The organism is Rhodopirellula sp. MGV (assembly GCF_002251265.1).
Classification (GTDB): Bacteria; Planctomycetota; Planctomycetia; order Pirellulales; family Pirellulaceae; genus Stieleria; species Stieleria baltica_A.
The window spans coordinates 57,672-115,342 of record NZ_NPDI01000072.1 but is presented as its reverse complement, the minus strand read 5'-3'; the positions used below and the strand labels follow the sequence as shown (position 1 = coordinate 115,342).

General features: G+C 55.6%; 42 protein-coding genes (1 of these 42 only partly in view). 19 read left to right on the top strand and 23 right to left on the bottom strand.

Features of this window, described 5'->3' with window-relative positions:
• A protein-coding gene (locus CGZ80_RS24970) for a glutamate-5-semialdehyde dehydrogenase (RefSeq protein WP_409994567.1) crosses the window boundary here: on the bottom strand, positions 1–1,003 show its 5' portion. The gene continues 296 nt to the left of window position 1, outside the view; 1,003 of the gene's 1,299 nt are visible here — the first part of the coding sequence; its start codon is at positions 1,001–1,003; its stop codon lies off the left edge, out of view.
• Between the two features lie 391 nt (positions 1,004–1,394).
• On the opposite strand from CGZ80_RS24970, the gene CGZ80_RS24965 reads away from it, so the two are divergent.
• Positions 1,395–2,180 (top strand): YmdB family metallophosphoesterase, encoded by a 786-nt coding sequence (locus tag CGZ80_RS24965; RefSeq protein ID WP_094418399.1) that lies wholly within the window; start codon positions 1,395–1,397, stop codon positions 2,178–2,180.
• Between the two features lie 317 nt (positions 2,181–2,497).
• On the opposite strand, the gene CGZ80_RS24960 is transcribed toward CGZ80_RS24965, so the two are convergent.
• On the bottom strand, positions 2,498–2,719 hold the full coding sequence (locus CGZ80_RS24960; RefSeq protein WP_094418398.1) for a BON domain-containing protein: 222 nt from the start codon (positions 2,717–2,719) through the stop codon (positions 2,498–2,500).
• Positions 2,720–3,440: 721 nt separating this feature from the next.
• Here CGZ80_RS24960 and CGZ80_RS24950 point away from each other — a divergent pair.
• From CGZ80_RS24950 to CGZ80_RS24920, 6 genes are all read left to right on the top strand, one after another.
• Positions 3,441–4,361 carry a polyketide synthase dehydratase domain-containing protein gene (locus CGZ80_RS24950; RefSeq protein ID WP_094418396.1) on the top strand — a complete coding sequence of 307 codons (921 nt, stop codon included), beginning with the start codon at positions 3,441–3,443 and terminating at the stop codon, positions 4,359–4,361.
• A gap of 193 nt (positions 4,362–4,554) precedes the next feature.
• Positions 4,555–5,025, top strand: coding sequence for a hypothetical protein (locus tag CGZ80_RS24945; RefSeq protein ID WP_198953787.1), 471 nt, complete (start codon positions 4,555–4,557; stop codon positions 5,023–5,025).
• A gap of 43 nt (positions 5,026–5,068) precedes the next feature.
• On the top strand, positions 5,069–5,494 hold the full coding sequence (locus CGZ80_RS24940; protein WP_233148653.1) for a TadE/TadG family type IV pilus assembly protein: 426 nt from the start codon (positions 5,069–5,071) through the stop codon (positions 5,492–5,494).
• 16 nt (positions 5,495–5,510) lie between these two features.
• Positions 5,511–6,593: a vWA domain-containing protein gene (locus CGZ80_RS24935; RefSeq protein ID WP_233148652.1), complete on the top strand. Its 1,083-nt coding sequence runs from the start codon at positions 5,511–5,513 to the stop codon at positions 6,591–6,593.
• Positions 6,594–6,693: 100 nt separating this feature from the next.
• A complete protein-coding gene (locus CGZ80_RS24930; RefSeq protein WP_233148651.1) occupies positions 6,694–7,056 on the top strand; it encodes a TadE family protein in 363 nt (120 codons plus the stop codon).
• A gap of 620 nt (positions 7,057–7,676) precedes the next feature.
• On the top strand, positions 7,677–13,532 hold the full coding sequence (locus CGZ80_RS24920) for a tetratricopeptide repeat protein (RefSeq protein ID WP_143544140.1): 5,856 nt from the start codon (positions 7,677–7,679) through the stop codon (positions 13,530–13,532).
• Between the two features lie 24 nt (positions 13,533–13,556).
• On the opposite strand, the gene CGZ80_RS24915 is transcribed toward CGZ80_RS24920, so the two are convergent.
• From CGZ80_RS24915 to msrA, 7 genes are all read right to left on the bottom strand, one after another.
• Complete coding sequence (locus CGZ80_RS24915; RefSeq protein ID WP_094418392.1) at positions 13,557–14,477, bottom strand: PfkB family carbohydrate kinase; 921 nt, start codon at positions 14,475–14,477, stop codon at positions 13,557–13,559.
• Positions 14,478–14,616: 139 nt separating this feature from the next.
• On the bottom strand, positions 14,617–16,608 hold the full coding sequence (locus CGZ80_RS24910) for an alpha-amylase family glycosyl hydrolase (protein ID WP_094418391.1): 1,992 nt from the start codon (positions 16,606–16,608) through the stop codon (positions 14,617–14,619).
• The gene (locus tag CGZ80_RS24905) at positions 16,592–18,820 is read right to left on the bottom strand and encodes an HAD-IIB family hydrolase (RefSeq protein WP_094418390.1); all 2,229 of its coding nucleotides are present in this window, start codon (positions 18,818–18,820) and stop codon (positions 16,592–16,594) included. The genes CGZ80_RS24910 and CGZ80_RS24905 overlap by 17 nt, the downstream gene beginning before the upstream one ends.
• 379 nt (positions 18,821–19,199) lie before the next feature.
• A complete protein-coding gene (locus CGZ80_RS24900; protein ID WP_094418389.1) occupies positions 19,200–21,047 on the bottom strand; it encodes a cation:proton antiporter in 1,848 nt (615 codons plus the stop codon).
• Positions 21,048–21,261: 214 nt separating this feature from the next.
• Positions 21,262–22,695, bottom strand: coding sequence for a phytoene desaturase family protein (locus CGZ80_RS24895; protein ID WP_094418388.1), 1,434 nt, complete (start codon positions 22,693–22,695; stop codon positions 21,262–21,264).
• A 341-nt stretch (positions 22,696–23,036) separates the two neighbouring features.
• Positions 23,037–23,981, bottom strand: coding sequence for a sugar phosphate isomerase/epimerase family protein (locus tag CGZ80_RS24890; protein WP_198953786.1), 945 nt, complete (start codon positions 23,979–23,981; stop codon positions 23,037–23,039).
• A gap of 199 nt (positions 23,982–24,180) precedes the next feature.
• Positions 24,181–24,807 (bottom strand): peptide-methionine (S)-S-oxide reductase MsrA, encoded by a 627-nt coding sequence (gene msrA / locus CGZ80_RS24885; protein WP_409994566.1) that lies wholly within the window; start codon positions 24,805–24,807, stop codon positions 24,181–24,183.
• Positions 24,808–25,104: 297 nt separating this feature from the next.
• On the opposite strand from msrA, the gene CGZ80_RS24880 reads away from it, so the two are divergent.
• Positions 25,105–25,560, top strand: a complete 456-nt coding sequence (locus CGZ80_RS24880; protein ID WP_233148650.1) for an acyl-CoA thioesterase — start codon at positions 25,105–25,107, stop codon at positions 25,558–25,560.
• 16 nt (positions 25,561–25,576) lie between these two features.
• On the opposite strand, the gene CGZ80_RS24875 is transcribed toward CGZ80_RS24880, so the two are convergent.
• The 4 genes from CGZ80_RS24875 to CGZ80_RS24860 form a co-directional block, all read right to left on the bottom strand.
• Entirely contained in the window at positions 25,577–26,818 is a 1,242-nt protein-coding gene (locus tag CGZ80_RS24875) for a DUF1559 domain-containing protein (RefSeq protein ID WP_094418386.1), read from the bottom strand.
• A gap of 325 nt (positions 26,819–27,143) precedes the next feature.
• The gene (gene uvrA / locus CGZ80_RS24870) at positions 27,144–29,681 is read right to left on the bottom strand and encodes an excinuclease ABC subunit UvrA (RefSeq protein WP_233148649.1); all 2,538 of its coding nucleotides are present in this window, start codon (positions 29,679–29,681) and stop codon (positions 27,144–27,146) included.
• A 53-nt stretch (positions 29,682–29,734) separates the two neighbouring features.
• A complete protein-coding gene (locus tag CGZ80_RS24865; protein WP_094418385.1) occupies positions 29,735–30,688 on the bottom strand; it encodes a lysophospholipid acyltransferase family protein in 954 nt (317 codons plus the stop codon).
• A 30-nt stretch (positions 30,689–30,718) separates the two neighbouring features.
• On the bottom strand, positions 30,719–31,153 hold the full coding sequence (locus CGZ80_RS24860) for a hypothetical protein (protein ID WP_094418384.1): 435 nt from the start codon (positions 31,151–31,153) through the stop codon (positions 30,719–30,721).
• A 241-nt stretch (positions 31,154–31,394) separates the two neighbouring features.
• Here CGZ80_RS24860 and CGZ80_RS24855 point away from each other — a divergent pair, with 241 nt between their 5' ends.
• Complete coding sequence (locus tag CGZ80_RS24855) at positions 31,395–32,225, top strand: sensor histidine kinase (RefSeq protein ID WP_094418431.1); 831 nt, start codon at positions 31,395–31,397, stop codon at positions 32,223–32,225.
• 21 nt (positions 32,226–32,246) lie between these two features.
• Here CGZ80_RS24855 and rnpA read toward each other — a convergent pair whose 3' ends face one another.
• Together rnpA and CGZ80_RS29065 are read right to left on the bottom strand one after the other, a co-directional pair.
• The gene (gene rnpA, locus CGZ80_RS24850; RefSeq protein WP_094418383.1) at positions 32,247–32,642 is read right to left on the bottom strand and encodes a ribonuclease P protein component; all 396 of its coding nucleotides are present in this window, start codon (positions 32,640–32,642) and stop codon (positions 32,247–32,249) included.
• Positions 32,643–32,644: 2 nt separating this feature from the next.
• A complete protein-coding gene (locus CGZ80_RS29065; RefSeq protein ID WP_094418382.1) occupies positions 32,645–33,628 on the bottom strand; it encodes a DnaJ C-terminal domain-containing protein in 984 nt (327 codons plus the stop codon).
• A gap of 105 nt (positions 33,629–33,733) precedes the next feature.
• On the opposite strand from CGZ80_RS29065, the gene CGZ80_RS24840 reads away from it, so the two are divergent.
• Positions 33,734–35,332 (top strand): hypothetical protein, encoded by a 1,599-nt coding sequence (locus CGZ80_RS24840; protein ID WP_143544139.1) that lies wholly within the window; start codon positions 33,734–33,736, stop codon positions 35,330–35,332.
• Between the two features lie 9 nt (positions 35,333–35,341).
• Here the strand turns inward: CGZ80_RS24840 and CGZ80_RS24835 are convergent, their stop codons facing one another.
• Positions 35,342–36,385, bottom strand: a complete 1,044-nt coding sequence (locus CGZ80_RS24835; RefSeq protein ID WP_094418380.1) for a Gfo/Idh/MocA family protein — start codon at positions 36,383–36,385, stop codon at positions 35,342–35,344.
• Positions 36,386–36,596: 211 nt separating this feature from the next.
• On the opposite strand from CGZ80_RS24835, the gene mfd reads away from it, so the two are divergent.
• Positions 36,597–39,938 (top strand): transcription-repair coupling factor, encoded by a 3,342-nt coding sequence (mfd, locus tag CGZ80_RS24830; RefSeq protein WP_094418430.1) that lies wholly within the window; start codon positions 36,597–36,599, stop codon positions 39,936–39,938.
• 11 nt (positions 39,939–39,949) lie between these two features.
• On the opposite strand, the gene CGZ80_RS24825 is transcribed toward mfd, so the two are convergent.
• Positions 39,950–40,429, bottom strand: coding sequence for a hypothetical protein (locus tag CGZ80_RS24825; protein WP_094418379.1), 480 nt, complete (start codon positions 40,427–40,429; stop codon positions 39,950–39,952).
• Between the two features lie 304 nt (positions 40,430–40,733).
• On the opposite strand from CGZ80_RS24825, the gene CGZ80_RS24815 reads away from it, so the two are divergent.
• A complete protein-coding gene (locus tag CGZ80_RS24815) occupies positions 40,734–41,225 on the top strand; it encodes a CBS domain-containing protein (RefSeq protein ID WP_233148646.1) in 492 nt (163 codons plus the stop codon).
• A 9-nt stretch (positions 41,226–41,234) separates the two neighbouring features.
• On the opposite strand, the gene CGZ80_RS24810 is transcribed toward CGZ80_RS24815, so the two are convergent.
• On the bottom strand, positions 41,235–42,677 hold the full coding sequence (locus tag CGZ80_RS24810; protein ID WP_094418377.1) for a hypothetical protein: 1,443 nt from the start codon (positions 42,675–42,677) through the stop codon (positions 41,235–41,237).
• 696 nt (positions 42,678–43,373) lie between these two features.
• Here CGZ80_RS24810 and CGZ80_RS24800 point away from each other — a divergent pair.
• Complete coding sequence (locus CGZ80_RS24800) at positions 43,374–46,217, top strand: hypothetical protein (RefSeq protein ID WP_233148645.1); 2,844 nt, start codon at positions 43,374–43,376, stop codon at positions 46,215–46,217.
• A 24-nt stretch (positions 46,218–46,241) separates the two neighbouring features.
• On the opposite strand, the gene CGZ80_RS24795 is transcribed toward CGZ80_RS24800, so the two are convergent.
• Positions 46,242–47,363: a cysteine desulfurase family protein gene (locus tag CGZ80_RS24795; RefSeq protein ID WP_094418375.1), complete on the bottom strand. Its 1,122-nt coding sequence runs from the start codon at positions 47,361–47,363 to the stop codon at positions 46,242–46,244.
• A gap of 339 nt (positions 47,364–47,702) precedes the next feature.
• Between CGZ80_RS24795 and CGZ80_RS24790 the strand changes: the two genes are divergently transcribed.
• Positions 47,703–48,929 (top strand): DUF1559 domain-containing protein, encoded by a 1,227-nt coding sequence (locus CGZ80_RS24790; protein ID WP_094418374.1) that lies wholly within the window; start codon positions 47,703–47,705, stop codon positions 48,927–48,929.
• Between the two features lie 91 nt (positions 48,930–49,020).
• Here CGZ80_RS24790 and CGZ80_RS24785 read toward each other — a convergent pair whose 3' ends face one another.
• Entirely contained in the window at positions 49,021–50,013 is a 993-nt protein-coding gene (locus CGZ80_RS24785; RefSeq protein ID WP_094418373.1) for a type I phosphomannose isomerase catalytic subunit, read from the bottom strand.
• Positions 50,014–50,377: 364 nt separating this feature from the next.
• On the opposite strand from CGZ80_RS24785, the gene tatC reads away from it, so the two are divergent.
• Entirely contained in the window at positions 50,378–51,538 is a 1,161-nt protein-coding gene (gene tatC / locus CGZ80_RS24780) for a twin-arginine translocase subunit TatC (RefSeq protein WP_094418372.1), read from the top strand.
• Positions 51,539–51,592: 54 nt separating this feature from the next.
• On the opposite strand, the gene CGZ80_RS24775 is transcribed toward tatC, so the two are convergent.
• Complete coding sequence (locus CGZ80_RS24775; protein WP_094418371.1) at positions 51,593–53,152, bottom strand: hypothetical protein; 1,560 nt, start codon at positions 53,150–53,152, stop codon at positions 51,593–51,595.
• Between the two features lie 334 nt (positions 53,153–53,486).
• Between CGZ80_RS24775 and CGZ80_RS24765 the strand changes: the two genes are divergently transcribed.
• Positions 53,487–54,188, top strand: a complete 702-nt coding sequence (locus CGZ80_RS24765) for a DNA alkylation repair protein (RefSeq protein ID WP_094418369.1) — start codon at positions 53,487–53,489, stop codon at positions 54,186–54,188.
• Here CGZ80_RS24765 and CGZ80_RS24760 read toward each other — a convergent pair.
• Complete coding sequence (locus tag CGZ80_RS24760) at positions 54,185–54,976, bottom strand: SDR family NAD(P)-dependent oxidoreductase (protein ID WP_094418428.1); 792 nt, start codon at positions 54,974–54,976, stop codon at positions 54,185–54,187. The genes CGZ80_RS24765 and CGZ80_RS24760 overlap by 4 nt on opposite strands.
• Positions 54,977–55,235: 259 nt before the next feature.
• Here CGZ80_RS24760 and CGZ80_RS24755 point away from each other — a divergent pair, with 259 nt between their 5' ends.
• The 3 genes from CGZ80_RS24755 to CGZ80_RS24745 all read left to right on the top strand — a co-directional run bounded on the left by CGZ80_RS24755 (position 55,236) and on the right by CGZ80_RS24745 (position 57,009).
• Positions 55,236–55,700 (top strand): RidA family protein, encoded by a 465-nt coding sequence (locus tag CGZ80_RS24755; protein WP_094418368.1) that lies wholly within the window; start codon positions 55,236–55,238, stop codon positions 55,698–55,700.
• A 355-nt stretch (positions 55,701–56,055) separates the two neighbouring features.
• Complete coding sequence (locus CGZ80_RS24750) at positions 56,056–56,526, top strand: CBS domain-containing protein (RefSeq protein WP_158222842.1); 471 nt, start codon at positions 56,056–56,058, stop codon at positions 56,524–56,526.
• A gap of 3 nt (positions 56,527–56,529) precedes the next feature.
• Positions 56,530–57,009 (top strand): cyclic nucleotide-binding/CBS domain-containing protein, encoded by a 480-nt coding sequence (locus tag CGZ80_RS24745; RefSeq protein WP_094418366.1) that lies wholly within the window; start codon positions 56,530–56,532, stop codon positions 57,007–57,009.
• On the opposite strand, the gene mntR is transcribed toward CGZ80_RS24745, so the two are convergent.
• A complete protein-coding gene (gene mntR, locus CGZ80_RS24740; protein ID WP_094418365.1) occupies positions 56,987–57,409 on the bottom strand; it encodes a manganese-binding transcriptional regulator MntR in 423 nt (140 codons plus the stop codon). The two genes, CGZ80_RS24745 and mntR, sit on opposite strands and share 23 nt — an antisense overlap.
• Positions 57,410–57,671 lie beyond the last annotated feature (262 nt).

The following is a 57,671-nucleotide window of genomic DNA, read 5'->3' as shown; positions in this document are numbered from 1 at the left end:
CGCTGATGGTGGGGCCGAGGTATTCGGTCCCCCAGTCTTCCTCGGTTGCCGGTTTGCAGTCGGTGAGGTGCTTCTGTGCTCGCTCGTCCGCGCGGATCTCGACGGAATGCTGGGCGAGTTTTTCGGCGATCAGCGGCAGTGATTTAGCGGCGACGGCCTGATGGATGACCAGCGATTCGCAGGCATTGCAAACGCCCATGCGCTGGCACTTCGCGTTTTCGATGATCTTCGCGGCCATTTCGAGGTCTGCGGTTTCGTCGACATAGACGTGGCAGTTCCCGTCGTAGTGCTTGATCACCGGCATGGTGGCTTCGGCGGCCACGCGGCGAATCAGCCCTTCACCGCCGCGTGGGATCGCGACGTCAATCAGTTCCCCGAGTGAAAGGAATTCGCCGACAGCGGCTCGGTCGGTGGTGTTGACCAGTTGGACGGCGTGTTGTGGTAAGCCGCATTGTTCGGCGGTTTCGCACATCAGTTCGACAATCGCTTGGCTGCTGTGGATGGCTTCCTTTCCGCCACGCAGGATCACGGCATTTCCGCTTTTCACGCAAATCGCCGCGGCGTCGGCAGTCACATTTGGGCGGCTTTCATAGATAAAGAAGACGACGCCGAGCGGGACCCGTTTTTTGATGATCTGTAGGCCACCGGGTCGGGTGAACCCGTCGAGGACCTCACCAACGGGGTCTGGCAGCATCGCGATTTCGCGGAGCGCCGAAGCGATTGCTTCGATACGCGTCTGGTCCAGACGCAGGCGGTCGATCGCGGCATCGCTCAGCCCATATCCGGGGGCTGCTTCAAGGTCCTTTGCGTTGGCGGCGACGATGCGGTCGACGGCGCCAACGAGTGCGTCGGCGGATTCATTGAGCCAGCGGTTTTTGATCGCGGTGTCGAGCGTTGCCAGCTGAGCCGATGCCTTTTTGGCATTCTTCGCGGTTTGGGTGCAATACGTAGGAAGGTCGGTGGCCGTAGCGGCGGTGTTCATGTCGGTCTTCGTGGTGGGCAGCGTGCGGTTGAGACGAGTGGTTGGTGTCGTGATCGGCTGAAAAGTTTGGAGTCGTGCCGTTTTCGGAGTGACCATTTTCGCCGTGAAGTGGTTCGTGGCAACACCAACGAAGGAAACTCTTGCGTGGTTCACCGAATCGGTGTGGTGGCGGTCGCTGAAGTCGTGCAACGCTTGGGCCTTGGTTGCGATGGCTGGGCGTTGGTATTGGACGTCCGGTTGAGTTCGCTCCAGCAGAGATGTTACGATCCACGCTCCTTCGCCGGTCGCGATCACGTCGGTCCACCGAATTCTATTGGCGTGTGAACCGTTGGCGGCATGTGAAGGTGATTTCGCAGATCGATGTCGCGATGCGATCATTCTTCCTTATCCTCGGGCGTGACCACCGGTTGTTATGAAGTTCTTATTCCTCGGGGATATCGTCGGCAAGCCGGGAATGAACGCGGTCTTGCAAAACGTCCAGCGGATCCGCGAGGAACTGAGCTTAGATTACGTCGTTGCCAACGCGGAGAACGCGTCCGACGGATCAGGTTTGATGCCTAAGCAATTTGATCTGTTGATCGACAACGGGATCGATGGCGTAACGCTTGGCGATCATATCTACCGCCGCAAAGAGATCATTTCGACGCTGCAGAAAAGTGACCGGATCGTCAGACCGGCGAACTATCCCAAGACAGCCGCGGGGCGACGATGGGCGTTGATTAAGCGATCCGGTCGTTCGCCACTGGGGATTGTCTCGCTGATGGGGCGAGTGTTTATGAAGCCGGTGGATTGTCCGTTTGAAGCCGTCGACGAAGTCCTGGACGAGGTCGGTGAGCACACCGATCACATTTTGGTGGACGTTCACGCCGAAGCGACCAGTGACAAGCAGTGTCTTGCAAGGTATCTCGATGGACGCGTCACGGCTGTGCTTGGAACGCACACTCACGTGCCAACGGCCGACAGTTGTATCTTGCCTGGCGAAACCGCGTTTCAATGTGACGTCGGAATGTGTGGGCCGTACGAAAGTATCATCGGTCGTGATATCGAGCGAGTGATTCACACGACAAGAACTGCAGAGCCCTGTCACTTTCATGTCGCGACCGGCGACGTAAGGCTTTGCGGTGCCATCGTGGAAGCAGGTGACGATGGCCGTGCGTTGTCGATTGAACGATTTCAGCAACGCGTCGTTGTGCACTGATCACGCCGTGCACTGATCACGCCGTGCACTGATCACGCCGTGCACTGATCACGCCGTGCACTGATCACGCCGTGCACTGATCACGCCGTGCACTGATCACGTGATTCGCCACGAGAGCAGAGTTGCTGTGAGAAGGGCGATGCATACGTCTTTATCGTATGCAGGGCTCGTGTGTGCTGGCTTGAGCGTTTAAGTAGCGGTGCTCGTCTTGCGTCACGAGGTGAGGCGGTTTTGTTGAGCCCGCGGTCGGCGAAGACCTTGATATCGTTTCCCGTGTCAGCCGGTACGTACGTTGTCCCGGCACTCTCGTCGTGTCTTCAGTTTTGCACGTCGACGTAGTTGACTACTTGTTTGCCACAGGCAAGCGGAAAGATCGCTTCCTGAGCAAGTTGCTTGTGGTAAAAGCTGCGTACGCTGCCATGAAGCTGAAGTTCATCACATTGTTCGTCGACGCGCAACGTCCGAAGTTCTGGCACTGAGCTCGTTGCAAGTGCATGCGATGCCGCAGTGGCGATGTCTTTTGTGTCCGTAGTTTCCATCTTTTGTCCGAAGGAGATTCGTTAAGAAAAAGAGGCTGCCCCAATAACTATTCACACTTCAACTATTTCACACGTCAGCACACCGGACCAATTGATTTCCGTATTTTCTGAGCGTTGCGAATTCGTTGAATGACAATCGTTACATGCGACTGAAACAAAGCGTGTGATTGATCCAAACCAACCGCATTGAGTTGGCGGCGCAAACGATACCACACCACCGAAATCTGTGCAGGATCAGTTGTTGATAGCAAATAGATTCAAGAAACAATTTTTGGACTTCGAATCGATTTGCCTTGACCCCTGCCGTTGGGCTCACGTATTCTCCGGCCATCGCAGCGAGGGCAAGCGAACGACCTTCGGGAAGGACGCAAACCACGTTGTTGATAAAGCCAAACGACTGGCGAGATCCTGCATTGGCGCCTTCCCACTTGATGGTGAACGGTCGCTGCGGACGCAACGCGAATGACCACGAGACGGATATCGATTGGGCATCGCGGGAGCTCATTCATCTTGGCTTTATTTCAGTGTTCGACCGGCGACCGCAAGGATGCAGGTTGTCCAGTCGAACCAACCATCCACCGGCTCCCGGTCCGATAGCACGTTATCCTCCGCCCCCCTTGGATCTCGTACTGGACCGGGGGCTTTTTTTATGCGCGCGGGAGGTTTTCCATCAGTTGATGGAGGTCTAGCGACAAGTTGTTGATGCCCTGATTTGTGTCTTATGAAATCGTTTGTTGAAGAAAACACGTGGTCGTTTACCGTGGATCCATTAAACGACCCATTTTGTGCAGACTATCGCATTCACGGTTTTCCCGCCGTACCGTTGGCGATGTCGATTGAGTTGATGGCACAAGCGGCTTGTCGTGGGTTTCAAGCGGACAATCAAGGCGAAGCTTGCATGCCGGCGATCGCTGGTGTCCGTGTGCATTCACACTTAGTTAGCCAAAGCGAAGATGCATTCGCGATTGAGCTATCGCCATCTCGGCAGCTTGATGGGATGTGGACGGTGCGACGAGATCACCGCGATAGTGAAGGCGTCGTGATGGAACGCAATGTCTGTCATGTGTCCTGTGTGATCGATCGGCATCCGGTTTATGAATTGGAATGTCCGGCTTGTTCGATCGAAGAGTTGAAGGTGATCGACTCTGTGGGAAGAAACAGGCAGGGCCGAGCCGAATCGAGCGAAAGCAATCGATGTCGCTCAGCGTCGGATGCGCCCGTATACCGGGGACCCGCATTGCCTCGCTTTGAGCAGATCAAGTTCGGCGACTATCTGGGGCTGGATCAAGTGCCGGTTGCGGTCGCAGACTACCGTGCTTGTAAGTCGGATCCACTATGGGGCAAACGCAAGTTAATCGGCATGCCAGTAACGTCGCCAGCGGTCGTTGACTTAATGTTGGATTTGGCATCCAGTTTGGCGAAGCATGTCTCCGGACAGGAGGCCCTGCCAGTCGCGATCGATCAGCTAGTTTTAGGTCGAAGGCCAAACGTTGACGAGCAGGTCAGCTTTTTGGCGAAGTGGTGGGTGTCGCTTCACGAAGGCGACGGCGCGGTCTTGTCTGTCGTCGCGATGGGCCAGGACGGTGCGATGATTGCAAGGTTAATTGGTGTGCGGGCGGTTGCTTTGGTGGCTGGTCTTTAGCAAAAGCTACTTGGTGCCTTAGCGTGATGCCGGTCAAGTTGATTCTGGTTGTGTGGTTTGGAACGATCGTTCGCCACCATTTTGCGTCACGTTTGACGGGCAGCTTCTAATTCGTGTCCTAGGGTTTTCTAGGCAAATGGCGCCACGTGAGATTGCGCCCAGAGCCAGAGTCCCACGAACTGAAGCTGATGAAATGGCCACAGTCCACGCCAAACGCACCCGTACGCTTGTTGATTCTGAGGTTCAAGGCAGCCTGATTCGACGCGTCGCGCTGCACTGGATTCTCTTTTTTGTTTGCAACACGATCGCGCTGACGTGTTGGATTCGATTGTTTGAACAGCCCGATGCCGATTGGGGCCAAACCTTTGGCGACACGGTACGACGGTTTCTGCCGTTCTTTATTATCACCGCAGCGCTTATCCCGGCATTTGTCTGGGACACGTTAAAGCTTAGCCATCGCTTCGCTGGTCCGATCACGCGTCTTCGCAATACGCTCAAGGACATCAAGGCCGGCCGCTCGGTTCCGCCATTGAAGTTTCGCGAAAACGATTTCTGGCAAGAGATCGCTGTGAACTTCAATGATGTGATGCAGCTCCGCCGCGGTGACGCGGTTCAATCTGGCGATGTCGAGCCCACTCGTGGAGGCGAACAACAAGATGCCTAGGCCGACAGGTTCTCTGACTTCCGGTTCATTGTCCTCCAATTCATTGACCTCGAGCTCCTCGCCTTCCGGAACACGATTGCGTGATCGCAAAGACGCACGAAGTGGCGTGGCGGCGGTTGAGTTCGCCGTCTGTCTTCCGATTTTGGTGCTGTTGGTCTTTGGTGCCATCGAGGCATCGAGTTTTATCTTCTTGAAGCAATCGATCAGTGTTGCTTGTTATGAAGGGATTCGTGAAGCGGCAAAAGACGACGGAACGGCGGCGATCGCGACCGCGCGAGCGCAAGCGATTTTGGATTCTCGTGGTGTGAATAACTACACCATCGAATTTCCAACTGGTGTCGAAGGCCTCGATCGCGGTGATCAGGTCGTCTGTGAAGTCTCCGCGCCGACCAATGTGAACAGCCCGTTGGCTGGTGACTGGATCACCAATCGCAACTTGACCGCTCGTGTCGTGATGCTTCGGGAATAGATCGATGATCGAGACTATGAATCAAACTTTATGCAGCCAGAGAGACGCGAGCACGAATCGCCAATCGGCGATTTCGAAGACACGCCGGCGACGAGCGACGCGACGTCGCGGTGCGATGTTGGTGCTGATCCTTGTCATGCTGGTCGGCTTCATTGCGGCGGTTGCTTTCTCGGTTGATATCGCACACATGCATTTGTCTCGAACCGAGCTGCGTTCGGCAACCGATGCCGCTGCACAGGCGGCTTCGCAGGAGTTGTCGGATACGTTTGATCGTGACAGGGCGATTGCCAAAGGGCAAGAGATCGCCGCATTGAATATGGTCAACGGGCAACCCTTGCTGCTGGAAGCTGGCGATTTTCAATTCGGTCGTAGTGAAGAAAACAACGACGGGCGGTTTCAGTTTCGTGAAGGTGTCACGCCATTGAATACCGTGCGTGTGACAGGACGTCGTACGGCGGATTCGCCATCGGGTGCAATTCCACTCTTCTTTGGGAACGTACTTGGGTTCAATACCTTCGAACCACGAATTTCGGCTGCGGCGACCTACATCGAACGTGACGTGGTGCTTGTCGTTGACCGCAGCGGTTCGATGGCTGGCAGCAAATTCTCTGAGTTGCAAGCCGCCATCGGAGTGTTCGTGTCCACCTTGAATACGACTCCTGTGGAAGAGGAAGTCGGGCTGGCATCGTACAGTGACACCGCCAGTGAAGACGTTCAGCTCACTCGAAATTTGAGCAGCATCGAAGCAACGCTCTCACAACTGCGGCCCAACGGGTTCACCAGTATCAGTCGTGGGATGGAAGCGGGGGCTTCGATCATGAGTCGAAGTCGTTCGACGGAATTCGTCGAACGCACGATGATTGTGATGACAGACGGTTTGCATAACCGGGGGCCTGAGCCTCGCGCGATCGCACGGCGTTTGGCGTCGGAAAGTGTCCGGATTCATACGATCACATTCGGATCCGGTGCGGATCAAGCCCGGATGCGAGAAATCGCAACGATTGGTGGCGGCAAACACTTCCATGCGTTGAGTGCAGCCGAGTTAACCGCGGCTTATCGCGAAATCGCATTGACACTTGGCACCGTGGTTACCGAATAAGCAGCGTCTTTTAATGGTCGGAATTGGAACGACTGGGCACACCTTCATGAAACCATCTAGACAAACCAAATCGAAGAGGCGACGACGGCGAGGAACCGCGATGGTCGAATTTGCGATCGTTGCACCGGTGCTGTTTTTCTTTTTCTTCGTCGCGTTCGAATTTTGTCGGGTGGCTATGATTCGGCATACCGTCGACAACGCCGTCTATGAAGGATGTCGCGACGCAATCATCCCCGGGGCAACCGCAAACGGTGCCCGTCAGAAAGCGGAAACCATTTTAGGGACGCTCGGATTGACCGCATACGACGTCACGGTCACTCCTGCTGTTATTGACAATCGCACGCCAGAGGTCACCGTCGAGGTCGACGTGCGTTTGGACGCAAATACCTTCGTGCCACCGCAATTTACGGGCGGCAAACACATCATTCGGACGCTGACATTGCAGCGTGAAATCGTGAACTAAGAATTCACAAAAACCACGTCCCCACTACAGGGGCGATTGAGTTTGTCGGCGATAGTCAAAATCGCCATACTGACCGTTTCGAGAACTGAACGGTCGCATCGAGTGTGCCGCCGTTTGATCGCACACTCAATCGGACTTCGAATGACGATGTGTTTCTGGGCACGGACCATCTCCGCCACAACGCTTCTTGCGTTGGTCGCGACGGGGTTGCTTGTCATCGCATTCTCGACGTCCACGTTCGCCCAATCTTCGCCGATCGATGAAGTCGCCGCGCAGCGCTATCAGATGATGCTGCTTCAGCGTCCACGCAAAGGCATCGCTTTTGATCGATTGTACGCGTTTCATCTCAATCGACAGTCCATTGACGAATGGGTGAAATCGCTGCAAACCGAAGCCGCCACAGACGCGGATAGCGGAACCCTGGCACTGCTCGGTTTGATTTTTGAACAGCGCGGTGAGTACTCACGTGCCGCAGAAGCCTTGAAAACGGCAAGTCAGCTCGAGAGCGACGATGCATCTTATTTCGATACCACGCGACCACACTCGCGAAACTCGAACGCTTTGACGAGGCAATCGAGTCATTGCGAATTGCGACCGAGCGAACTGCGACTTCACCAGAGATGGTCGAAATCTATTTGGAACTCGCGGCGATGCAATTCACGCAACTGCAGGACGTCGCCGCGCGGGCAACCCTTGCGAAGCTGCAAGAACGTGTCGGACAGAGGCAAACGGTTGCGGGCCGATCCGCACGTTTGCTCGCCCAGTTCGAACAGTTTGATGCTGCACTTGAACTCTGGAAAAAGATCGCAGAAGCATCGCCCCGCGGGGAACAGCAAATCGAGGCGCTGCTTCAGGTCGCCAATCTCTATGAAGTCACCGGCGACAATGCACTCGCGAAGCAGACCTATGAAGATGTCCTGACAAAAGTTCGTCCCGGAAGTTGGCTGTATCGCAATGCATCAGAACGGTTTGAATCACTGTTCTTTGCGGCGAACGAAGTCGACCAATTGATCGAGTCTTATACGAACCATGTCATGCGGGATACCTCCAACTTTGCCGTTGCTCTTCGCCTTGGACAGCTTCTGGCTGGCACAGACCAATTGCAAGAAGCCGAAGATGTGTTTCGAAGTCTGATTGCCCGGTCACCGAGTTCGATGGAAGCACGTGATGAATTGGTCGGCGTGTTGCTTCGGCGGCAAGACTCGCGGGGTGCAATTAGCGAGCTGCAGAACGCCTTGGAACTTGAGCCTGGCAACATCGATCGACTGTTTCGACTTGGGAATTTGTATTCACACCAGGGGACTGACGACGCGATTCAAGAGGCGATCAAGGTTTGGGAGAAAATCGCTGAACGTTACAAGGACAGCTCTGTCCAATTGGTCGACGTCGCTCGGAAAATGCAGTCCGTCAGTCATCGAAAACGTGCAATCGAACTTTACGAGCGTGCGATCGAGTTAGAACCGGACGCGGCGCAGTACCGGGAGTACTTAGGGCAGTTCTATCATGGGCTAGGTCAACGTGACGAAGCCGTTCGTGTCTGGCAGACGATTGCCGAAGCACCACGGCATCAAACGACCAACTTGATCCGTTTGGCGGAGGTCTTTCGAACATTTCAGTACAACGAGGAGTGTCTTCGTACTTGGCGTGAGGTTGTTGGGTTGGATCCGACCAACGATCAGCGAATGCAGTTCAGCAGTTTATTAGTCGAATTGAATTTGTTTGACGAAGCATTCGAACAGCTTCGCCTTGTCCGTGAATTGGCGGATGACGCAAAAACTCTGAACCGTTGTTTGCACCAAGAAATCGATGCTTACGTCAAGTCGAATCGACTTGACCAAGCGATCGAAGAAGTTTCAACCGAGGCAGCAACAGCTGATCATTGGCGTCGTTTTGCACTGATGTCTCGTGCAAATGGTGACCTCGAGCAATCGGCCGTAGCAATCCGTAGAGCCGTTGAGCTTGATCCCGAGGACCGATTCATTTGGGAAGATGCGGCGAACATCTATTCCGCGGTTGACGATCTCGAACATGCAATCACGGCCTACCAAAAGCTTGTGGAATTGAGTCCTTCGCAAGCTCCCGTCTATTTGCGACATCTCGTTGCGTTGCATCGTACACACGGGCAAGACGAGGATGCGGAGCGGGTCGCTACGGAGTTGGTTCGGCGACTTCCGACATCTTTGGAAAGTTATTGGCTGCTTGCTGCGATTCAGAACGATGCGGGGCGAGCCCCCGAAAGTGAAGAAACACTGCGTAGCGCGTTGGTGATCGATGCGAGTTCCACACAAACGCTGAAACTACTCGCCGACGGTTTGGCCGATCAGTACCAAACCGCAGAAGCAATCGAACTGCTTTGGCAAGCGATCGATCATTCATCTACCCTTTCGAGTCGGATAGCGATCGTTGAGCAACTTGTGCCGCTTTATCAACGGCGTGACGAATTGCAGCGATTGGTCGATCGTTTGACGCAGCATCAGCAACTAGGACTTAAAAATCGTGCTTTGCTCGTTGCGACTGTTTGGCAATCCGTTGGCGACTTGGATGCCGCGATCAAAGCACTTCGCCTTCCGCTTTGGCAAGATCCTGGCGATCAAGACGCACTGCGGATGCTGGCCGGGCTTTCGCGAGCAATCGCAGACTTTGAAACGGCGGCGAAAGCGACTGAAACGCTGAATCGCATCAACCCAACTCCGGAAGCCGCAACGGAGCTTCTGGACTTGCGGGTGCGAACAGGGGAACTTTCATCGACCGATGCGGCAATTGCCCAGCTCGCTTTCGCGACGACACCCGAGCAATCAGGCAAGCTGATTGCCAACGAACTGAAATCGAATCCGCTTGGTGCGATTGCTGTCTGCGAGGCAGTGCTCAAAAACGATCCCGAATGTTGGGATGTAAAAGTCTGTCTTGCGCAGTTGTACTTGCGAGTCGAGTTGGCGAAAGGCACTCCTGATTTTATTGCGGTGCAGCAGTTGATCGACGAAATCGAATCGGTCGACCATGAGCCACAGCATCCGTCACCGCGATTCGCCACGCGTCGTTTGCGGCCAGTGAGTTGGGATCCTGGTACGGAGGAAGGCTGGATCACACCACTTTTCAAAGCGGAGGCTCAAACGCACTCACTGCGTTCGAACGATGGTGTCGTTCTTCCGGAGAACTATTTCCAAGCAGTGTGGATCGGGAGGCGTTTGCGTTTGTCGATCGCATTTCACGATCTCCCCGAGCGGACAGAACGTTCGGTGAACCAAGTCATTCGGCGGTTGTTTGTGAATCCTGTTGCGAAACTCGATCGGCGACAACTGCGTGATTACGTTTACTACTGCAAACTCGCCGAATACATGACGTCCGTCAAAACCGGTGTGCCGGATGACGTCATGTTGCGAATCGCGGAACTGGACTTGCAATCCGGAACATTGGAGAGAGTTCCCCAAGAAGTTCTTCAGTGGTTGGTCGATCGGGCAGACCGGCGAACATCGCAAAACCCACCGCCGCCATTGAATGCGAATCACTTGGACACGATGGTTCAGCTTAGTTTGCAACGATCTGGTGAGAGGCCAGCCCCAAGCACCGAGATTGAATTCGTCCGGGACTCGTTGCAGTTCCGTCAGCTATTGATCGCGGAAGCTCGTCTTGCCGGGCAAATGAGCCCCTTCGGGGAGGGGCGGACTGGCCAATCAATAAGTAGCGTATTGATTGATCCGGCCAATGCTGAGTTGGCGTTCAATGCATTGGTGCACGAACTGAAATTGGCGCTGAAATTTAGGAATTACAGCGAAGCCAATCGCTTGGTCGCAGAAGTACGGCAGTGGTTGCGAACTCGTTCGTCCGACAAAAGCATTTCATTTACACCCAGTTGGCAAACGTTCCACCAAGCAATCTTTAGCACGCCTTCTGAGTTTTTTACTGAACCCGAGCTGATCCTTGACACCACGATCTTGTTCGCGAGTCGGTCTATCGAACAATCAAAGGAGACGATGCCTGTCACGTTGCGTTTGGGGGAAGAACGTTCGCAGGTCATTGCGTTGGATCGTCGGCGCGATGAGAAAGGCTTAGCGGATTACCTCTTTATGCAAGTCGAAACGCCGTTCGCAGGACGTTTGTTGTCGATCGAGACAATCCGATCATTGGTTATCATTTTTGACCGTTCGGAAGGTACCCAATTAGGGAAACAGTCAGAGGCAGCAGGTGCATTGATTCGGCAGTTGGACATCGATCAACAGGACATGAATCCGGACGAGCAGCGTCTTCGCATCGTTGCCGCTGCATTTTTGTTTTGGTGGAACGACCAACGCGAAGAAGCGTTGGCGATGATGGTGAGAGGGACGGAGCGATTTCCTGCGGATCTTGAGTTGCAAATCGAACACGCGCGATTCGAAGTAATGTCTGGATTGGCTCAAGAGGGGATGGCTCGATTGAATTCCTTGGTCGCGAGTACCGATACGGAGCAGGTCTTGCTTGCGTATGCCCGATTGGTCATTGCGATCCTTGCGAACGATCGCGAGGCGATTGATGCTTTTGCAAACGAATTGGTGGGACTGCCAATGGACGAAGCGACGATGCGTTTGCTTGGCGAACGATTAAAAGCTTATGACAGCAGGCACCCGCGAATCGTGCAGATTCGATCCGGTTTAGCGGCTCGACTGGAACGCGGACAATCGATTGCGGACACGCCGGATTCGCCGTCTGCAGCAGAAGAACGGTTCCTGCATGCCGAAGAAGTGTTGCGGTCTGGTCGACCAGTAGCCGCCGCGGAAATGGCATTCGACATCGTCAATTCGATTCCCAGCGGCAACCCTTACAGTGAGCATTCCATCGAATCGAAAGCAATCGGGTTACTGATTCAATCCGGCAAAACACTTGCCTTGTCGCAGCGATTGTCCGATCAGTTTGATGCAGCCCCATCGCTTGAATCCCTTCATCGTCTGGTCGATTTGATGTTGCGTACGGGGGCGGATGCAAATGCGGAACAACAGATCACAAGCTTTTTGGACAGCAATCATTGGGGCCTGGATCGGCACCAAAACTACGCAAAACGAATGTCTCAGCTTGGAGAGAATCGCTTTGCCGCGATGTTAATGAAGGTGCTATTCGACCGAGACCCAGACCGCTGGAATACGAACGGCAACTTGATCGTCGTAACAACGTTGCGATGCGGGATCCCTCGATATCAAGAGCGAATCTTGCAAGCAGCGAAGTTCGAACAACTCGAAACAGGGGTTTTGCTTAGCCTGTTGAATTTAAATGGCGCGTTGACCTATGACGATTGGTATCGCGAGATCGCAAATGAAGTGGTGATTCAACTCAATCGTGATGACGTCCCGCCGTTTGCGATCATCGATTCGATTCCGATTGCCGAACGGCAAAACCTGCCGGCTGTTGAGCAGTTGCTCGATGGGATTCTCTTGAATCCGACCTTCATTGATCCGAAGTCGCCGTTGTGGCTGTCTGCCGGTTTTGATGACGATGGTAAAATGAAAGGTTTGCTGGAGCATGTCCTTTGGCGATTGAAGGCAGTACCCGATGCGTCAGACCAATCCGGCGTCGCGATTCATGCGATTGTTGATGGAGGCGATGCTTCCAACAATCAGATCGCTCAGCTGATTCGGCTGTTGTGGCGTCTTGAGAAATCGGCCGACCGTGACCACGTATTGAATCGCTTGAAGGAGATGTTTCCGGTCACTTGGGGGCAGGTCGATGCGGAATCGGCATCAGGGTTTCCACACGCGTTACTATGGCAGGCTGGCCAAGTGATCGAAACGTTTGTCGATGGCGACGATGGGATTGATCAGAAAGCCAATGAAGTCTTGATTGGGGTCTATCAAGCAGCCGTACGGCACAGTCCACCTTTTTGGCGTCATTCGCATCGGGTCAAGGTTCCGACGGATCGATTGTGGAAGGCGTACGAACGCGCCGAACGAGTTGATCTGGCCGCTGCGGCCTGGATTGAACGGCTCGACGAATCCGTCGTGTCAACCGTCACTGGCGCGGCAGAGCATCGGCGTGTTGAACTCGCCCTGCACGTCGCCGGAAATCTTCAACGGCTCGGCTATCCCGCAGAAGCGGTTGCGGCTTGTGCTGAAATGCTGGGCCAACCAGTGGCGGTTCATGTGGCGAGTCTATTTGACCGCCAGTTTGATCACCGTGGGGAGCTAGAAAAGCGTCAGCAACTTGCCCTGGAAAGTATCGACTCCGATGAAGCGACAGCGTTTCTACGTCGGCTATGCGATTCGCCCAATGCGAAAGAGGACGCTGACTTTCGATTGGGGACGGTGAGCCTTGAGATTCCCCACGACGGAGCGATGCGCAATCTGTTTGGAACAATCTGTAGCTTGGCTATCGAAAGTGATACGGGGCGTGATACGGCCGATCGACTACTCGACTTATTGCAGATGCCTTCACCGTCAAGCAATGCGAAGTATCAATCGGTTGCGATTGATCAACTCCGCAAGGCCATCGAAACGCACCAAGCGGCACCGTGACGGATACCAAGCCAAGTGCTTTCGCTAAGCGACATAAAATCGATCGTCTGCTGTCGTTGCACCGGCGATTTGGCAAACCCTTGCCGAAAACCGAACTGCCTTGGCCAAGGTTTCGGGCCGAAATTCGTTGGTCGCAATCCCGGCCAGGACGACAGCCATGAAGGCGTCACCTGCGCCCACTGAATCGATAATGGAATTCGGATCGATCGATTCCGCTTCTTGCTTAGCATGTTCGCCAGAATGGTCGATCCAGTAGGCACCGGATGCGCCGTCTGTTACCCACAGCTCACGCACGGTCGAATCTTCAAAGAATTTCCGTGCAACGGTCAAGACGTCGTTGTGCGTTTTACAAGGCTGACCCGTAATCAAGCTCAGCTCATCACAATTGCATTTGAGGACGGTCGCACCATCGATCAATTGATTCACAATCTCGGTGGTGTAGTGGCCTTCACGCAGATTGATATCGACGACAATGTGGTCGCTGAACCGTTTTCGCAGTTGCAGGATGGTGTCGAAAGATACCGGTGACCGACAGCAAAGCGAACCGTGATACAGGATCGGTGATTCTGCCGCGGGAAGGTTTTCGACAAACGTTTCTGGAAAGCGAATGTAGTCATAAGCCTGTTCGCGGGGCAGGTCGTACTCGGGACCGTTCCCATTGTCATAGACGACTGCTTCACCTGTCGGCCGATCAACATCGGTTTGGACCAAATCGGTTGCAAGTCCCCACTGTTCGGTCGATTCGAGAACTCGTTTACCATCCTCATCCGCGCCAACGGCGGTAATCAGATACGGGTATTGCTCCAGGCCACGCAGATTCCAAGCCACGTTCATCGGGGCGCCACCAATGACACCTTGCCCATCACCAAGTCGGTCGATCAAGACCTCGCCAAAAACGATGATGGGCTTTGGGGGAGGGCTTTGGTGCAGCGGTGACGATTCCATTGTGGCCTATCAGGAAGAAGGGAAATGTATGCGGCGTCCTGGTGACAGTTAATATGACGCAGTTGCAAATCTCAGGCCAGCCTGCATGCGGGCCGTTGCGACCCGCGAAGATAGTTTCAAAGATCGACGTGACTTTCTACTAGACGCTTTTCAGCCACAGCAAGTCGTACGGATCAAGCCGGATTGGCAGACTGGTCGAATACTCGGTATCGGTCAGGAGATTGACGAAGAAACGTCCAAGGCCTGCCGTACGCAGCGTGTTGCCATCGATCGACTGCTCTTCTTCAGAGAAGTTTCCAATCACGACAAGGCGAGATCCGTCACACTGGCGGATGTAGGAAAGCAAGTGTGGATTCGAGTTCGCGATCAACTTCATCTCTTGACCGGCAAACGCACGATTCGACTTGCGAATCGAAATCATCTTTTGCAGCGAACGGTAAATTCGTCGGCGCAGTGAATCACGAGCCTTGTCTTCGTCGAGTTCCTCCAGGTATTCCCACTTCATTTTCGGGCGGTGGATCCAACGCGAGTCACCTGCTTTGGCGGGGTCACGAACGAAGTCATAGTCGTTCAGCATGCCCCATTCTTCGCCCATGTACAGAAGCGGGATTCCGCCAATGCTCAACGTGACACCGTGCAACAGCATCATGCGGCGAACCGACAGTTCCTTTCCCCACTCGTCTTCTTCTTCGATCGCTTTCTCAAGTCCCGCGAGGGAGGCCATCGTTCCAGAAATACGCATGTCGCCGGTCAATTCGTTCTCTTGGAACGGGACACCCCGAGCGAAGGAGCCTTCGAATTGGCCGGTATAAAAGCGGTTCAAAAATTGTCGGTGATCATAGGCATTGATCCCAAGCGTCCATGCGTCGCCGTCATCGAACGTCCAGCCGATATCGTCGTGGCAACGCAAGTAGTTCACCCAAGAGGTGCCTGTTGGCAGCGAGAACCGACGTGCGATGGTGCGAGTCAACAAAGTGGTCCGACGTGTCGCAAGCGATTCCCACAACAACGCCATCAACGTTGGGTTGTACGAAATTTGGCATTCGCCGATGTCGATGTACTTGACGACTTCGTCGGGGTGCACGATCGCTTCGGATTTGAAGACCAAGCCTGGCGCCGCGATTCGCGTGGCGTAGTTGAACGCCTGAATCAGTTCGTGAGCTTCGGGCAGGTTTTCGCAGTTTGTTCCCAAGCGTTTCCAAACGAATGCGACTGCATCGAGCCGCAAAATATCGACGCCAAGGTTGGCGATGAACAACAGTTCGTCCAGCATCGATCGAAAGACCGCCGGATTGCCGTAATTCAGGTCCCATTGGAAACTATTGAATGTTGTCCAAACCCAGCGGCGTGTTCCTTCGTGCCATGTGAAATTTCCCCGGCGTACCGTCGGGAAAATCTCACGCAGGTTCCGCTCGTACTGCTCGGGCATTTCCCGGTCGGGAAACATGTAGTAGTAATTCTGGAACTCACGTTGGCCCGCCTGGGCTTTCATGGCCCATTCGTGATCATCGGCAGTGTGGTTGAACACGAAATCCAGCACCAAGTTGATACCGGCTTCGCGCAGTGCGTCGGCCAACAATCGAAGGTCTTCGACAGTGCCAAGACTCGGATCCACACTGCGGTAGTTGCTAATCGCATAGCCGCCGTCGTTGTTGCCGGGGCGAACGGCAAACAGCGGCATGAGGTGCAAATAGGTCAGACCGAGTTCTTTGAAATACGGAACATGGTCGCGTAGCTTGCACAGGTTCTCGCTGAACAGATCCACGTACAACGCACCGCCAACGATCTGTTCCGATTGAAACCAATCCGGTTCGATCACACGTCGGCGGTCTGTCTCACGCAGTTCGTCGGATCGCTCCGCGAACGAACGTGCGCAGGTCACCAGAACCTGTTCGCAGTGATAGAAAAAATCGTAGCGTGAACCGTAAAGCTTAATCAGTCGACGAAACAGCGGACTCCAGTATTGCTGCAATCGCTCGTCAAAGAGTTCTTGCTCGCTGGCACCAGTGCCTATCGTCTCCCAAACCTCTTGTAAACGTGGACGCAGACGCTGAAGCGTTAAGTCGGCCTGAAACTCGATTTCGTCTCGGTAGTTCTGCTCGATCTCAATTACTTCATTCAGTCCGATCATTTGGAATGGTGATTTTGTCAAAGAAGTTGTAGTACTCGATGCCTTCCAAAATCCCGCCTGCATGCGGACGCTCGGCAAAGTAAACACGCGGCCGATTCTTGTAGCGATTCAATTCGCGACTGTGGTTCGCGACGACAACGCCAAGCGTTCCGCCCAACAGCATCCCCGCGTCATTGCCAGAGTCGCCTGCAACCAAAACGTTACTTGGCGAGAATCCCCATTTCCACAGGACATGACGCATCGTGAAGCCACTGCCGCCGCGAACGGGAATGATATCGAGGAACATTCCCAAGGATTGAACAACTCTAGCTCGCAAGCCAGCGGCACGCAGACGCTTTTTGAGTTCCGTGACAGGTGCCTTGCGGGGATCAAAGTCGTAGCTGATTTTGAACTCGGATTGTCGGTCTTCCGTTTGCATCGTCAATCCGTCTACCCCTTCCAAACAACGCCGAATTTCGTCGGGTTGCCACGCAAAACCGATTGATTTTTGCCATGTACGGTCCGCGATCAATGATTCGCCATAGTGCAGTTGCGTCCCCGCATCGGTATCCATCAAGTCGGGTTTTGGCAAACCGAGTTGCTGAATCATTTCGAGCGCGCTGTCCAACCGTCGGCCGGTCGCGATGCCAAAACCGATGTGTTCGTTATCATTCAAAAAATCGATGAATTGTCCGAGTGCTTCGTCATCGCCCGTCAAAGTATTGTCCAGGTCGGTGATGATCAAACGGTCAAATTCGGGAAGCCGTCGAGCGGGGCGGTTGACCATTTTGTTCGATGTCGAACGGTCAACGACTTCGCGCACGTCGCGAACATAACGTGCCGCATGGTTCTTCCACGCATAGTGCTTGCGAGTGCCAGCAATTCCGTGCTGCGAGAACCGCTCCCAGACTTCAGGCTCTGTCAATACTCGCAATAACGCGCGTTCGATGTCGTCACTGTCGAGCGGATCGATCAGCAAGCCGTTTTCGCAGTTCGCGACGATATCACGCGGTCCGCCGTCATTTGTCGCAACGATCGGAAGACCTGTCGCGCCCGCTTCCAGTAGCGTTAGCCCGAACGGCTCGGTCAATGCGGGATTGATAAACACGCCCTTCGGCTTGGCTGCCAAACGGTATAGATCCGGGACGTCGGATGGGCGATGTGATTTTGGGTAAGCAACTTTGCCATATAAGTCGTACTTATCGATCAAGTGCAAGATATTGGTGATGACGTTCTGCTGCGCTTTGGGCAACTCGCTGAGATCATCACGTGTTCCCAGAACGAGGACCAAGTTGGCTGCTTCTTGCAAGTAGTGACTTTCGCCGTAGACCTTGACCAACATTTCGAGGTTCTTGCGTTCGTCAGGCCGCGCCATCGCAAGCACCATCGGCTTTTCCGGCTCACGCAAGAACGCTTTGAGTGAAGCTGCGATCTGTGGCTCGTCATCGCTTGGCGGCGTCGGTGTAAACGACGAAAGGTCAACGCCGGGCGGGATCACTTCCATCCGATCGGGAACGTAATGATCGTACAGTTGGTACTGCTGCTCGACTTCTTGGTGGGTACTGGTCACGACGATGGAAGCCGTTTCCAGAGCTGTTTCTTCGGCCTCGATCCGTTGTCGGAATCGATAGCGTTTCTCCAACTTATCGGACGCGGTTTTATGGTGGGACATCCGCTCGCGTTTGACACGGCCAAGCGAGTGACCGGTGAACACGTAGGGCACATGAAGCAAGCGTGCCAGGTGAGCACCTGCGAGTCCGGCATCGGCGTAATGTCCATGGATCACATCCGGGATTCCATTCCGTTTAAAATGGACCAGGGCCTGATCGATGAACATTTCGATGAATGGCCAGAGCGACTCTTTGCGTAGGTACCGCTTCGGGCCAAACGGAATGCGGACGATTTTCGCCCCTTCACAAAGCTCTTCTTCGAGTACGGCGTAGTCGGTCGAGACTTTTGGATCGACGATCTGGCGCGTCAGCACTTCGACTTCCGCGACGTCGTTTCGCTGGGCTAGCTCACGAGCCAGTTCGACAACATATTTGATCTGGCCACCAGTGTCGGCATCGCGTCCCAGCTCCGGCTCGTGCCCTCGGACGAGGCCGTGCAAGCTGATCAGGCAGATCTTCAAGGCTCGGTTTTCTTGGTCCCGACCTGCCGTGTGGTCAGGGGATTCGGAAGGGCTCGGCAAACTCTCTAGTGATTGTGATTCAGGCTCGATGACGAAGCTCATGAGTATGCGAATTAATTGGGAAGTGCAAAGCTGCTGACAGTCCACCTATCAACGCAACTTTCGACGCTTGATTAATCGCAACGCAGGATGCAATCGATATGCCAATCACTCTGTGAGGGTTCCAGTGCCCCTGAACGCTCCCTTATCAACTTCTACCGAGAGCGGCGATTGAACCACCAAGCGCTGCGCTCCCCAATCTGGCACATGGATCGCAGTCGTAACACAATTCGTGAATGTATTCGGACCCAAGCATTAACAAATCTAATGCAATTGGTCGGTAATCGACCAGCGTGGGTGGTTAACGGCCATCCTGGTGGGTGGTCTGGTTTTGTTACCTGGTCCTTTGAGCAGACGGATTTCCGGTTTTGCTCTGCCCGATCTATTTCGCAGCGGCTTTCGGCGCTTCTTTTACGGCATCTGCATTCTCGACCAAAGCAATGATGGTCTGTTTCGAATGTGGATTCAGCGGTTCGCTGACGGTGTCAACGATGAGCCGTTTTTGCTCGTCAATGACGCAGAGCAATTCGACTTGCTGCCGCTGTTCGACAAAGTTTTCGAAAGTGAATTCGGCGCTCAACTTGGTTGTCTTGAGTTGCCAGCCGTTTTTAAAGCGTCGTTCGATTTCTTGAAATTTCAGGCCTTTGGCGAACAAGTCACGACCGGTCAGTGATTTGTCGATCGTTCGTCCTGCCTTTTCATCAAAGGTCAACTGATAGACGTTCGCCCTGCCAAAGAGGTTCCGGCACTCGCGTACGGCGAACGTGTTGACTTCGTTGTTGGACGTCATCGCTAAAATCTTGCCGATACCACCGAGAGGGAGCGAATCCCGCGCGTGCTCATTGGCGATGTTCACGCAGTGCGCATTCAGGCCAGCCATCTTTGCGATCGAGACCTTGGCAAAGTTCGTGTCGACAATCACGACAGGAACGTTCGCCTTTTTTAGCTCCAGCGCGAACTCACGAACCCACGGATCGGCACCAACGATCAGGACTCCGCTGGAATCTTTGTCGGCCAGTCCAAGCCAATTCGCAAGCGGAGTCGCGCCCAATCCGTACACGGCGACGGTCCCGATGATTGTCATGAAAATCACGTTGGAAAGTTGTGCCGCATTGGATGCCAACTCTGTCGAGCCCTGGCGTTGCAGTTGAAGTGCGAACACGGTGCTGATCGCCGCGGCGACAATCCCGCGTGGTGCAAGACCGGCAATAAAGCTTTTCTCTCGCCAGTTCAGCTTGCTTCCCGCGAGTGCCGTGAAAACGGAGAGCGGCCGCACGACAGCGATTAACAGTATCACGAACAACGGACCGCCAAGGCCCAGGTCCAGAATGCCTGTGAGTTCCATCCGAGAACCCAGCACAATGAATAGGCAGCCGATCAAAAGCGTGACTAAGTGCTCTTGAAGTTGCACAATGTGTTCGATGTCCATCGGATGGCGATTGGTCATCCAAACGCCCATCACCGTGACCGTGATCAATCCGGACTCGTGAGCCACATAGTCGCTAAGTCCGAACAGTAGCAATGCGACAGCGAGTGCCCCGACGCCGTGCAAGTTGTCGGGTAACAGAAACCTGCGGATCAACTCGGTGACAAGGAAGCCACCGAGGATGCCTGCGACGACACCAACGATCATGGTTTTACCAAGCATGAACGCAACCTGTGTCGTGCCATGCCCGGCGTCGATCAGCAATGTTTCAAAGAGCAACACCGACGCGACAGCGCCAATCGGGTCGATCACGATGCCTTCCCACTTCAGCGTGTTGGCGACACGGTTGGTGGGTCGAACTTGTTTGATCAGAGGTCCGATGACGGTGGGGCCGGTCACCATCAAGATTCCGCCAACGAGGCAGCTCATTCGCCAGTGGAATCCGAGGCAGTAGTGCGACGCGATCGCCGCACCGACGACCGTGATCAGCGCGCCGAAGGTGCAGAGCCGAAGTGCTGGAACACCGGAGTCTTTTAGTTCGGTGAACTTTAGCGAAAGTCCGCCTTCGAACATGATGATCGCGACGGCAAGCGAGACGAGCGGGAACAGTAAGTTCGGCCCGGCTGTGTCAGCATCGCCACCGGTCACTTCGGCCAAAACCGTATCCGGTCGAAAGACGCCCCCAAGGGCCAATCCGAACAGCAGCAACAGCAAGATGCTTGGGAGCTTTAACTTCCATGCGAGCCACTGTGCCGTCACCGCGAGGATGGGGATGAAGACCAAATAGACCAAGAAATAGTCCATAAGCAGAACGTCTTTAGGCCGAGGCAAACGGGGGTGAGGTGTCGGACCAGTGTAGGCCGCCGTTACCCCCTAGGTCGAGTTAGTTGACCGGAACAATGGGAACCCGCGACTTGTTGCCCTCACAAAGGCGTCGCAGTGGCGTTTATGCCGGTCTTGTGACCGACTGACACAACCTATCGGGAGCTGCGAAAACAAGTGACGCCGTCGAATCCGATCAAACGGGCGATGCTTCGCTGGTCAACAACTGGTCGACTTCGTTGCTGACGATGACGCCATAGTTGATCGCACCCAGCCAGCCGCTCATGATGATTCCGACGCTGCCGGCATGGAACATTCCGCCTACTTGGTTGGGCAGTTCGCGACTGACCTGGAGGCCTTCGAATTTCGTTCCGAAGCTCGCGCCCATTTCGTGCCGGGTGTAGTGATGGAATGTGCGTGGCGTCGCCGCTTCGGCATGCGCGATCTTGTCTCGCACGCCGGGAATGTATCGCTCGAGCGCGTCGATGGTTGTTTCAACCAAATCTTGTTTACTCTGTTGATACTCTTCTTCGCCGAGCTCGCTCCAGTCTGACCAGTTCGCATTTGTGCTGCTGACGATCGCATAGCGTTCTTTCTTTTTCCACGGACGGGTGCGTGGATAATAGAAGCTGAACGTTCGCGACGTGATGTCTCGGCTAAGCAACGACGCGGTATTGAAGTCTTTCGCGGTGCTGGTGAAGAACAGGTCGCCCGATGACTCATCGATCTCTTCACCTTCCTTCAGTGCCATGTAGACCTGCGTGCTGCTGTTGTTCAGACGCACGGCGTTTGCTTGGTCGACGTAATCGCGATCCAGCTTGTCTTCGCCGATCATTTTCAAGATCGTCGTCTTTAAGTTGGCATTGCTGACAATCGCACGACAACGGATCTTGCGTCCGCCAACATGGACGGCACTGACGCGTCCGCCGGCAAGGTCAATCTTATCGACGCCGCAGTTAATCCGGATGTCGACATTGTTGGATTCAAGCTCTTGCTTCATCCGCTTCACGAGATCGTCGGTGCCGCCTTCATAGATAAAGACACCTTTGCTCATGAAGTTGCTAAACACGATACCGTAGGTGATCGCGGGGTCTTCCAGCGTCGAACCGTTGGCATACGTGATCGGTTCCATCAACAATCGGACGATGTCGTTGCGTCCTGGGAAGAACCGCTCGAATAGCTGACCCGTCGTGGTGTTCTGGTCGTCGTAGAAGTTCATTCCACGCGCGGTGTCGAAGAACTCTTTGACCGTTGCCGGTTCCTGCCCGAATCGTTCGACCAAGAGACGCGAAAAGTCTTCGCGGTCGAATGTCGTTGTCAGCGAAAACTGTGGGTTGTCGAAGCGAATGTTCTTGAGCTGAACGATGCGGTCCGAGATGTCACGGTTCCAGTAGCGACGGCAGGATTTAATCATGCCATGCGGGAAACCGTGAAGCGAGATATCAAACGTGTGGCTTCCCGGCCGGAGGAACCAAGTAGCCAAACCGCCCAGTTTGTAATGCTGCTCCAACAGCAAGACACGGTGTCCCGCGCGTCCAAGGATGTTGGCACTGGTCATTCCGGCCAATCCAGAGCCAATGACGACGACATCGTATTCGTCTTGAACGCCTTTTAAATGATCACGCGGCATGGTGAAGCGAGCGAATCCTGAATTGATGAATGGCCTGGTCCGATGCACGGGCGGTGGGGAGTGACACTGCCCCACGCCGAGATCCTGCCGGCCCTGTAACTGGTGGCCTTGCAAAGCGGCGCTGTAAAGCGGAACAGCAAAGCGGCCTTAATGTTGGGTCCCCGGGTTCGAGCTTTGCCCGTCAGGGAATTAGCCGATCACCGTACAGGATCACGGCTATTTCGCCAACCAAGTCACCGACCTTAGACAGCCGTTTTAACACCTTGCAGGGGTGTTTTGACCGGTTGTTGGTTAGGATTGCGCCATTGGGCCAGACGCTGGCCGATTCGCTTGGCCGCGTGTTAAGCCAGGGCGACCGCTTCGGCGACAACTTTGCGAGATTTCTCCAGACCTTCTTTGGCGACTTCCAGGGCGTCGCGGTTCCAGTAATCCTGGTTGAAGAGCTCCAAGGAGAACGTTCCTTTGAACCCGTGATCGATCAACATGCGAATGATCTTTGGCAGTGGGCAAATCCCGTCGCCAGGGAAGACGCGGTGTTTGTCGGCGATCGATTCGCGAGCCGGGGCCGCAGGGTAGTCGTTGATGTGGAAGCAGTGCATTTTCGACGCTTCGATCATCGACAAGCCTTCGAAGTCGCTGCCGCCTTTGTAGATGTGATAGAAGTCCGGCAGGACACACGCCATTGGGTGGGCCGCTTCGCTGGACACGTACGCCAGTTCGCCAAGTTTGCTGAGGGTGGGAGAGAAGCCCCACAATTCCAATTGTGGCGCGACACCGGTTTCCTGACCCAGCTCACAAATCTTGCGGTATCGTTCGGCGATCACCGGCAACGGCGGAGGGACGCTGTCACCACTGTGTGCGCCGATTGGTGGAGCCGCGATCAGTTTTCCGCCCAACGCGGCGACCAAGCCCATGTCATGTTTGGCCGTTTCCAAACCGCGTTGACGTTCGTCGTCATTGTCCGAAATCCAGTTCGCAAACCCGATCGCGCTGGCGACGTAAAGCCCCGAATCTTCGATCTGTTTTTTCAGGTCGGCGAGGTCGCCACCACCGTCAACATACGCTTGGATGTCGCTGATCCAAGGTTCGATCGCATCATAGCCAGCCTGCGATGCGACTTTGACCTGTTCTTCGATGGGCAGCTTTTGTCCGCGGATGGTGCTGGTATTCAGCGAGAAACGGACGGGCAGTTCGGGAGCCGAATCCTGGGCGACGGCGAGGCGGTCACAGCTTAATGCTGCGGCGGTTGCCGCGGCGGTCAGAACAAATTGGCGACGGTTTGTCATCAGTACGGAATGGCCTGTGGGGTTTCGATCAAGTCGTGTCCTACTGACGCACAACTTTTCGGCCACATTTTAACTGGCAAAACCGAGCAAGAAGAGACGCCCACCGGATTTTGACCGAATGGGCGTCAATGAGCTCACGTGACTGTCCGCGTGACGTGGTGAAGGTCGCCACGGGCGGCGGGTCGAACGCCGAGATTGCCTACTTGAGGTCTTCTTTGATCTTGTCGCCGAAGTTGCGATTGAACTTGCGAACTTTATTGACGACGACCGCTTGGCAGTAACCGTAGTTAGGATTTTTGCGGAAGAAATCTTGGTGGTAATCTTCGGCAGGATAGAACGTCGTTGCTTTTTCGAGCGTGGTGACGATCTTGCGATCGAATTCGCCGGAGTCGTCGAGCTTCTTGATGTATTTTTCGGCCGCTTCGCGCTGTTCTTCGTCGTGGTAGAAGATACTGCTACGGTACTGTGGGCCTTTGTCGGCGCCCTGTTGGTTCAAGGTCGTTGGGTCATGCGTTTTGAAGAACACCTCGAGCAGTTCTTCGAACTTGACCTTGGAGGGGTCATAGCGGATTTCGATCGCTTCGGCGTGTCCGGTGGTCTTAGTGCAGACCTGTTCGTAGGTCGGGTTGGCGACTTCACCGCCAATGTAGCCGCTGATCACATCGCCGACGCCTTCCATGCGTTCGAAAACGGCTTCGGTGCACCAAAAGCATCCGCCAGCGAGCGTGGCGATTTTTTCTTTTTGTGGTGACGATTGGGACTCTTCAGAGGACAACGTCGCGTCTCCATTGACAGGCGGTTCGGCCGAAAGCTTGCACCCGGTCATCGCACCGATTGCGAGGAGGACGAACAAGATCCACTTTTCCAAGTGACGTTCTTGTGGCGAAATCGCAACAGCTTTAGCGATCGTTTTCATCGTGATCCTCTGGTGGTTTAAACCGCCCTGCAATCGGTCGGCCGGCGCGCGGATTTATGACGCCCCTAGTATACGCCCTGGGACAGGCATCGTGAAATCGTAGAATGTCGATCGGGCCAGATCTTCCGCCTGATAAGGTCAATCTGCCAAGGTTTGACCGCAAATGCTCGTTTCAATTTGTCCCTCAGCCATCCCCCCACGCTATTTGTGACTGATTCGATTCCTACCCACCCGTACTTTGATCTCCACCACCGCGTCACGGCGGACGAAATCGACTCCCAGCAGCACGTTCATAACTTGCGTTATTTGCAGTGGTCACTCTGGGCAGCCGGAAAGCACACCGCAGCGATCGGCTGGGACGCTAAGCAAGCCTTGTCCGAAGGAGTCGGCTGGGTGGTCCGAGAACATTCGATCCAGTACCGTGTGGCGGCGCTGTTGGATGACGAAATCGTGATTCGAACTTGGGTGTCCGACCTGCAGCGGTTTGCGTCGCGGCGAAAATACGTGATCTTTCGACCTGTAGACCAGGCCGTGATCGCCCGGATTGAGACCCGCTGGGTATTCGTCGATTTGACGCGTCACAAGGTCTTGTCGATTCCCGATGAGGCAAAGCAATCGCTGGTCGTTTTAGATCAAGCTCCCACGTTGCCGTGGGAAGCTTGATTGGTCCGCAACGCGATTACTGGATCATTGCTTGGTCGATGACTTCGCGACTGTTACGCGTTCCCAAAGCCCCGATGACACCATAGGGGCTGATGTCGCCTTTCATCACACTGTCGGCTTGACCGGCCGAGGTGTTGCCAGAATCGATCGAGTTGGTGATGAACTGGATCGCTCCGTCGCCCATCAGGATGTGCGCGCCACCGGAGTGGTAGCTGCTGATCGACCAGTTACCAACACCGGATTCATTTGCATCGCCGATGCACAGTTCGGTGTTGGGAGCACGGTTTGTCGTGACGCCGGTGTAGATTGCGGAATAGCTTGCCCAGTTGAAGCCGCGACGAGTGCCGGCTTCTGCGATCGCCGGCAGTTGGCTGCCACCGAGGTCCAGAACATTGTGCGCCGGATAGATCGTTGAGTTCCAAAAGTTCGGGCGAGCGGGGTCAACGAGGTTCGCGTTATTGCGACAAGCCATCGTGCCGCCACCGGTGGTCAGCGACACGTCAAATCCGTCGACAGCGGTGACATTGAATGCGGCACGGGTTCGGTTATCGAAAGTCGACAGGTCTGTCATGATTTCGCCGGCGCAGATGGTGTTCGACAAACCGTCTTTAACTTCGGCGAAATCCATCTTTTTGCGAGGGACGAACATGCCGCGCAAATAGCGTTTGACGAGCTGTTCACGATTGGTGTCTGGGTTGGTACGTCCGTTGGGTTCGGAGTAACCGAGTTCGGCACCAATTGAACTGTCACCCAAGCAAGCGGCGTAATTCGTTCGTGCCATTGCGGGCAAGCCGGTCCCCGGATCACTGGGGCAACGGAGCATCGGCAGCTCAGTTTCCCAGGGCGTGTATCCGGTGTAGCCCGCTTGCGGTTTCGGCCCCATTGCCGGATAGGTCGTTCCATTGACAGTCAGCGGTGCGCTGATTTGGTCCCACAAGCCTTGCTGCTCCATGAACGGTAGCAAGCCGACGAAGAAGCTGAGGCTGGACTGATTGGTCCTTGCCGAGAATTCTCGTATGTCGCTTGAGTCGAATGCCACTCCCGTTCCGGAGCCTTGCATCGGCAATCGCTTGAACGAGGTGTGATAGTTTTGGACGGCAAGCCCGACCTGGCGGAAGTTGTTGCTGCAACTCATCCGACGCGCCGCTTCGCGTGCCGCTTGAACGGCCGGTAACAGGAGGCCAACGAGGATGCCGATGATCGCAATCACGACAAGCAGTTCGACCAAGGTAAAGCCAGCGCGGTTTCGTCTAGACATCTTAGACGGCTCCTGAGAACGAAAGATTAGATAACGAATGGGTGAAGCTGAAAGCACCGGCGGAATCTTGAATCGTTCGGATTACCGCGCGACTGGGGCGCCTTGTCACTGTACTACAGCCGGTCATGAGCCACAATCTGCACAGTCACGATCAAGCCAATGATGACGGTTGACCGCGAAGGCTACATCGACCAACGACGCTGTGTGCTGCTGCGGGCAATCTGGGCCACGAATAAGACGATTTTCATAGTGCTCTCCGAACGCTACCGCTGCGATCGGTGCAAACCGTTATTGTTCGGTCGTGAATCACCCTCGCGATATCGTACTAGCCCTTCACACCCAGTTTTTCCGCAAGGAACGGCGCACTCGGGCCATCGCTGGTCCGTGCGATTTCTTCGGGGGTGCCCTCCCCGATCAGCCGGCCTCCGCCGCGTCCGCCTTGGGGGCCGAGATCGATGATCCAGTCACAACACGCGAGTAAGTCAAAGTCGTGTTCAATCACGACGACGGTGTTTCCGGCGTCGATCAATTTTTGCAGAACATTGATCAAGCGTTTTACATCGACGAAGTGTAGCCCTGTTGTCGGTTCATCGAGGATGTATAAGGTCTTGCCCGTCGAGACGCGTGCCAATTCGGTTCCAAGCTTGATTCGCTGTGATTCGCCACCGCTTAGTGTCGTGCTGCTCTGGCCAAGGTGCATGTAGCCCAGCCCAACTTCTTGGAGCGACGACAACAAACGCAAGACGTTCGGTACGTTGGTAAAAAACTCGCACGCTTCATCAACGGTCATGTCCAATACATCCGCAACCGTCGCACCTTTGAATCGGACTTGCAAGGTTTGCCGGTTGAATCGCTTGCCGTTGCACCGTGGACAGGTCACGAACAAGTCGCTCAAGAAGTTCATCTCGATCCGTTCGACACCGTGGCCTTTGCAAAGTTCACAGCGACCGGCAGCTGCGTTAAAGCTAAACCGGCTTGCGGTAAACCCACGTGTTTTCGCTTCGCGGGTCGCCGCATAGACCTTGCGGATTTCGTCCATCACGCCGCTATACGTCGCCGGGCAAGATCTAGGCCCACGTCCAATGGGCGCCTGGTCAATCGGAATCAACTTATCGACCAAGTCGGCGCCTTGGATCGAATCGAATTGCGTGACCGAATCCTTGCGCACGGCCAGCTTACGCCCGTGCTCGAGTTGGTGCTTGACCGCAGGCAGTAACGTGTCGCGAACGAGCGAGCTTTTGCCGCTTCCCGAGACGCCGCTGACACCGATCAAACATCCGATCGGAAACCGTGCATCGATGCCTTTTAAGTTGTGCGTGCTGACACCGCGAAGTTCGATGAACTGGTCACGAGCGCGACGCGTTTCGGGAATCGGGACGTGATCGGCACCCGACAGATACCGGCCCGTCAGACTTTTGCGTTTCGCTTGCACTTGCTTCGGTGTGCCTTGCGCGACGATGGTCCCACCGCCCGCACCAGCACCCGGTCCGACATCGATCAATCGATCCGCTGCACGCATGGTCGCTTCGTCATGCTCGACGATGACAACCGTGTTGCCCTGGCGCTGAAGCTCACGCAAGCACCCGATCAAGCGATCGTGATCGGCGGGATGCAAACCGATCGACGGTTCGTCCAAGACATAACACACGCCGACCAAGCCACTGCCAATGCTGGTCGCCAACCGAACTCGCTGCAACTCGCCACCGGATAAGGTGTCGGCGGATCGATCGAGTGTTAAATAAGCTGCCCCGACGCGCTGCAGGAATGTCAGCCGTTTACTGACCTCGGTGACGATCGGATCGGCAACCGCTTGATGAAGTGCGGAAAAGCCTTTGCCCATGCCGGCCAGCCATTCCAAGGATTCGTCCGCGTTCATTGCGGCAAGTTCGGCGATCGAAATCCCGTCGATCGTCACCCCAAGCGACTGGGCATTCAATCGCGCACCGTTGCAATCCGGACACACACGCGGGTTCGACTTTGCGTCGACGATGCCCAAGCCATCGCAGGTGGGGCATGCGCCATAAGGACTGTTGAACGAGAACGAACGCGGTTCGATTTCTTCGATACTTGAACCGCACTCGACACAAGCCATCGCCGTGCTGTGAATCTGATCGTTCCAGTTGTCGGCTTCGCCTTGAATTGACGTCATCACCAAGCCTTCGCCCAAACGCAAAGCTAAAGACAACGAATCGGCGAGCCGCGATTCAACTCCTTCGCGGATCACCAAGCGGTCGACGATCGCCTCGATGGTGTGATTCTTGCGAACGGCCAACTCGGGGACTTCTTCGAGCAAGTAGACCTCGCCATCCACGCGAGCCCTCACCAGCCCGGCGACTTGGATGGATTCCAGTACATCCCGATGGGCACCTTTGCGGCCACGCACCATCGGCGACAACAGCATCAGTTTGGTGCCTTCCGGATAGGCAAGCAGCGCATCGCGAATCGCGTCTGGCGATTGTCGATCAACACTTGCGCCGCAATTACCACAGTGCGGTGTGCCGACTCGCGCGAACAGCAATCGCAAGTAATCGTAGATCTCGGTAACGGTCGCGACCGTACTGCGGGCACTCGTCGAACCGCCCTTTTGATCGATCGCCATCGTCGGCGCCAGCCCGTCGATCCAGTCCACGTCGGGGCGTGGCATCGAGTCGAGAAACTGCCGCGCGTACGCCGACAAGCTGTCGATGTATTGTCGCTGGCCTTCGGCGAACAAAGTATCAAAAGCAAGCGAGCTCTTGCCGCTTCCCGAAACACCAGTGATCACCGTCATGGCGTCGCGAGGGATGTCGACGTCCACCGATTTCAAGTTGTGGACACGGGCACCGCGGATACGAATGCTATTGGCAGAAGTCGACTTGGGCACCGCTGGGAACGCTTTGAGAGAAAGGAAGCTTGCCCTCAATCGCGGGCCGCGTGTTAAGCCGCTTTGGCAATTCGTTTGGCGATCTGTTTCGCAATGCGAGGTGGCGGTTGACGCCAACGTCGATGCAACCACCAGTACTGCTCGACCGCTTCACCAACGCTGTAGGCAAGTTGTCGATTGTACCACCGCGTCAAAGTCTGAACGGACTCGCAATGTCCATCGGGATCATCGGCGGGGTCGGCCACCCCAATGCAAGCCGATTCGAACTGCATCGGTTGGCCATTCAATCGCCGCGTCGCACCGGCAATCATCGGAGCACCGCTGCCCAAAGAGAATAATGGCAAAGCCTTGTGACATGAAGCGTGCACGCCCAGGAATCGCTCCCAACAACCTTTGGGACCGGCATGTTGGTCGGCCAAGATCGCCAGGGTGCCACCACTTGCCAAGTGTTCGTCGACTTCGTTCGCACAGCCGTCCTTGTCCAGCAATCGCTGGCCTTTCGCACTGCGGAATCGCTCCACCCAGCGGTGCAAAAACGGATTGTCCAGCCGCCGCGCGATCGTCGTTGCTTCGCAGCCCATCAACCCGGCGGTGTACCCGCCGATTTCGAAATTGCCGTAGTGCCCCGAAACCATCACCGCCGGACGACGCGACAGACACCCACGTAGGATTTGTTGATGGTTCCGAAAGCGAACGTATTGCGTCCAGTTGGTCAGATGCAATCGCCGACCTGCCCAAGCGATTTCGCAGATCATCAACATCAGCGAATGCCACATCGCCAGTTCCAGAACGCGAAGCTCGGCTTCGCTGGCATCGGGAAAAACTTGCGACAGATTTTCGCGGGTGGTGCGTTGGCGAATCCGAAACACGCGGCAGGCAACAAACGCCAAGCAGCGGCACATCGAATCCCCCATATCCAGTGGCATCGCTTGCACGATGGCCACAAAGCAGCGGACCAAGAGGTACGAGCTGAAATGGCCAGCCGTTTGAAACAAAGATCGAAACATCGTGGTCGTGCGGGGGCGACGTTGAAACGTTTAGGCAAACAAAGACGCGTCGATGATTTCCGGTTCGTCAATTTCGGCGAACACTTCATCGCGATCCGCGAAGGCCGACCGGGCAGGGTTTTCTGACCGTGCAGGGACTTGCTGCGGTGCTGCTTTCGCGGCCGGCGCTGGCTTCGCGGCGTGCGCCGCAACTACCGGTGTTGTTTCGGCAGTCGATTCGTCCGGCTTGTCGGCGGAGTACGAATCTAAAATTTCGGTGATCTGAGACAACTGTTCCGTCGTGGTCGCAGAAAGGTCCAGAAACAGAATCCGGCGAGCGCCGACTTGGCACCAGCCTGGCTGTTGATCCTCAAGCACAATTCGTCGCACATCAAAACCTAGTTCTTTGGCGCGGCGGATGGCTTGCTTCAATCGTTCGGCGACGTTGGGCTTGCCGTTGGCTTTCGAATAGGCGTTGGATGACATCCTGTTCCTCGATTTGTCGTTCCGATGACGGTGATTGCCGCAGGTTGTACCCGCTGCATGCATTCTTCGCTAGCAATTCGATCGACGACTTTTCCGGTTGCGTGGGCTCGTGAAGCACGGAAAAGCTGCACCTGCGCACAACAGCTAGGTATAGCAGCACCGTTGTTCTGGACGATAGGTCAAGTGAATCGAACAAGCACCCAGCGAACTCGAGATGTCTTCCGAAGACCCAGCGGAAAAAATGACCCAGTCAACTCCCCAGCCTGTCGCGTCCATCACACCACATCGTCTACACGCTGCAGCGAAGCCGCCGGCATCCGCCCAATCAAGCGAGGCCGAACTCGTCGAACAGATTGGGCAACTGAAGGCACAGCTGCGTCAAAACCAAGCGATGGCATCGTTGGGGGAATTGACCAGCACCGCGACGCACGAGTTCAACAACGTGCTGATGACGATCATCAACTACGCACGCTTGGGGATTCGTAACCGTGACGACGCGTCGCGTGACAAAGCGTTGTCAAAAATATTGGAAGCGTCCGAACGTGCCGCACGGATCACGAGCACGATCTTGGCCCAAGCACGCAATCGGTCTGATTCGATGGAACCGACCGACTTGGTTGCGTTGGTCAAAGACACGATGGTGTTGCTTGAACGCGAAATGAACAAGTACCGCGTCAGCGTCTGCACCGAATTCGCCGAAGACACTGTCAAAGCAATGGCAGCTGGCAATCAGATCCAACGCGTGCTGCTGAACCTGCTGATCAACGCTCGCCAAGCGATCGGCGAAGCCGGGCAGATGTTCGTGATCGTTCGCAACAGCGACGACCCAGCATTCGTCGAAGTCGTGGTGCGTGACAGTGGCTGTGGCATCCCGGCCGAAACCTTGCCGCAAATCTTTGAACCGTTCTTTTCGACCAAGAGCGGCCCTGACGATTCGGGGAAAGGCGGCACGGGACTGGGACTATCCGCGTGCAAAGAAATCGTCGACGCACACAAAGGAAAAATCCGCGTCGAAAGCAGCGTCGGTGTCGGCACCGCATTCACGATCCGCCTTCCCAAGGCACCGTGCTAGTCAATCGCGAGGGCCGCAGGTTTAGCCCAGGCGCCGGACCGCTTTCTGAGTCAACTTGGGAATCGAACGCTGGATCGTTTTCCAAGTCGGACGCGCGCCTTTCTTTGGACGCACGATAAAGTCATACCCTTCAGGAACCTTGTCCTGTTGGGTACGGAATGATTCGCGGATCAGCCGTTTCCAGCGATTGCGTGCGACCGCGTTGCCGGTCTTTTTAGGGATCGTCACCCCCAAGCGTTTGCCATGTGCCGCAGCGCTGGTCGCTTGATGTGATTGTGCGACGGCGAACACGACCAAACAATTGTCCGCCGCGCAAGCACCTTGACGCAGGATGATTTGAAAATCGCCGCCACGGATGACGCGTTTCGTTTTGGGAAACGATTGCGTCGCCTTCGCTTGCCCGGCTGGATTGTCCAACGCTAGAACTCAATCTCGTCACGCGGTGACATCGGATTGCGCTCGCCGAACGATTCCAGCAATTCGCGAGAGGTGTCATCGACGGACTCGGGAACTTTGATTTGCAACTGGACAATCAAGTCACCGGCATTGCCGCTGGCCGATTGAATCCCTTGGCCCTTCAAACGCAGCTTGCGACCGCTGCTGCTGCCGGCGGGAATATTCAACGACAACGAACCGGTTGGCGTCGGGACTTCGACTTTCGCGCCCAACACCGCTTCGGTGATCGTGATTGGCAATGCGAGTTCCAGGTTCTGGCCGTGCCGTTTGAAAAACTTGTGGGGCGTGGTTTTGATCACCAGGATCAAGTCACCGCGTGGGCCACCGTTGGGTGACGGGCTGCCTTGTTCGCGAAGCCGCATCTTGGCGCCTTCGGCGACACCCGGCGGGATGTTCACCGCCAGTTTTTCGTTGTTGAGATAAAACTCGGTTTCACCACCGCGGACCACAAGCTCCAGTGGCAGTTCCAGTTCGTGTCTTGCGTTGGCGCCCTTTTGCGGCGCGCGTTGACGTGTTGCAGAACCGGCACCGGGTCCCCTGCCGCCGGCACCACGACCGCCACCGCCGAGAATCTGTTCAAAGAAATCGCCGAATCCGCCTTCGAAATTGAAGCCTCCTCCGCCGCCGTTTCCACCACCGGCACCGCCGCGACCAAAGATTTGATCCAGGTCCAGACCATCAAATCCTGCACCCGCGGCCCCCGCACCGGGATAACCGCCACCACGAATCTTTTCAAAGTCCGATCCATAACGATCGTACGCGGCGCGTTTTTCGTCGTCGCTGAGTACGTCGTAGGCTTCTTGGACGCGTTTAAATTTTTCCTGAGCGTCTTTTCCCGGATTTTTATCGGGGTGAAATTTCAACGCGAGTTTCCGGTGCGCCTTTCTGATCTCGTCCTTCGACGCGTTTCGGGATACCCCCAGGGTCTGGTACAGGTCTTCTGACACGGTGAATTAACGCTATGCGGTTGAATGGAAGTCGGTCTCGGTGAAGCCCGCCTTTATACTGCAATGGAGACAATCTTGGCAGGACAAACAGAACCTATCGACAAAATGCAATCTTTGCGCCAGTACGAACTTTTTCATCCGATCGGCGGAACTCATTCGGCAGCATTTCGTGTGTTGCTGGGCTTTTTCACGGTCAGCGTTTTGGCTGCAAACGTCTGGGCAGTCGGCGGTTCGCTGACGCTGCATCTGGAAGACGAATCGACGCAAGAACCGGTGATCTCGCGTGTCGAATTTTTTCGAACCGACCCCGGAAAAAAAGATCGCCCAATGCCAATTCGACAGACCGTTTCCGCAGGGATCGGTGTCGTCGTTGACCGCAGCGTTGTGCTGGAACTGCCCGACAGTTCCTACCGTTTTCAAATCGTACGCGGCCCCGAATACCGCCTCGTGGGAGGGAACTTTACGCTTGAAAAAACTAGCTTGGACGAAAAGACGGTCAAGCTGCCACGAATGGTCGACATGCGAAACGAAGGCTGGCTGTCGGGTGACTGCTGTGTCGTGCCAAGCTCGCAAAGTTTGCCGCTTCGGATGGCATCCGAAGACCTGCACGTCGCGGCAGTGCTGGACGATGTTCCCTCGAAGCCGATTCCACATCGCGACGCCGATGACATGATCGACAATGACCCGAGCTGGATTCGCAGTGATGTTGCCGTGAATCAAGGTCTGATGTTCTATCACGTTGACGACACTTTAAAGCAATCGATCGAAGCCTGCGGGTCATCCTCCGAAGCGTTAGTCGCCGCAACGACGAGTGACACGGACAACTCGCCAAAGATCGCGATCGAAAACCCATTTGCGTGGGAACTACCGATTTGGTTGGCCAGTCAACGCGTCGATGGCGTGTTTCTGTTTGGCGACTGGTTGCGGCTGGATAAAACGATCTATCAAGTCAGCGACGGTCGCGGCGAAGAAGCGTTTCGATTGCGTGATCCGACGCAGGTGGGGCGATATGCCGAACGCGTTTATCGTCAGATGCTGGATGCCGGGATCGACATTGTGCCTTTGGCTGGCGGTGGCGATGAGTCTGCCGCAACCCCGGTCGGATACAACCGTTTGTATGTCGCCGACGCAAAGCCCGCGTCGTACGATTCGGAACTCGATCAACCACACGTCCCCGGCACCGCCGACCGCTGGTGGGAACAGGTTTGGAATGGCTGCAGCGTGGCGACGAACGGGCCGTTGCTACGACCGCTGTTGGCAGGCCGGCTTTGCGGGCACGTTTTCGAAGGCAGAACTGGCGAGGTCTTGCGGCTGCAGCCAGAACTGAATCTGACCGTGCGAGATCCCGTCGACTACTTGGAAGTCATTCATAACGATCGAGTTCACTACAGTGCCCGCTTGGACGAATTCGCCAAGGCCGGCGGCAAGATCCCACCGATCGACGCGAAAGAAAGTGGCTGGGTGATCATCCGCGTGATGACACAATACGAAGGCCACTATCGTGCTGCGGTCACGGCACCGTGGTGGATCGAATTTGATGGCCAACGTCGCGTTAGCAACACCGCGCTCGAATTTTTTCGCGAGTGGCTGTCCGACTATGAACAGCACTTGATGTCAACGCGACCGGATGATGTCGCCAAGGAAGCACCGTTTGTTCGCGCCGCCCGCCGGTATTGGCAACGGAAGGCGACGACTGATAACTAGTCGTGATGACTAGCCAAGCGTGACGATCTTGCCCGTCTTGGCGCTTTCATAGACACCGCAAATTACTTCGACGCTGCGGCGGCCTTCTTGTCCGTCCAAAATCGAAGGTCGGTTTTCATTGATCGCGCTGATCGCTTCTTCGAACAACATCGTGTGACCGTGGTGGCCGATCGCGGCCGGGTCGGCGGCACCGCCACCGGTTTCCGTTTTACCAGCCATCTCGTCGCGGATCTTGGCGTCTTGTTCGGTCTCGTTCGCGAACTTCCAGAATTTGATGTCTTCTTCTTCCAAGATCGCGCTGCCTTCGCTGCCGCTGATCTCGATGCGTTTGAGTGCCCCCGGATAAGCGGTCGTGGTGGCTTCGATCACGCCCAATGCGCCGTTCTTGAATTTCAGCGTTGCGACAGCGACATCTTCGACTTCGATGCGTTCGTGAGTCATCGTGCTGGTCATCGCGCTGATTTGCTCTACCGGGCCCATCAACCACAGCAGCAAGTCGACGCTGTGAATCGCTTGGTTCATCAACGCCCCACCGCCATCAAGTTTCCAGGTTCCACGCCACGCACCGCTGTCGTAGTACTCTTGGCTGCGGTACCACTTCACATAGGCGTCGCCCATCGTGATTTTGCCAAAGCGGCCTTCGTCGACGGCGCGTTTCATCAATTGACTGGACTGATGAAACCGGCTTTGGAACGTCACGGTCAGACGGACGCCATTTTCTTCGCACGCTTTGATGATTGCGTCACAGCGTTCGGTCGTGATCTCCAGTGGCTTTTCCACGATCACATGTTTGCCAGCCTTGGCGGCCGCGATCGCCGGGTCCATGTGCAAGCCGCTGGGGGTGCAGACCGAAATGGCACCGATCGAATCGTCAGCCAGCATCTCTTCCAACGTCGCGAAACTGCGGCAACCGTGCTCGGCGGCAAAGGCTTCGACCTGGTCAGGACGTCGTGCGGTGGCGCCGACTAAATGAGCCCCTTTGGCGTCCTTAATCGCACGGGCATGAAAGTTGGCGATCATGCCACAACCGACGATTCCGATTCCGATGCTCATGCTGTTTCACTCTGGCGATGAAAAAGAGGTTGGCGAATGCGATTCCACTTCCGACGACGGTGGGATCGCACAATGGGTGGTGGGAAGGCGGGCCATTGTCGCCGCTGGGGCGGGGCTTGTGAACCCTGTTGGCGGCACTCTGCTAACTGGCACGGTGGGCGACGACTTTCTTTGCCGCTACGATCAACAGCACTCGTTTTTTCGTCCACGCATGCCGGTTTTGCCCGTGTCTGTCGCCACACCGCTCCATACCGAACGCCTTCAAGAAATCGTTGAATTGCTGGACAACGATTGCGGGCTCAGCGCGGCACTCGGGCAAGCGAAACCGGGGGAACGACTCGCGTTCAGCGGCGTTTGGGGGGCACTCCGCGCGGTGCTTGGTGCGGCGGCGGCCCGGACGTCCCAGAACATTCTGATGCTGTTGCCCCAAGCAGCCGATGCGGACATCGTTTCCGGCGACGCGATCGCCTTTGGCGTCGAGCAATCGTTTCCGTTGCCGCTGAGCGTCGGCCGGGGCGGACCACACTCCTTGGCCGATCCGGAATTGGCCGAACGATTGCAAGTGCTCCAGCGTCTGCGAGCCCGGCGGCCAGACGACGTTCACCCGATGTTGGTGACGGCGTACATCGGGGGTGCGTTGCAGCTGGTTCCGACACCGACTCAATTGGATTCGTCGACGCGTGAATTCAAAGTCGGCGTCGAAGTGCCGATGGAAGAAGTCGCCGACTGGCTTCAGCAGAGCGGATTTGTGTCGACGACCGCTGTGCAGTTGCCTGGCGAGTTCGCGATGCGTGGCGGCCTGATCGATGTCTATTCGGTCGATCATTCCAGCCCGATCCGGATCGAATGGTTTGGCGACGAAATCGAATCGATCCGCCACTTCGATTTGGGCAGCCAGCGAAGCGTCGGACAGGTGCAGTCGATCGAGATCTCTGCGGTCGGTGTCCACGACATCAGCGACGATGCCGAAACCGCGTTCGATTCAAGCATCCAGCTCGGACCGATCAGCGACTACCTTCCCGAAGACACGTTGGTGATCCTGGTCGACCCGCACGACTGCAAGCTGTCTGCACAGTCGCTGCTCAATCGTTTGGACGACCAGAGCGGTTTTACCGATTTCGAGTCACTCCTCGCGTCGATGGGGCACCTGCGGATCGTCACGGCAACGACGCTAAACGAAGGTGGCGAGAAAAACCTCGACTTGCGATCCACCAGTGCAGACGGGTTCGCGCTGGCCTTGGACGAAACCCAATCGCGTATCGATACCGTCGCCGACGATCATGAGATCTTGCTGGTTGGTGACACCCCGGCCGACGCGCAGCGATTGATGGAGCTGTTGCAAGACACCAAGGCCGCCCGCCAAGGACATTTGAAGCCGGCGGTCGCCCAGATCAGTGGCGGCTTTCGACTGACATCCAGCAAGGTGTTGGTGCTGACCGGTGCAGAGCTGTTTCATCGCAGCCCCGTCCGTCGCGGAAAGACGCGGGCGCAGGGCAAGCCGATCACCGCTTCGATGCAGCTCGAACCGGGTGACTTGGTCGTGCACCTGTCCCACGGGATCGGGCTGTACCTGGGGCTGGACCATCTGGAAAAGAACGGCCAGCACATCGAACACTTGGTGTTGGAGTACGACGGCGGTTCAAAGATTTATGTCCCGGCCTCGCGGATCGGATTGATCCAGCGTTATGTCGGCGGGACGAAGGGCCAACCGAAACTTGCCAAGGTCGGCGGACAGGCTTGGGCTCGCCAAAAAAAGGCAGCCGAGAGCGCCGTCACCGACATGGCGTCAGAGCTGTTGGAACTGCAAGCCAAACGGACCAGCCGACAAGGGATCGTTTTTGACCACGATCACATCTGGCAACAACAGTTCGACGCGAGTTTTCCGTATCAGGAAACGCCGGACCAAGTGACGGCAATCGCGGCCGTCAAAGACGACATGGAAGCGAACAAGGTGATGGACCGTTTGATCTGCGGTGACGTCGGATTCGGAAAAACGGAGGTCGCGATGCGGGCGGCCTTCAAAGCGGTAACGAGTGGTTATCAAGTCGCCGTCTTGGTCCCGACCACCGTACTTGCCGAACAGCACTACCATAACTTCAAAAACCGGATGGCAGAATTTCCGGTTCGCATCGAAAAACTTAGTCGCTTTTCAACGGCCGCCGATCAACGGCAAACGATCAAGGATCTGAAAAGCGGCAAAGTCGACATTGTCGTCGGGACACACCGCATCGCTGGCAAAGACGTTGACTTTCAACAGCTTGGCTTGGTCGTCATCGACGAAGAGCAACGTTTCGGTGTGGCGGTCAAAGAGAAACTGAAAAACAAGCACACCAATGTCGACGTGCTGACGCTTTCGGCAACGCCGATTCCGCGAACGCTGCACATGGCACTCGTTGGCGTCCGCGACATCAGCAACTTGGAAACGCCACCCGCCGAACGCCGCAGTGTGGAAACGGTGGTGTCACGCTGGGACGACAAACTGATCCGTACCGCGATCGTTCGTGAATTGAACCGCGGCGGTCAGATCTACATGGTTCACAATCGCATCGGTGACATGGAAGCGATCGTCGAACGACTGCGTGGCATCGCACCGGAACTGCGGATCGTGATCGGCCACGGGCAAATGCCCGAAGGTGCACTCGAACAAGTGATGGTCGACTTTATCGATCACAAATACGATCTTCTGCTCGCGACGACAATCATCGAAAGTGGCTTGGACATCCCCAACGCCAACACGATTTTTGTCGACGACGCCGATCACTATGGGCTCAGCGATTTGCACCAGTTGCGCGGTCGTGTCGGTCGCTACAAGCACCAAGCGTTCTGCTACTTGCTCGTTTCGCCACACAAGCACCTCTCGCCCGAAGCGACCAAGCGTCTTCGCGCGATCGAAGAGTTCAGCCAAATGGGCGCCGGCTTCGCGATCTCGATGCGTGACTTGGAGATCCGTGGCGCGGGCAACTTGCTGGGCAGCCAGCAGAGCGGCCACATCGCGGCAGTCGGATACGAGATGTACTGTCACCTGCTCGAAGATGCTGTCCGCCAAGTTCAGAATCTGCCGCCGGAGCTATCGGCCGATGTCGACATCGACCTGCCGGTCGAAGCGTACTTGGATCCCGACTACGTGCCGGACCTTCGGCACAAGATCGACCTGTACCGGCGAATCGCGAAGCTTAAAGACGCGAACGAGATCAACGCGATTCGCGAAGAGTTGCTCGATCGTTTTGGACCGCTGCCATCGGCTGCCGAGCGAATGCTGGAACTGGCCGAACTGCGGCTCGACGCGGCCGCCTGGCAGATCGGTTCGATCACCAGCGACGCCCGGTTCTTGGTGCTGCACTATTCGGACAAACGCCGCATCGAGCTATTGGCCAAGCGTTCGAAGTACCCGGTGCGTATTGTCGATGGGCGCCGTGCTTACATTCCGCTGCGTCCGCAGAAGAAACCTGGCACCACCGAGCGTCCGCCGAAGAACTACGCCGGGATCGATATGGACGATCCTTCGGGACGCGGCTTCGTCAAACTCGCCCGCGGTGCTTTGGTGCTGCAGTAGGCAAACTTGCGTTACAAATACATTCCGACAAAGCCGTCGCCGGCTTCGTTTTCGGCATTCAGTTTTTCCATCCGCTCGTGCGTTTTGGTCAGGTCGCCCGCCGCGATGTAGCGATCGAACTCAACCAGGATCGCGTGCTGGACGGACTCGGCAAAAAAATCGACGATGGGCTGAGAAAGCCAGCCGCATGTTTCGCGTAGCAACTCGACCGTCAGATCAACGCTGCGGGTCTTTTCGTCTTTGCTGCCGGTCAGCGCCGTGCCTTCGAACTTGAAGGCGATTTCCCCGCGGCTTTCGGCATTGGTCAAGCGGAACACACAGGTGCCACGGTGGAGGAAGTACGTGTTGTGCGAACCGTGCTTGTCCATCGCTGCTTTGACGCGTCGGACAAACGCTTCGTACTTGGGTGACGCGTCGAGAGGGATGTCAAATCGCGAGACACTTCGCAGTGGCAAGCAGTCAAATTCGATTTCGACCCATTGGCCTTTCATCTGTCAAAACTCCAGCGATTGTGAAAAGAATCACGAGTATTGTGAAAAGTATCACATGACGTGGAAAGGGCGGTGTGGCGGTAACACCCGTCGGTTTTCCGCTCGCAAAACCGTTGGGTTTCGCTTGGAAACGCCGTGCTTTGCCAAAATCAGGGGTTTAAAAAAGTCAAGTTACTGGCCGTTGCCCGTCGAACTGACGCCATCCGAAGTACGGCAATTTTTCTTGACGGACGGTTACGAGCGAGAAAAAACAGAAGCGTTCGATCTGTGATCTTTTCTCTACTCTGAATTAGGAGCGATTGCGATGATGCCTCATACATGCGCACGCGACATGATGGTTTCGAATTTGAAGACACTGTCCCCGGAGATGGACGTGCTCGAAGCGTTGGACGTTTTGTTGCACCATCGGATCAGCGGGGCCCCGGTGGTTGATGAAGATAAACGGTTCCTGGGGATCTTCTCTGAAAAGTCCTGTATCCGCTTCGTTGTAGACGTCGCCTATGACCAAATGCCGATCAACGGGCTGATGGCATTCGTCGATGAGAATCCGCCGACGATTCGTCCGGAGACCGACTTGCTAACGATCGCTCAGACGTTCTTGGACGCGGCGTGTCGTCGGTTGCCAGTGCTCGACGACCACGGCAGGTTGATCGGACAGATTTCGCGGCGGGATGTGATGCGAGAAGTCCGCGAAAACTTGACTCCTCAAACAGCAGCAGCGGCAACGGGCTCGGGGCTGTACCTCAGTGCCGTCGTGGACGGGATCGATCGCCCGTTCCGAGCCAGCGGTAAATAGCAGTGCTGATTAGGTCTTGGTCAGGTTTGCGTCTGCTGCAAGTTGCTTGATCTGAAGCATCATGCGGTAGTTATCCTTGAAGAGCGCCGAGGAGGCTTCTTTGACCTCTCGTAGCTCTTCACGGATCTGGCCGTAGTACTGCTGAATCGCGGCGTTTTCGACTTGGTACTGGGCGACGTCTTGTTCAAGTTTCAGCTTTTCGTCCTGACGCTTGGCGAGCATGTCGACTGTTGCCGCGATCGCTGTGTTGAGGATTTTTTCCTGGTACTGCATTTCGGTGATGCGGACGTCCATCTCGCGGATCTGCAAACGGATCTTTCGCAGGATGTAGCGGTAGTCGTTCAGCGGACGCAAGTAATAGGTGTCAACCAACGAAGCGACTTGTTCTTGGTTGATCAATTGGCGGGCGGCTTCTTCTTTGACAATGATTGTGTCACCAACGGCGAATGCGACTTTGCCGTTGTCCGACCGTTGCAAGCGACTGTCGACCGCGCGGCCGGTGTTGTCGAAGAAACCGCCTTCGAGTGCACCGCGCTGTTCTTCACTGTCAACGTCGATTTCGTACTTCTTTTCGAACTTGATCTTTACCCAGCGTGCGGCGGGGTCTTCAGGTGCTTCGCGTGTCCCGTCACGGAGGTAAGCGTCGCGAGTCTCTGGCTTGGAATTCTTGAACAGCATGTTGACCAAGTCATCATCGACGCGGCCAAGAGAGTTGTCGTCTGACGGGCGGCTGCCTTCGGCGATAAACGGTGCATGGCCGTCCAAAGGAAGCATTTCGTAAAGAGACCAGATTCGGGCTTGGCCACTAGAGATCAAGTTAACCTGGTTCGCTTCCAGCTCAAACGTTGGGGTGACGGTGACGGCTTCGTTGGTGCTGGCGGTGACTTTGAACTCGCCCAGGTACGCAATCGGGACCGTTTGTTCCAAGTTAGGAAAACTGCCTTCGGCGAAGGCGTAAACGACAAGTCCGACGGGAACCAGTGGGCCGGCATTATTTGCCGCCGCGGCGGCATCGGCGTCCGGTGTCACACCGGGGATCTCAGGAACAGCGGCATTGCCGGTCGAACGGAGCATGATTTGTCCGTTGCCGTCGTTGCCAGCCATCTGCAAACTGCGCCAGCGACGCCCGGCTTCGGTTCCGATTTTGGACAGCTCGAGTGATACCGCTTTGACCCCGGGAGGCGCTGACGGATCGGTCGGGTCGCCGTACTGCAGCGATTGGTATTCAGCTTTGACCTGCGCCAACCGGACTTCCAATTCCTCTTTGATCTTGTGCCAAGCTTGACGGCTTTTCAGCGAAGCGGCGGTCGGGAAGAGAAACAGAATCGCCAGCAACATCGTGATCACGGCCGCGGTAATGTGGTACCAACGCCAGTTCTTTGCGGCCTTGACGACCATCACGATGAAAGCGATCAGGATCGCCAACAAGACTGCCAGGAGTACAAATTTCATTTTGGATTGTGGCGTTGCCGGACGAGTGACCCGGGGGAGGGAAGGCGATCAAAGATCACCGATTGCGAGTGCTGACGGGCCTGAGCGGCGGAGTTGGATCGGAAAAGTTGCAGGATTTAGACCGATGGATACTAAGTTGGGCAAGATAGACCGTCAAGCTTTTCTAGGTATTCGGCTCGGAACAGCCGCCCGAAACAACGATCCGATCTCGTTGAGGGGTAATTCTGAGGGTTTTGGGGCCGGTTTTAAGGCCGTCTACCTGTCGGATGCCCCTCTTTCGAGCCGCTGAAGTTCAAGTGGCTTTAACGGGAAAATGAGCCTTCGAAGTCTCGCTCCTGGCCACTGTTCAATTGTTGATTGCTTCGTCGATGCGGAAATTCGCGGCCTTTCCCCCCATCCCAGCACCGAATCGACGCCCTGAATCTTCGGAGAGTTTGTGCGAAGTCGAATAATCGTCACAGCCTGAACAACCCGTCCGTGCGGGGTCGCTTTCAGTCGCGGATGTGCCAACGGTGCTGATGGTGACAAAGGGGCCGGTCCGATTCGATGGTTGAGTCATTCCGGCAATGAGGGCTGGATGGTTCGAATCGTAAGCAGCGGTTTTGGCAATGATTGCAATTCGCTGCATCGTCAGCATTGAATCGATGGGTTCCAGAAGGCGTGACACAGATGAGTAGAAAGGGAAGTCGAACTCGTATGAGTAAACGAAACCGGCTGTTGGCCTGTTTGGCCGGAGTCTCCACTGCTGCGGTGTCGCTGTTTTCGGTGCCAGGCTGTCATCGGCAGTACTATCGTAAACAGGCCGACCAAGAGGTCAGTTGTCTGCTCCAGGAGAAATCCTCGCACCTGGCCCGTCGTCCCACCGCAGACTTTAACGTCTACGCCGATCGTCGTAGTCGGATGTTCAACCCATTCGACTTGGACTTTCAACCGATGCCGCTCGATGACCCGGCGTCGAACCGCTACATGCAATGCGTCGATGGGCGACGTGGTTACCCGATGTGGGAAGCCGCTGGCGTGACTAATGCGGCGGAAAGCCCCGACTGGTGGCAGTTCTTGCCGCTGGATGAAGACGGCGTTTTGGTGCTCAACAACGACACCGCCGTGCAGTTGGCTTTGTTGCATTCGCCCGACTATCAACAGCAGCTCGAACAGCTCTATCTGTCGGCACTTGACGTCAGCAGCGAGCGTTTTCGCTTCGACACACAGTTCTTTGCCAACTCCGGGGCAAGCTTTGCTGCCGCGGGTTCGGGGGCCTCGGCGATCGGTCTCGACCGTGGTGTAACGATGAACCGGGCATTCGCGACGGGCAGTGAACTGGTCGTCGGATTGGCAAACGAGATCGTTTGGACACTCGATGGGCCGAATTCACAATCGGCATCGTCGCTGCTGAATTTTTCGTTCGTCCAGCCGTTCTTGCGGAATGCCGGTCGCGACGTCGTGATGGAGCGATTGACGTTGTCGGAACGTCGGTTGCTTGCCAACGTTCGCGCATTTGAACGTTATCGTCGCAGCTTTTACTTGAACATCACCATCGGGCGAAACACCGAGAGTACTGTGTCACGAAGTGGCGGTGTCTTCGGTGTCGGTCTGCAAGGATTTAGCGGTGTCGGTAGCGGCTTTGGTGGACTGGGCGGCGGCGGCGGCGTTAGCGGCGGCGGATTCGCTGGTGCCCAAGCAGGCGGATTCTTGGGGTTGCTGCAATCGCAGGTTCAAATTCGCAACCAACAGGAAAACATCGCACGGCTTTCCGAAACGCTGTTGGTCTTGGAAAACACGTTGGTTGAATTGCTGACCACGATCCCCGACGACCCGCAAGAAATTGTCAGCCAACGATTGCAAGTGGCTCAGCAACGCAGTGAATTGTTGCAGCGGCAAACAGTTCTCGTTGGCGATCAGCGAGATTTCCAAGCGTCAATTGACTCGTTCCTGACAGACCTCGGGTTGCCACCGTATATCTGTGCCCGACTTGAAGATCAGTACCTGCAACGTTTCGAATTGATCGATACCGACCTGCGTTCACGTCGAACAGAGCTTGTCGAAATCCGTCGCAACATCGGTGTCCAGAACATTGCGATCTTGGAAGAAACTCGCCAAGAAATCGATCCTGATACCGGCTTGCCCGTATCGACGATGTCTTGGTCGGACAGCATTGGTTCTGCTTTGGAGAAAATCCATAGCGAACTGGGGCCGCTGAAAGACTTCCTGAATCAGTTGCAAACCGAAGACGCCGAACGTGTTCGTGCCGACATCGCGTTGCTCGCCGAAGCGGTTCCCAAACGACTTCAGCAGAACGAGCAGTTGCTAAAGCTGTACGAGACAGAGCGTGAAAAGATCTGCACGCTTTTGAATGTCGACAGCATCGACGAATCATTGTTCGATGTCGAACCGCTGCGAACACTGCAAGCTGAACTTAACGAAGATCTCGATACCTTGCTTGTGCGGTACAGCGAGTACCTAAAGAAAGTTGACGTGATCGAAGCCCGCTTGGAAAACATGTTGGCGACGAATGCCAATCAAGCCCAGGGCAAAGAGCTGGCTGATAAGTTGCGTGAAGACGTGATCTTGGAAATCCAAGACATGATGCTGCAACTTGGTGACGATGTGTTGCAACTGCAGCTCTACCAAGCTCGTGCACGGACCGAAAGCGCGTTGCTGCCGGTGGTTGATATTGAGCCTACCGAGGCGTTCGAGATCGCTCGTCGCAATCGCCGTGACTGGGCGAACAGTCGAGCCGCACTGGTCGACCAATGGCGTCTGATCGAGTTCAACGCCGACGCATTGGAAAGCGGTCTGGACCTGACCGTCTCCGGCGGGATCGGTGGCGATGGTAACAGCCCTTGGACGTTCAACAATGACAACACGACACTGCAGATGGGCTTGCGGTGGGACGCGCCGATCACACGTTTGCAAGAACGCAACACCTATCGACAAGCGTTGATCTCGTTCGAACAAGCTAAACGTAGTTACTATCAGTACGAAGACGGAATTTGGCGTTTGTTGCGAAACCAGATTCGCCAGCTGCAAGCGAACCGCATCACGTTTGAGTACGGACGCCAGAGTGTGCGTATCGCGACCAGCCAGATCGAATTGAACGAAGACATTCGGGAGCTACGCGACGCCCGAGGACTGAGCAGCGGGCCGACCGCCGCTCGAGATACGATCACCGCGTTGACCGCCTTGCTGAATGCACAGAACACGCTGTTGAACGTGTACGTCAACTATGAAGTTCTGCGTCGCAACTTGCAGTTCGACCTTGGCACGATGGAGATCACTCCAGACGGAATGTGGATCGATCAAGAAGAACTCGATCCGCAATACCTGATGGGGCTGTCGGGAACGACGGTCGATGGGTTACCGAGTGGGAACTGCACGAATTGCTGCATCCCGCTGCGTCAACAGCCGCAACCGCCAAGCTACAACCGGATGATGATCGGCGAGCCGGCATTGATCGAGTTTGATCAAACGCAGATCAAACCCGTCATCATCGACGACGTCAATATTGACCAAGTCAACTATGTTCCTGGCGATTCCAAGTAGAACGCCAGTGCTTGGCGAGGTTCGCTAGCGTTCGTATGCCATTGCGATCAAGTCGGCCGCCCGGTCGATTTGTTCGCTGCTGGTGGTCCACCCGATCGACAGGCGGATGGTTCGGGCGATTTGGGCATCACTGCGTCCGATCGCTCGCAGGCTGCGTGTGAACTCGTCTGGCGGCGAACTCGTTTGGGCATACGCGATGGCAAGCTCTCGGGCCGAATCGGTCAGGGTGCGGACATCGCCTGGCAATTCCATCGCGATCGTATTGGGCAACCGTTCGGAGTGTTCGCAAAGCACGATGGGCGGGTCGCTCATCTGCTCGTAAAGTCGTTGAATCAGTTGGTCGCGAAGATCCGACAATGACTCGGTACCGCTGGTACAGAATCGTTCGGCGAGACTCGAGGCCGCGCCAAGTCCGATACATGCCGGGACGTTTTCGGCGCCGGGACGCAATCCCATCTCACGCGGTTCGCCGAAGGTGATCGGGTCCAGTTTCAGACCGCGGCGGATGTAAACCGCACCCGATCCTTTAGGGCCGTAAAACTTATGCCCGCTGATCGTGACCGTGTCCGCACGGAGTCCTTTTACATCAACCGCGACTTTGCCAAACATTTGCGTTGCGTCACAGTGCAACGGGATGCCTTGGTTGTGACAGCGATCAGCGATCTCGCGGACGGGCTGGATCGTCCCCAAGATCGCATTGGCACCTTGAACGCAAACCAAACGCGTGTCTTCGCGAAGCAGTGATTCGACGGCCAGGGGATCGATCGTCCCGCAAGGCCGACAAGGAATTCGCTCGATCTGCCAACGTGGGTCGCGGTGAGCTAAACCGCGGATCGGCCCGAGGACGGACTCGTGTTCAATCTCGCTGACTAGGACATGTCCGGGGCGTGTTGTGCCTAGGGCCCCGAGGATGGCGAGATTGTTGGATTCGGTGCCGCCACTGGTGAACACGACTTCGAATGATTCACATCCCGCCATCGACGCGACCGATTCGCGTGCGTTTTCCAAGGCTTCGCTGACCGCATGCGCGTGGGCGTGCTGCTGGCCCGGCAATAAATAGTGCGTCGACCAATACGGCTGCATCGCCTCGAGCACCGAAGGTGCGAGCGGCGTAGTACGGTTGAAATCGAAATAGAGCAGTGACACTCGGCAGGCGTGTCCCAAGGAAGAGTAGCGAATCGGCGGGCTGGTGAGCGGACTAGAATAATCACTCTCAGGCCCGATGAAGGTCAGGTGACCTTTTCGTGATTGATACAGCTTCGCATTTTCCGCCAAATTGCCAAAGGGGCCCCTCTTTGTGAGGGTTTTCGCCGGGTCGGATTTATTGTTTGCAAGATCAGCGATTAACGGCGATAATGCGGCTCACCACGGCTAGCGGATGCCGATTGAATGAACTAGGTGCCAATGTGACGACCCGTTCGCGCATGAACGACCTGAAGATCAGGTTGCGGTCTCTTCTCTTCTTTTTGTCCGGAGTGCGAGCAAATGAAACGTCAAAGACTTGGTTTTACCTTGGTCGAGCTATTGGTCGTCATCGCGATCATCGGGATCCTCGTCGGGCTGTTGCTGCCGGCGGTGCAAGCAGCTCGCGAAGCAATGCGAAACGCCAGTTGCCAAAACAATCTCCGGCAACTTGGCTTGGCCGTCCACAATTTTCACAGCGACAAGAAACGGCTGCCCGCCTACGCGACGTCGTACGGTGTGTTCAATTTGAACAACGCATCGGGGTTCTTTGACCCCGCGGATCCAGATCAACGGGATGTTCCAGGTCACGCCAAGATCGGCGGATACGCAGTTCCATTGCTCTCCTATCTCGACAACCAGCCGCTTGCCGATCGCTGGCAAATGGCGAAGTATCCGATCCTTGATTCAGACGGGAACTTCAACGAGATCTCGACTCCGACGCTAAGCGTGTTGCGATGCCCAAGTAGCACGGTTGAGAAAGGTATCCGTGGCTGGAACACGTACGTGATGAATACCGGATCCGTGGACAATGGTTACGTCAACGGAAAAAACAAAACCCCTTACACGTTCATCTCGCAGGCAATCGATAACTATTCGACTAGCGGTGCAGCGGCCGTTTTCGCTCGTGCGGAAGATGACAACAACGGCCTGTTCAAATTGGGCGAGTTCACTGGATTGCTGGGTGGATTTACATCCGGGGCCAAGATGACACTCGACGACATTCGCGACGGTAAATCGGGAACCGCAATGTTCGGCGAAAACGTTCAGTCCGAAGCCTGGTTCAAAGCGGGTTACCTAACCGCCGCTGACTTGCAAAACGTTGACACTTCGACCGGTAACCTTGTTTGGAGCGACGCCGCTAGTGACACACCTAGCAAATTCCAATCGCTCCTCCGCGGCAAGTTCACAACCGGTATGGTATGGCACCTTGAAGATCGCACGATGCAGCTGCCTGACGGCTCGGGCAACTATCCCGATGTCGCACCAGTCCACAAAATTAACGGTGGTGCGACAAACAACGCTGCTGACCGTATCGATGTTGTCGAGATGAACCCGACCAGCTGCCGCGACCTTGCTCGGCCTTCATCGCTGCACCCAGGTTTGGTCAACACATGCATGGCTGACGGTTCTGTCCGCAGTTTCAACGAATCAGTTGATTACCTTGTGTACCAAGCGGTCCTTACTCCGAACGGCGTGAAGAGCGAAATGCCCAACCAAGAGTTCATCATCACGAACCAATTGGACTAAGGCATCTTTTCCATCCGCAGAAAATGAAAACGCCCAAGTGCAAATTCACTTGGGCGTTTTTCGTTTGGCGAACCTGTTGCCCGCCGGCACATTATTCTTGAGGCGGCTCAGCGTGCAGCACGGTCGAGTTGGCTTCAACGCTGATCTCGCATTCGCTGATCGCCGCTGGCAACAAAATTGATTCGCCTCGCGACAGCACGGTGGTTTCGCCGTCGCAAACCAATTTGGCCGACCCTCGTGGCACCGTCAGGATATGAAAGCGATTGTCACCGCCAACACGGTCACTGCCACGTTCCATCGCATCCAACGTGAATTTGTCGCATTGGACCAGTGTTTGCCAACCGCTTTGGTCTTTGTGACTTTTGCGTGCCGGTACTGGTCCGCTTTCATAGTCGGTGACTTCGAGGGATTGCTCGATATGCAGCGGCCTTGGGTTGCCGTCAGCACCGACGCGGTTCCAATCAAACAATCGGAACGTCGTGTCACTGGACTGTTGGATTTCCGCGATCACCAATCCTGCGCCGAGTGCATGGACGGTTCCGGCGGGGATGAAAACGCAATCACCAGGTGAGGGGCTGAACGAGTGCAATACCTTCTCGGTTTCACCCGTAGCAACGGCTTCGGCAAGCTTGATTTTGTCGACTCCCGTTTTCAGTCCAGCGTAAATCAGCGCCCCAGGTTCTGCGTCAACCACATACCAAGCCTCGGTTTTGCCAAGGTCGGGAACAGGCATTGTCGCCCCATAGGCATCATCCGGATGAACCTGAACCGAAAGAACACGATTGCAATCGAGGTATTTCAGGAGCAGCGGGAAATGCGGTTCGCCATTCGATTTTTCAAGTGATGACGGTCCTAGCAACCAAGCAGGGTCAGCCTCGATGAGCTCCGCCAATGACTTGCCGGTTAATTTCCCATTCTCGACGATACTTTGGTCTTTGCCATGATCGACCAACTCCCAGCTTTCGGCGTAGTCACCCGCGTCCTCGATCGGCTTTCCGAGCATTGTGCCGAGCTTTGACCCGCCCCAGATGGTTTGCTTGATCAACGGGCGAAATTTCAGCGGGTAGCCAGGTGCGTTTATCATGTCTGAAAATCTGGGAATGGCCTGGAAAAATTACATTCACTGGTGACAAACCAGCAGAGGATTGGTTTTAATGTAGGACAAGCGATCCTCACGACCGGGTCTTTGCGAACACCGGACGCCAGTCGTGCTCTCGGAGCGTCTGCTCTTTTACAGACGTCTGCTTAGGCTGCCAGCTACCGCGATACCCCTCCTACGCGGCATTCTATCTGGCAGTCAAAACTCCGTCACCCTGTCGCATCGAAGCCCTCGGCTTGCAGAGCGTTTTGGTCAGGCGTGCCGCCCTCGCCCTGTTGCTACCGTTTCGATTCCGCACCGTATTCGCTCCCCCCACCGCATCGATTTTCTACACTCAGGTTGAATTGCCATGGACTCCGCTGCCAAACATTCACCGAACCTCTCGAATAAATCTGGTTGTGCTCAGGACGACCTGTTCGAAAACTCGTCGATGACGTTTGGGGAACACCTCGAAGAACTGCGCTATTGTTTGATCCGGGCAATCTTGTCGTTGGCAGTGGGCCTCGGTATCGGCCTGACGGTGGCGAACAAGGTCGTACGCTATGTCTCCGAACCGCTCAAAGAAGCGATTCTGGATTTCAATGCCAAGAAGAATTTGGCGATGCTGGGGTACGCCGATCAAACCGACCCGAAAGTCCAGGCGTTGTTACCGAAGATGATCGAGCAATCTCTGAAGTGGCAGGTCGTCTATGAAATCCCAAGTGAGTTTCAAGCTCAACCTTCATCAAAAACGAACACCAGCAAGCCGGCCGCTGACACCACCGGGCAAGTCGCCAAAGACGAAAGCAAGGACCCGCCCACGGTTCAGCCTGTTGCCGTTGCCGACGGTACCACGGTCAGCAAAAGCGACTTGGCCGCGATCCTTTTGGCACTGCCCAGCCCAGACCAACTCGTTCCCAAGGTCCAGCTGATCCGCGACACCGCAGGATTGACGACTCTGAAGGTTGAGGAGTCGTTCATGATCTGGGTAAAGGCTGGTCTGATCGTCGGCGCAGTCGTTTCGTCGCCGGCCGTATTCTACTTCTTGTGGCAATTCATTGCCGCTGGCCTGCACCGGCACGAACGCAAATACGTCTACATCTATTTGCCTGTCAGCGTGACGCTGTTCGTCAGCGGTGTGGTGCTGGCGTTCTTCTTGGTGCTGCATTACGTGCTGAACTTCTTGTTGGAATTCAACGGCAGCATGGATGTCGAAATGGAACCGCGGCTGACTCACTACATCAACTTTGTGTTGCTGTTGCCGCTCGGGTTCGGCCTGGCGTTCCAACTGCCTTTGGTGATGTTGTTCTTGCAACGCATCGGGTTGATTGAAACAACTGCGTACATCGGCAGCTGGCGGATCGCGATTTTGGTGATCTTCTTTTTGTCGATGGTCTTAACACCAGCCGACGTGACCAGCATGATTGCGTTGGCGATCCCATTGATGTTCTTGTACTTCTTGGGAATTCTGATGTGTCATTTCATCCCGCGTGGTCCCGGATTGGGCAGTGGGGCATACGACCCGGCATAACCGGCTTCCCTGCCGTGCCGATCGTTAAACGAATGGGGTGGTCAAGCCAAATCATTAGGCAAGTCGGTCACCCAGCAACGCGGCCAAGGTATCTTCGCTTAGCGGCGAATCGGCACCGAAGATGGTGTCGTTTCCGCCTTCACCGAAGATCCAGTCGTTACCACTTCCGCCGAAGATCACGTCGTCGTCGCTTTCCGATTCAGTGACGGCAACGGGTGTCGAATCGTCTTCACCGACGGTTTCCACGCTTTCTTCTTCGGTCGTATCAACTTCATCGCCACCGGCTTGTGGTTGATCGATCACGTCACTTGGCGTGCCTTGATCGTCGCTGGCGTCTTCCGCAACGGGTTCGTCGGCTGTGTCATCGGCGGTCTCACCGACGACCTCGCCATCGGTTACTTCGTTTCCTGCATCTTGGCTTCCAGCGTCCAAGCTGCCGTCTTCTTCATCGCTGCCAGCTTGCGGTTGATCGACAACGTCTGTCGCTGGAACGTCGGATTCGGTTTCGTCGACGACCTCTTCGACAATGTCGTCGGTCGCGTCGTCAACGACGTCTTCCATCGAATCGTCAACGGTATTGACGGGCGTTTCCACATCATCGACGACATCGCCATTGGTCACGTCACTTCCGACAGCATCGTCAACGATTCCGTCCAGCACATCATCACTGGCCAGCTCTTCCGCAGTGCTGCCGTCATCAACCACTGGTTCTTCGTCGGTCGAATCGGCAATGAATTCGACGTCACCCGAGGTATCAACGACGACATCGGTTTCATCGGTGACTTCGTCCGCAGGCATCGTGCTTCCGCCACCGCCGCAGTTTGCACCGCCTTGTCCGCCCGAACCACCAACGACAGGATCGCCATCATCAACGGGATCACCCGTGTCATCCAGGATATCGACAGGCACGTCAACAACGTCGTCGTCGCTACCGGTCAGGGGATCGTCACTCGTGTCCGTCACTGCGGTGTCGTCTTCGGCAACAGGAGCGTCTGCGCCCTCATCGACTGGAGTCTCGGTATCCACTGGCGTCTCGGTATCGCCTGCATCCAACTCACCCGAACTTGAGTCATCTGTATTCGATTCGTCAGTGCTCGAGTCATCGGAGCTCATCTCGCCAGAGTTGTCGTCGCCGGCCGTTTCATCACCTGTAGTGTCACTGGCATCCGCGGAACCGGGGTTCGAATCGATGACGATGTTATCCCCGGTTCCACCCAGAATGATGTCGTTTCCGCCCCCGCCAAGGATCACATCGGATCCGGCACCGGCCACGAGAATGTCATTTCCCGAGCCGCCCATCACGACATCGTTGCCACCACCGGCTCGCATGATTGAATCGATCGAGGTGTCATTGACCAGCAAGTCATCACCTTCGAACGCTTCGAAGATAATCTTGTCGATTGCCGCCGCATCAAACGTTTGTTCGGCCGAATCGGTCACTTGACCTGCGGCGTCCATGGTTTGCAACTTCACCACGACAGAATCTTCGACGGTGTAGACTTCGGCGATGTCGTTGCCGGTCGTTCCTTCGATGTGCAAAGTGGTGTCGATGAGTCCGATGTCGCCGGCCAAAAGCTTTCGACTTTCCAAAGCCTGAACACTTAAACGTTTCATTCCATTATCCCTCAACAGGTCGAGACAGTCGGGCAACGGTTTCGTCTTCCATATCGCGAAATCGTGCCCGCGAAGGTTCGACGCGAATCACAATTCGAAGTCCGTTGCGATCCTCGGCGAACGGAACTCCGCTTACGCATCGAGCGGACCAATCCGGCCGCGATCGCCCGACGAATGCCTCCAAAACCAAGTAAAATGCGGGGCGAAAAACGTTTCGGAATTTTTGAATCCGGGCTAAAGTCGTCGGATACTCAAAGGAATGATTTTCAATCTCGTGTGTAAAACGTTCTTCTGACTGCGTGAAATCCATTCCGCACCACCCAACAGATCCACGATGAAGAAATCCGAAGTGTTAAAGCTGCTCAAAGAAAACACCAATCCACGGGGCGTCGAGAACTGGGAGAAGCGAGGGAAGAAAGATTCGGGGCTGAAAAGCTTCGGCATTGGGCTGACTCAACTTCGCAAGCTTGCCAAACAAGTCGGACGTGACCATGACTTGGCAACACAACTCTGGGTCAGCGATGTGTACGACGCCAAAGTCGTCGGTTTGCTGATTGACGAACCAAAAAAGCTCACGCGTGAACAAGTCGAACAGCAGGTCGAAAACCTGCGAGGCGGCTACCTGGCTCACGTGTTCGCGTCATGCGACGCAACATTGGCGAAGGCACCGTTCGCATTCGAACTCGCTTGTGACTGGATGGATCACGACGATCCCGTGCGGCGGCAGTGCGCGTATGGATTGATCTACGAACTGTCCAAGAAAAATCCAAAGGGCATGGACGATGCCTACCTACTGAAACTGATCGACCGGATTCGCGACAACATCCACGGCGAAACGATGTGGGTACGCGAATCGATGAATGCGGCGCTGATGGGGATCGGCAAACGCAACAAGCAACTCAACAAAGCTGCGCTGCGAGCGGCCAAAGCGATCGGCCCGGTCGACATCGATTACGGCAGCGATAACTCATGCGAACCGTTGGACGTGGTCAAACACCTGACCAGCGAATCGACTCGAAAGAAGCTTGGCATCTAAAAAGACTTGGGGGCCGGCGGTTGTTGCCAGGCACTCATGCCGCCATCGACATAGATCGTTTGCCCGTGGATGTGATCTGCCGCATCAGACAAGAGAAACACCACCGTTCCCGCACAGGCATCCGCAGGAGGCACTTTGCCATTCGGCGTATGCAGCTCCATCCAGTGTCGCATGTTGCCTTCATCGATTGCGCCTCCGGTCAGCGGGGTACGGACCAATCCCGGTGCCATCGCGTTAACGCGTATTCCGTGTGGTGCCAGCGAAACACACAAGCTGCGGACCATCGCCGCGACAGCGCCTTTGCTGGTGTCGTACGCCGTGTGGTCGGCTTCGGAAAGCAAACCGTTGATCGAGCCGGTAAACACAACACGGCCTGCGATTTTGCCCTCGACCCAACGTTTCGCAATCGCCTGAGTCAGGAAGTACCCCGCGCTAACATTCAAGTGCATGGTTTTGATGTAACGCTCGAAGTCCATTTCAAAAAAAGGCACGTCCAGATAAGTTCCCGCGTTGTTGACCAGCAAGTCGACGTCTGGCATGGCAGAAGTGATCTGCTCCACCAGTTTGCCCGTGTACTCGACCGGCGGCCGAGACAGATCACAGCAGATCAAGTCAGCCTTTACGCCTTGGTCACGACAACGATTCAGTGTCAGCTGCGCTTGATTGTCGTCACGAAGCCCAATCAGCAGCACATCGCCCCCTGCCTTGGCAATCGCAACCGCTATCTCACCGCCAATCCCCTGCGTCCCACCAGTGATCAAAGCATGTCGGCCGTCGAGCTGTTTCATATCGAACGTTTTGATTGCCAGCGGTGAAACCAAGTAAACCACCAATATACCGGCCCCATACCCACCAGGTCACAGCCATCACCGCGCTTCATAAATTCTTCTGGCGAGACACCTTCATCAGCGACGTAATTTGACTATTCGCACCGTCCGAATGCCTGCATCTTGTGTGAGCCAGCGAAAACCGGCAGACTAGCCCTTTCGCGTTTGATCGAGTGTCCTTGATCGCGTGTTTCCGTCCCCGCTCCCGTAAACTTTGCTCATGTCCAACGAAGCCCGTTTTGAATCTCTCGGTTTGGAACTTCCCCCTGCTCCCAAGCCGGCCGGTGTCTACAAGCCGCTCGTCATTGTCAACGGTATCGCCTACATGTCCGGACACGGGCCGTTGCAAACCAACAAGACGTTGATCACCGGGCGTCTCGGATTGGACTTGGACATCGAAGCTGGCTACGACGCCGCCCGTCAAGCTGGCTTGTGCATGCTGGCGACGCTGAAAGCCAACTTGGGTTCGCTTGATAAAGTGAAGCGAGTCATCAAGCTGTTTGGATTGGTTCAATGCGTTGACGGGTTTGCCGATTCACCATCGGTGATCAATGGGTGCAGCGAACTGTTCCGTGATGTCTTTGGTGAAGACAACGGAGTCGGTGCCCGCAGTGCGATCGGTACCAATGCTTTGCCAGCGAAGATGGCGGTCGAAATCGAAGCGATCTTCGAAGTCGAAGCTTAATCACGCGTCGTTAGCCACTGACTGCTTTGGCGACCGACTGCGTTGGACAGGGTCGCCTAAGGAGGCTCGAACGGGGCCTGCATCCGCCCAATTCTCGTGCACACGCATCCGAGGGGTGCACAATGAGAATGCAGTGCCCGCCCTCTTTGCTCGTCTATCAGACGGGTGGGTCCAGGGGGCACGGTTTTATTGGTGTATCCAAATCCGCAGCCACCGCGTTGTGGCTGATAATTGTCCGGTGCATGTCCTAACGCATCGGACGCGAACTCCCTTTCGGTCTGTTGGTGTTTTGGCGCGATAGATGCGTCTCAATCTTAGGTTTCGCCGGACTTCACTGGCTGCAGGAGATAACGCCATGGGATTTTTAGAAGATTTGGAAAAGGAGCAGGTTAAGGATCTGCCGCTTCGCGACGCGATTGTGATCAATGAACACACGATCGCCCGGGCGGCAATCGCCTTGATGCGTTCCAACGATCTGGGCTGTTCAGTAATCGTTCAGCGCGAGTGGGAGCCAACCGGGATTTTTACCGAACAGTCGGTCATCCGGATGTTGCATGAAGGTGCGTCATTGGATTCGAATCCTGTTTCGAAGTTTCGTGATCCTTCCTACCGCTGCGTCGGATTGACTGACTCGATTCGGACCGTGTGGGATGCCGTCGTCGAAGAAGGGATGCGTTTTATGTGCGTCGTCGATCACGAGGGCCAGTTGGTCGGATTGGCCGGACAACGCAGCTTAGCTGACTACGTTTGCGATTGTTATGCACGCCAAGTCGCGGTTCAGCGATTGGGAAGCAAACCTTGGATGCTCGAACGAGAGGGGGCGTGAGCGATGACTGAATACAGAAGATTCGATGCCCCCGCTGATCCGCTCAGCAATTTCGAACCGCCAACGTATCGCGACACCACCGCAGAACTGTTGGGCGAACACCACGTCGGCAACGTCGCTTGTCAGCCTTACTTGTCGGTCGAATCGACCTGCACGGTCGAGGAAGCAATTCGAGAGCTTTACCAGAGCGGTGTGTCCAGCTTGCTGGTCGTCGAGGAAGGGAATTTGGTCGGCATCTTTACCGAGCGTGACGTCCTTGAGCGAGTCGCCGAGCGCTACAGCCGTGTCAAACACTTGCCGGTTGCCGAATTCATGACATCGGATCCGACAATCGTGTATTCCGAAGAACCGGCTGCGGCTGCCGTGGCTGCAATCGCGATCGCCGGTCATCGGCACGTCCCCGTGCTCGATATGGATGACCAGATCGAAGGCATTGTCAGCCCTCGACGTGTATTTCAATTCATCGAGACTTCTTGGGACTAGGCCAGCCGTTTTGTAGGACCGATTGCATCGCGTCCAGCGTCTCTTTGCTGACGTGATGCTCGATTCCTTCGCTATCGATCGCCGCGGTTTGCTCGCTCACGCCAAGCTTTCGCAGAAACGCTTCCACGATTTCGTGACGTTGCTTGGACCGGGACGCAAGCCGTTTGCCAGCAGTTGTCAGTTCGATCGGACGATACGGCGCGGTGACTACCAAGCCGTCTCGCTGCAGCCGCTTGACCGTGTTGTTGACCGTGGCGTGAGTCACGGCGAACTGCTCGACCAAGTCAACCGCTCGGCAGACGCCGTTGTTTGCAATCGCTTCGGCGATCGCCTCGACATAATCCTCAGCCACTTCGCTGGCATGGTCGCGGCGGGTTCGTTCGTGAGTTTTCTTGCGCAATGGGAAGCAATCGGGCGAGGGCGAATAAAAAAACGAAGCGACAGTTCCGTATCTTAAATCAATTCGCCCCTTCTCGGCGAGGTCTCGCCGAAAACGGATTCCTCAGAAAATCTCTTGCATCCCACCCGACGCCTCGATATTGTTAGTCCATGCTAACTTAGTCGTAGCTAAGTTGTTGGCGAGCGGTTTTCGCCGCTACGGAACGAAAGCTATGCGAACTGCGGCGTGTCCATGCGACAGAACTTAGTGTCAGCTAACTTTG

Excerpts from the sequence above, each read along its gene's own strand:
- CGZ80_RS24965 (WP_094418399.1), top strand. The coding sequence starts at position 1,395 with ATGAAGTTCTTATTCCTCGGGGATATCGTCGGCAAGCCGGGAATGAAC.
- CGZ80_RS24960 (WP_094418398.1), bottom strand. The coding sequence starts at position 2,719 with ATGGAAACTACGGACACAAAAGACATCGCCACTGCGGCATCGCATGCA.
- CGZ80_RS24950 (WP_094418396.1), top strand. The coding sequence starts at position 3,441 with ATGAAATCGTTTGTTGAAGAAAACACGTGGTCGTTTACCGTGGATCCA.
- CGZ80_RS24945 (WP_198953787.1), top strand. The coding sequence starts at position 4,555 with ATGGCCACAGTCCACGCCAAACGCACCCGTACGCTTGTTGATTCTGAG.
- CGZ80_RS24935 (WP_233148652.1), top strand. The coding sequence starts at position 5,511 with ATGAATCAAACTTTATGCAGCCAGAGAGACGCGAGCACGAATCGCCAA.
- CGZ80_RS24930 (WP_233148651.1), top strand. The coding sequence starts at position 6,694 with ATGGTCGAATTTGCGATCGTTGCACCGGTGCTGTTTTTCTTTTTCTTC.
- CGZ80_RS24920 (WP_143544140.1), top strand. The coding sequence starts at position 7,677 with ATGGTCGAAATCTATTTGGAACTCGCGGCGATGCAATTCACGCAACTG.
- CGZ80_RS24915 (WP_094418392.1), bottom strand. The coding sequence starts at position 14,477 with ATGGAATCGTCACCGCTGCACCAAAGCCCTCCCCCAAAGCCCATCATC.
- CGZ80_RS24910 (WP_094418391.1), bottom strand. The coding sequence starts at position 16,608 with ATGATCGGACTGAATGAAGTAATTGAGATCGAGCAGAACTACCGAGAC.
- CGZ80_RS24905 (WP_094418390.1), bottom strand. The coding sequence starts at position 18,820 with ATGAGCTTCGTCATCGAGCCTGAATCACAATCACTAGAGAGTTTGCCG.
- CGZ80_RS24900 (WP_094418389.1), bottom strand. The coding sequence starts at position 21,047 with ATGGACTATTTCTTGGTCTATTTGGTCTTCATCCCCATCCTCGCGGTG.
- CGZ80_RS24895 (WP_094418388.1), bottom strand. The coding sequence starts at position 22,695 with ATGCCGCGTGATCATTTAAAAGGCGTTCAAGACGAATACGATGTCGTC.
- CGZ80_RS24890 (WP_198953786.1), bottom strand. The coding sequence starts at position 23,981 with ATGACAAACCGTCGCCAATTTGTTCTGACCGCCGCGGCAACCGCCGCA.
- msrA (WP_409994566.1), bottom strand. The coding sequence starts at position 24,807 with ATGACCGGGTGCAAGCTTTCGGCCGAACCGCCTGTCAATGGAGACGCG.
- CGZ80_RS24875 (WP_094418386.1), bottom strand. The coding sequence starts at position 26,818 with ATGTCTAGACGAAACCGCGCTGGCTTTACCTTGGTCGAACTGCTTGTC.
- CGZ80_RS24865 (WP_094418385.1), bottom strand. The coding sequence starts at position 30,688 with ATGTTTCGATCTTTGTTTCAAACGGCTGGCCATTTCAGCTCGTACCTC.
- CGZ80_RS24860 (WP_094418384.1), bottom strand. The coding sequence starts at position 31,153 with ATGTCATCCAACGCCTATTCGAAAGCCAACGGCAAGCCCAACGTCGCC.
- CGZ80_RS24855 (WP_094418431.1), top strand. The coding sequence starts at position 31,395 with ATGACCCAGTCAACTCCCCAGCCTGTCGCGTCCATCACACCACATCGT.
- CGZ80_RS24840 (WP_143544139.1), top strand. The coding sequence starts at position 33,734 with ATGCAATCTTTGCGCCAGTACGAACTTTTTCATCCGATCGGCGGAACT.
- CGZ80_RS24835 (WP_094418380.1), bottom strand. The coding sequence starts at position 36,385 with ATGAGCATCGGAATCGGAATCGTCGGTTGTGGCATGATCGCCAACTTT.
- mfd (WP_094418430.1), top strand. The coding sequence starts at position 36,597 with ATGCCGGTTTTGCCCGTGTCTGTCGCCACACCGCTCCATACCGAACGC.
- CGZ80_RS24825 (WP_094418379.1), bottom strand. The coding sequence starts at position 40,429 with ATGAAAGGCCAATGGGTCGAAATCGAATTTGACTGCTTGCCACTGCGA.
- CGZ80_RS24815 (WP_233148646.1), top strand. The coding sequence starts at position 40,734 with ATGATGCCTCATACATGCGCACGCGACATGATGGTTTCGAATTTGAAG.
- CGZ80_RS24810 (WP_094418377.1), bottom strand. The coding sequence starts at position 42,677 with ATGAAATTTGTACTCCTGGCAGTCTTGTTGGCGATCCTGATCGCTTTC.
- CGZ80_RS24800 (WP_233148645.1), top strand. The coding sequence starts at position 43,374 with ATGAGTAAACGAAACCGGCTGTTGGCCTGTTTGGCCGGAGTCTCCACT.
- CGZ80_RS24790 (WP_094418374.1), top strand. The coding sequence starts at position 47,703 with ATGAAACGTCAAAGACTTGGTTTTACCTTGGTCGAGCTATTGGTCGTC.
- CGZ80_RS24785 (WP_094418373.1), bottom strand. The coding sequence starts at position 50,013 with ATGATAAACGCACCTGGCTACCCGCTGAAATTTCGCCCGTTGATCAAG.
- tatC (WP_094418372.1), top strand. The coding sequence starts at position 50,378 with ATGGACTCCGCTGCCAAACATTCACCGAACCTCTCGAATAAATCTGGT.
- CGZ80_RS24775 (WP_094418371.1), bottom strand. The coding sequence starts at position 53,152 with ATGAAACGTTTAAGTGTTCAGGCTTTGGAAAGTCGAAAGCTTTTGGCC.
- CGZ80_RS24765 (WP_094418369.1), top strand. The coding sequence starts at position 53,487 with ATGAAGAAATCCGAAGTGTTAAAGCTGCTCAAAGAAAACACCAATCCA.
- CGZ80_RS24760 (WP_094418428.1), bottom strand. The coding sequence starts at position 54,976 with ATGAAACAGCTCGACGGCCGACATGCTTTGATCACTGGTGGGACGCAG.
- CGZ80_RS24755 (WP_094418368.1), top strand. The coding sequence starts at position 55,236 with ATGTCCAACGAAGCCCGTTTTGAATCTCTCGGTTTGGAACTTCCCCCT.
- CGZ80_RS24750 (WP_158222842.1), top strand. The coding sequence starts at position 56,056 with ATGGGATTTTTAGAAGATTTGGAAAAGGAGCAGGTTAAGGATCTGCCG.
- CGZ80_RS24745 (WP_094418366.1), top strand. The coding sequence starts at position 56,530 with ATGACTGAATACAGAAGATTCGATGCCCCCGCTGATCCGCTCAGCAAT.